The sequence below is a fragment of the Brucella sp. HL-2 genome (assembly GCF_025846885.2).
Lineage (GTDB): Bacteria > Pseudomonadota > Alphaproteobacteria > Rhizobiales > Rhizobiaceae > Brucella > Brucella quorumnocens.
On record NZ_JAOYTK010000022.1, the window covers coordinates 1 to 57671 of the forward strand.

Sequence of the window (57671 nt, forward strand, 5' to 3'; positions counted from 1 at the left end):
TGCTACCGTGCTGTGTTGTATAAATGTCACACTCCCCTACTGTATCATGTAATTTTTTTATAGTCAACCGTTTTATTTGCTATTTTTGTAATTTTTTTATTTATTTTTGTTTGCTTTTGCAAATTTTGTTAGTTTTTCGGCTTTTTTGCCGATTTTGCCTCTTTTTTCAGTCAATACTCCCCCGGATCGGCCTTCACTCCGTTTTGTGGCCTGCGGGTTGCTGTCATCTGCTATTCTCTTGCTCCTTTCATGTTTAATTTATAGCTGTAATTTTTTTATAGGTCAAACGGTTTTTGTAACTTTTATTATTTTTTTTATTTACAGATTTTCATTTGTAATTTTTTTTATAAAAGTGCGACTGTAACTATAGGTCATGTATTCATGGCTGATTTTATGGAGACAATCTCGTGAATGAAAAAGAAACAAAACTAAAATACGTTGTCGTTTAAAACGCTGGCTATGCAAAAGAGTGTAGTTAGGAGTGTGGGGGGCTTAAAATGCGTTCAAATTCCCTACCCGTGATCGAAAACAAAGCAATTAATTACCAATACTATGCAGCAGAAAATGTCCGCTCAGCTATTAAAGGGAAATCTTCGGATGTGAGGGAGTTCTATCAAGAGAGAGCCTCCCTCTATGCGAGGGAGGCCAGAAAGTACCTCTTTATGTTGATTGATGAAATGAAGTGATTCATCCGGTTTCCGCCTTCTGGAGGTTTCCAGAATTACAACAGCGAAAAAACTTGATGCGATAATACCTAAGCTAAAGGCTGATCAAAGCCAGTAAACAAAAAAAGCCGTCTCAGCGAGACGGCTTTTTCTTCATGTCTGCGGGTCGAGAAACCTACTCAAAATCCTCATGCCGCCGACCGCGAAGAACGCGGCATAATCAGCATTTCTGCTGGAATGCGCCATGCTTTGCTGATGCGGTAGACAGCATCAATATTGAGGCCGCGCTTACCTGCAAGAATTTCTGAGGTACGGGAACGCGATCCCAAAATGCTCGAAAGCTCCACCTGCGAGTGCCCCATTTCTGTCATAGCCAGTCGAAGCACTTCAACAGGCGATAAATCGTCATCTAACTTGAAATTCCGGCTCTCGTAGTCTTCGACAAGAATTGCCAGCACTTCCAGTTGGTCGGCCTCTGCCGTCCCTTCCGGTGCATCCCAAAGTGCCTCTATCTCTTTTAGGGCGCGCTTGTGGTCTTCATCGTTCCTAATCGGATGAATGTTCATGATCTGCCTCTCGTCTCTAAAATAACGATACGGTTAGAGCGTCGATCCGGTCATACTCGGCATGGGTTCCGAGAAATTTCACGAATGCAATTCCGCTGCCGAACTTGAAGGCGACAATCAGACGATAGCTGCCTCCAGCAACCTCAAAGCGGATACGCTCACGATTCAATACCTTCGCCTTCGGAAAAGCGGCCTGAACATCAGCCGTACTTGTCCAATGCGAGCCTCTCGTTACCTTCACCCAAAAATCCAGCGAGGATCGCGTTTCTGGATGCTTGGTCACGAAGGCACCGATGGTACTTTGGGCAATGATCCTCATTTGCAAATACTAACATGTTCCCACAAACGGAACAACTATTATGTTTCGTATTTGGGAACGTTTCCTTATTTTTTATGTCGCTCTCACGACAATGCTATCAATACACCTTATGTAGATTATGTGGCTCGTCTACGTTTCACCAAATGATGACCCATTCTTGTGTCTTCTGGTAAACTCTCACGAAGAGCCGAAAGCGATACGTATTTACAGCACGCATAGCAAAAGCAAATGCGTCCACCAGTATCTGATGAAAACCCCCTATATACCAATTCGCTCTGCGAACCGCATTCTGGATTAGGGCACGCAAGGTCAGGTGCAGCGATCATCCCAAGTCGTATTCGGCTTTCCATTGATCCTGATGGATCAAGAACAAGAAGCCATTCCCGTACTCTCTTAATCCAGTTTGTCAGCGTGAAAGCTTTTACCCCAAGAATGGAGGCTGCGGACGTGACCGTTTTATATTGAGCAAGCAACTTAAAAAATAACGGCAGATCAATCTTGTTAATACGTGCTCTTGCAAATGGAGTGCCTGTTGCCCGTGTGAATATCGAACGGCAGTCGTAACACTCGAAAAGCATCCTGTTCGGCCTATCCGTCTGTGGGCGCTGCCGCAATGCTGTTGCCCCACTGCGACAATGCGGACAAAACCTCGGCGGTTCTTCTGAACTTGTATAAATTTCGTCAAAAACCGCCTGTAAATAATTCGACAAAACAGTGTCTTCGGCTTCTGGTATTTGCCGTTTCTTAGTGTCTATATAAGGCGTCAAAGGATCATGATCTAAAATCCGAACACGCTCCGGTGCATCACCGCTGATTGCCTCTCCTAACCACGCCTTATTTGGGATTCCGACCATTCTTTACTCTTTGCGTAAAACAAAATGCATTTTATATTCCTCTAAAACTTCGCATATCAGTCAGGTTTTTTAGGGATAAGTAGCCAGCGTGTTCCAGCACGCTGGCTACATTTAGGATAATTAACATATTTTATTTTATATTTAAATCTTTTATGGATTTCTTTATAAAAAAACTAACAAAAAATTTGCGCGTATTTAAGTGCCTTCGCGCATAATTATATCTGATATGATACTCCCAACCGCACGGGATGCCGTTCCTGTAATGATTTTCTTCTCTCGTATGAGATCGCGAGAGACGCGCTCATTGGACAATGCGGAAAGGTATTTTTCAGACATACTGATATGCGTATTTGGAAAACTATTACTGCGCAGCCAGTTCATAATATCTTGCCTATCAAGCTCGGACTGGTGCCGTAATCGTGCGCGAGCCGCAGTGAAGCGGTTGTTCATTATCGTGGTATCGATATGCGACCAATCACTTAAACGAGCAACGTCAGTAGCCTGCCTTGCACTGGCTGCACTATTAATAGCAGACTGATAATAGCTGGTATGGCTCTTAAGAGATGCAAAATCACCATCCAGCTTGGAATAAACCAAGTCATCATTGAATGTTGTTTGGCTATATTCGTCCACCGTTTCGCTAAGGTTTTCCAAGCGCTCACGGATCGCGTTGTAAAGTGCATCAGGATCAATAGAAAGCCAACGCTGTAATGCTTCACGGCGCATCCTTTCAGCCCCGATCTTGTTCAATGCTGCTTCGCGTTCGCTTGTCGGAAGCGGCTTAACCATCGCATAGTGCATCAGTCGCATGTTTTCGACGGTTGGCATATTTCCGGTATAATAAGCCGTGTAGCGCACAACGGCCACATCGCCAGATTTGGTTCCGCCTGACTTGGTGCCTACAATCAACGTAAACTCCCCGTCTCGCTGACCGGCCAAATCGTTATAGCTCAAGCGATTTGTCACTTCTAAGCTGATATTGCTATCTCGTTTGAAGTTGCCGCCAATACGACCACGTTCAAAGGATAGAGAACCTTCCTTGAAGAAGAACGCATTCCCGGCTGCACCTGACAGTTTCTTGTATGTGTCGGATTCTTCGCCGCCAGTCGTGCGCCCGATATGGCGCAAGTTGGTGTTTTCAAAGGTTGCCTCACCTTCTTCGCGGTTGGCCTTCAATAGTGAATTGTAGTCCTGAACACCGAAAGTCATGGAGAACCCATAAGCTCGCGCCTGCGCAGGCGCGACAGCAAAGCCCATTGTGACATAATATCCGTACTCATCGAGGACCACGGGAAGCGGGATATGAGCATTTGACGGTCGCGCATCAATCGTTTTCCGCACAACGCCCTCAAACGGTACGTTGAGCATTTCGCCCATCAAACTCTTAATTGCAGTGACCGCCATCTTGCCAAGCTGCTCCATAGACGAGCTGGAGCGCGTGAGCGCTGGCAATGTCACATAGAGAATACGCCTGTTAAACGCCACGTCACGGAAATCAATCTCGCCCAAGTCTACATTGTAGATATGGCCATAACTGAATGTGAGATCGTTCGTAGCGCGCACGAGCTGCATGGTGATGTAACCAAACTGCTCATTCACCTTATCGCGAGACTGACCAAGCTTTTCAGGCTCACTGTTTCCAAATTTCAATGCATCTTCTGATGCACGAGTGCCCACATCTGCTAATTTTTTCTGGAAATCACTATCATTAGCGGAAATCTCATTCTCGACAATTCGCTGACCAAGAACAGCATAAAACGCTTGATCAATATCGCGCCGGGCTTCAATCAATCTGGCTTCTGCGTCTTTCCTATCCGCCTCTGATTGACCCGCCTGCGCCGCGTCAAAGTCATTTTCAGCTTTTTGCAGCTTATCTTTGAGAGCTGAGCCACTAACAAGCTTCAAATATTTGATATTAGCGTCCGCAACGTCCTTTGCCGAAAGTGCCCTGACCGGCCAAGGCTTAGTCGGACGTGCGCCAGAATAGCCCGGCAGAGTAACCAGAAACTGCCCGATCTGCCCCATAAAGCGCGATTTAAGCGTCTGCCAGTCTCTGAATGTCTTGGGATTGTTTGGATCGTTCAAAGTCAGGGGCTTGCCATTATCTTGAATAATGATGCCAAAATGGAAAAGGTTTTCAATGTTCTCAAGCAGGTAGAAATTGCCAAGCAATTGCGGACTGAAAAGCACATAGCCCCGGCTTTCCAGAAAGCTCAAAGGCTCCATAATCGCATGAAGAAATGCTTCGGCGCGGTTAGACCAAATGTCTGACTTGCCGGTCGATCCGCCACTTAATAGCGAAATCATCAACTCTGCCTTCTGGCTCGGCACACCGCCAGCCAGAGGATTATATGTGTTGGACGATTTAGCCTCATTCGGCCCAAATGGATCTCGCCCGGCCATAAGGTAATTCAGGATGAGAAAGTCTTCCTCACGCCCCATAAGCCGGGCAATGCCAAGCATCTGCTTATAGGTCTTAGGATCGGCTTTTCCGTCCACAAGGATCATGCCGCTATCAAGCATGAGCGAATTGTGGAATAGGCCCATAATTTCTTCGGTTTTACCGGAGCCGGTAGTACCTATCACCAATCGGTGAGTCTTCAGGTCATTCGCTTCCGCCCAAACTTCCTGCACCCTACCTGCACTGTCTGGAAACTCGGCTCCGAGATAGTACTCACCCACCCCACCCTTTTTTCCTTCCTGCGTAGCATCGAGAAAAGGGCGACCGAATTTTCTTTTCAGATATTCATTTGCATAAGCGGGAACCCGATAAGGAGCGCGCCATTTGCGCTTCTTATAATTATTGAAAATCAGCAATGTCATACCGAGAAACGCTATGATCAACTCCGCAACAAGCGGCAAAAAGCTTGTTAACAGGATCAGCGCCGCAATAATGTAGGTCCAGAGCTGAATCTTACGTGGATCATCAAGCACGTCTTCAACGCGCTTATGCCAAGGCAAAACATTAGCGCGATATTTTGGCGCTAGTACCTCGTCGCGCCTGTCGAGACCGGCTGTATTGAAGTCTTTCGCCATTGCTGCCTCCAAAAAAAGCCTGCCACATGACATGACAGGCTTTAGAATACTGTGGAAATTAGTTCGTGGCTGTGTTGGTGATGAAGCCAACAATAACAGCGATGATCGTGAGCAATCCGCCGATAATCAGACCAGCAACAGAGCGGCCTGTGCTTTCACGCGACTGTTCATCCTGCGATGCCTGATATAGCTTGTAACCGGAGATACCGGCCAAGAGCAGGCCGATCAAACCAAATACGATAATGACGACATTCGCTCCCTTGCCTAAGCCGCTCTCGATGCTGTCAGTATTCAGGTTCGATGCAGACGCTTTTTCACGCGCCTTTTTCAAAATATCCAAAGGTGCTGATACATCAACGTCCTGTGCATTAACGTCGACCGGCATAAACAATGCCACCATTAAACCACACATAAACTTGTCGTAATGTGAGCGAATAATACCGGCTGATCTGATAAAATTTTTCATTTTCTCTCTCCTTAAAAGAATAGGAACTATTGGACTTTGTTATTTCGTCTGGTTTCTTGCTCTGCAATGTAACGGGCATACTCACCCATCAGATGCTGCGCTATTTCCGTGACCACGCCACTCTCATGTGACGATGAAAACTTGCGCTCAAATTGCCTGTAAAGAGACACGGCGGTTCCGTGAGGGTATAGAGCGCCCAAGAAGCGCAGCGCCTGCTTTACGGGCAAATTCTCATACAAAGCATCGCGGATTAAGCGATCCTCTTTCTTAGTCGTCAGCGCCCACAGTGTTGTTGGGCCTAGACGGTTGTTTAATGTGATCCAGTGTTCGCGATCCGACAGCTTGTAGCGCGCCAAGAAATTAGCGCCGCGCTCGCCCGGCCCATGCAGATAGCGCGTCATTTCATCCATGACGGCACTGGAGAAGCCGAACGTTTCCTGCATTTCCTTACGGGCTTGAGCATTTTCGGCATTCAGGATGAAAATGGTCGAAGCCATATCATTGATCTGTTCAAAATCGCTGACCAACTGAGAAACAAGAATGATTTCTAAGCCCCATTTACGGCCTTCACGCGCATCAGCCATGATCATAGAACGAATATTGGTGCTACCATTCGTCAGGTGATATTCGTCCATGCAGAGCCGCTTAAAGACTTCCTGCATCGAGCTATATTGTTTACGCCAATATTCAAGGTAAACAGATTGAACATGACGCGGCATACATTCCGAAACGGCATTTAGCTCTCGCGTATTGCCTGCGATTTTCGAGACAAATAGCTGCCGGGCAAGCATATACATGAGTGTATTGTTGCGGCGCGCATTAGCTGATCGGTCGCGCTGTATGACTTCCTGCAAGTCAATGGAAATAACCCGTGCCACGTCAAGGTCGAGCGCGGTATGGCTCGCAAAAAGCGGATAGCTTTCAATTGCCGCCATAACCGAGTTTTGGGCTTCACGTACCGCGTCCGTACCAAAATCATTGACAGTTTGCGGTTCCGATAAAACCTTAACAATGTCACTCAAAACCGGCACAGCGTAACGCTGTGCGCGAATAGCGTGAGTGAACATGCTATGTTCTGCTAAAATATCTGCAACAGAATACCAGGGCGTTTTAGGCGATATCTTCAGCGCCACACCGCGATCATGCAAAGCTTGCAGTCCCGCATCAACAACACTGTCTACCTTCGCCTGAAACAGCTTAGGCGCACCAGCCGCTCCCATGTCTGACGTGATGGCAAACACGCGCTGCACCAAGTAGGTGATCAGCGTCGAAGTTTCCTCCGCCATCAACAATTCGCACAAGAACAGCTTGATAAAATCGCGCTCACGTGCAAGCGGAATGCGCCGACCTAGACCAAGATCAAACGGATTGATCGCATACTCTCTATGATTACGCAGAAGCGTATAAGACGCCTCATGCTCACGCTCCTGCGGCAAACCAGCCTTGATTAGACCAATCAAGCCAGAAGACGACACACCAACGTCAATAACGCAAAGATAAGGCAGTGCCGCACCACCGGCATATGCGATCATGTCGAGATTGAGCCGGTTCATCAGAACCGATTTACCCGAACCCGGCGTGGCAACAACGCCAGATAGCCAATAGTTCTGCTTTGACGAAAAGACCTCATGCGGGACAAGAGTGTTTTCCATGCTGAGAAATAAGGATTCCCCACGGTCAAAAATAGGAGCTGTCCTGTGAAATGGCATCATGGCCGCGTATGTCGGCGCTGGAATTTTGGACGCATTTTTAAGGACTGACCGCGTAGTCATACCGGAAACAGTCTCGGCTAATGCTCGCATCGGATTTGATGGAATATCAGCAACAATAGGATCGCCCCAACGCGCCAAGGCGCGGGTTAATAGGGACCGCCTTTGACTAAGAACGGTTTCCCTGTCCTCGTGTGGTTCAACCCATGTGCAGGCGCATACACGCGCATCAACGAAAGTTACCTCGTCGCGGTTCTGCATTTCCTCCATGACGCGAATATTATCAAAATAATTCGCGTTGACTGGAGCGGCCCAACGAAACAACCCTGCCAATATCCGCTTCATTGCGATTTTAAAGTCTGTCGCTTCCCAATGGAACGTGACGCGGAAAGGCATTGTCGCGGTATCACGCGATTTTAGGCTCGCTAGCAGTTCGTTAAATGGCCGCACGTCACGCGGAAACATATTGAAATACATCGACGTAAACGTGCGTGAACCAATGCTGATTTCGCGAAAGTTTTTGCTTGATGATGCAGAAGTCGGAAGGATTTGACGGCTTAATGGTGGCGCGAAAGCTTCCGAATAATCGGTAGGCGTCAGCTTGCCCGGATACTTTCTCTCGCCGGTCGATACAGGACGCCAGTTTTTAGGCGTCTCATGGAAGAAAATGCCGCGCTTGATCTCTGCCAGATCGGGCCGGTCGCCATGCTCATTCGGCCCAAGGACATGGGCCTTGATTGCGGCTGCGGAGAGAGCATCCAGAACATGCGAGACAAAAGCATCATGCGGAGATCGCAACGCATCCAGCCGCAAATATGGTGACATAGCAGATCGAGCATGGCTAAAAAACTTGGCTTCACTCTTGTTTTTCGCGTCTCGCTCTTGCTTCACTTCATCTGGAAAAGCAGCATTAGGCATGGTCCAGCAAGCCAGAAGAATGACTTCATTGACCAAATTCTTGCTTAAAATATCGCTGTATTCTTCGGTGATAGCACCTACTTCAAGGTCTTTGCGCTGCGCGTTTTCATTCAGCTCGCCAATGATAGATGAAATGTCCTCCGATGTATTAAAATGGCGCTCAAAACTAATAGACATGCTGTGACCGGGCGCCCGGAACAAAGAAGCTACGCCAGCCTCGCCAAACAACAGGGAAAGGTTCTTCTCAACTTCTGCCGTTGACAGGATTGATGTAACGCCTTCGACCTTGATCAAGGTCAACTGCGCGCCGATATGCGAGTAGGATACTGCGCGCTTCTGATCGTCAGCGTCCATACCTGCAACGTCACAATATTGATCAGCAAAGCTATTAATTAGCGTCATTATTAAGTACCTCTGCCGCTTTGCGGGACATGCTTTCGGTCAGGCAAACCAAGAAGGGAAAGCGCTGTTCAATCAGTGCAATATCTTCCTCGGTAAAAGCTCGGTTGCCCGGCAAAAGAAGGTCTTCAAAACCAATATCAAGGAAGGCCATAGCGACCGCTGCCATGTACGGATGCATCCCTTTGAGGGATGAAGCGCGGATATTAGGGAGTGGATGCGCAAGAGTGACTGAAATATGAGCTGACACAATTGACCGGGCGTCTTCATCCGACACTGTAAACTGGTCAGTTTCCAATGGGATAACAGGAAGCAGCCGGAACTTTTGCAGCTCATTCATTGCATCAACCTTTACTGCGTGAAAACGAAGGTAACAGCGCCAGACACAATCGCCGCGATAGTCATCAATGCGCCTGCTACGACCATTGCTACCGCGCCTAGAACATTAGTTTCATAGCCACCTTGCGCTCCGGCCATCTGTGCCGAGTCATAGAGCCGCTTCCCCCCCGTTCCAGCCAGACAAAGGCCAGCCAGACCGAAGAACACGACAAAGAGATTGCCCCACGAAATTGCGGCTTCAATCAGGTTCTTAAAAACGTCAATGAGAGTACCGTCAGCGCTTGTCATGGCGTTCACATTTCAACCAGACTTGTGAAAACGATGCCGACACGATGACCGCGATTGGCTGAGATCGTCGGAGGCCGGTTGAAGCCCTGACGAGCTGCACCACTCAAAGCCGAACCAAGCGGACGCAAGGCCGCTAAACCGGCTTTTGTCCATTCATTATCGTTGTTCGACTGTGAGACAATCGTATCCGAATCCGGCAAGTACGTTACCGTCCGGTTATTCGTCAGCATGGTATTGGCGGCTTCGCCTACACCCTCAATAAGCGATGATACCAGCAGTGAGCTGTAGCGCTGGAAAGTATGGAAATCGACATTCTGAGCGATACCAAGTCGGGCATTCTTTTCATCGACGGCGAGAGCCGATCCATTCACGATATTTCCATCCTTGGTGATGATCCGCGAGAACTGGATGGAAGCATTGCGATCCGAGTAATTCACTGTGCCCTCAAGACGGGCACCGTGTAGCGGCCCAAACGAACCATCTGAGCGATTATCATAGATAGTCGCAAAAACTGGAGCGCCGCGTGGATCATCCGAATTGAAGCCAAGCCATAGCTGACCATAGAAAATGTCACCGGGCTTCGCTGCCAATTGCGGAGCGCGCTTTAGCGAGGAAGGATCAAAGTTTCCTGCAATGTTAGCAACCGCGCCAGAGCCTGCCGCCTGTGCTGGCTGCGGCGGCTGTGCTGGCTCTGGCTTTTTAAACGCCATTGCGACAAAGCGGCTTTGTTGCGGCTTCTGAGCAAAGGTAATCTGACTTTCGAGCTTCTGGTAAACCGAAGGATCAATAATGGGATCAGTTAAAGGACGATCCACATAAACGATTTTTTCAACCACTTTGGGCTCTGGTTCAGCCGGAGCGTCAGCTTTCGGCGCTTCTATACGCGGTTCCACGTTGCGCAATTCCTTCTCGTAAGGATCGCGTTCGTCGCCAACCTGATACTTATCAGCGATAACCGTCTGAGAAACATGACTATCGCCACGACCTGCGGCTTCGTGGGCCAATTCATCATTCACCGTAGCCCGACGATCCGCTTCCTGAGTGCCGACAGGTGCAAAATTGTCGTTTTGGACGGTCGGAACAGGCGCAATTCTATTAGGATTACCTGCACCCATATCCCCGCCTGATCGCGAAGCCGTAAATATGTAGGCTGTTGCTCCAATGAGTGACACTATGACTGCGGTAGAAGCGAGTAGGATGAAAACGCGCTTCTTGTTGACGCCGCCAGAACTCGGCTCGGCCTGACTGGAACCGGCGAGCTTTGTGTTTTTCTCTTTCTTTGGCGCTTTCGGGCCTGCAACATCATCAAGATTTTTATCAAATTCGTTCATGTGACTAGCCCTCAATAATCAACGGAAAGGAAGCGCTCGGCACCATTCGACGTTTTGATCAAAACGCGAGGGACCGGGCGGTCAAAGCGCCAGACATAAGCGCCATTGATCGGCCCTGCCTGTGCATCTTGCGCGGGATTGGTCACAACGCCGGGCGAGCGGACATAGAGCATTCCTTGGTAAATCCATGCGTCCGTTTCAGGATCGCCAGAAATAGCAACTTGGCGCGCACCCTGCGGGGGCACTGCCGCCAAGAAATCGTCCAGAGCCTTATCAGGAGTGAAGCTTTCACTAATGGTCAGTGATCTTGGCTTCGCGCCAGCCGCCGAAGCCAGCGGCACAACATTGCGGCCTGCCGGAGATTTGCCGCCAACCATAATATCGACGGCCATATCCACTACGGATTGCTGTTGATCGCTACCGCTCTCAATCTGGTAAATAAATGGAGCTGGAGCTTTCTCCAGCTTCACAACCACGTTGGTCCATGACCAGAACTTGCAAGGCATTGCATAAAGAACGTGTGGCCTGTCAGCACCTTTTTCGGCTTCTGCTGCTGCCTGCGTTTCGCCACAACCATTGCCATTGATCATCATCATCTGAGGATCGTAATTGACTTCCTCAATGGGCCAAGGACGACCACGAGAGTCAAAAAAGGAAATCGCAGAAACAATCCCCTGCCCTAAATAAAGGCGCGCTGGCGCGCCTTCGTTCTGAACTAATGGAACTGTGAGCTTGCGCTTGCGCGGCATAGGCTGGCCACGATTGGAATAGCCCGGTCGGGTGTTCGCATATTGTGAATCAAGCGAACGATCTCGCAATGATCCAATATCGCCGCGCTCAAGAACCGCCGCACCACTTTGCTCGACCAGCAAACCGCGCAACTTATCAATGTCTCCAGCCGTTACCGGGCGCGGATTAGCCTGTGGGGGCTGGCCTTGATTGGTGTTTTGGGCGTTGGCTACCCCACTTGCAGAAATAGCAAGGAATGAAGCCGTTATAACGCTCATTTTCTTGAAAGAGAGACTAATCATCCAGTTATTCCATTCCGCTATTTTTTAACCAGCCGGTCAACTCATTGAAGATTGCTGCGATCAATCACGCGCTGGCGAGAAATAACGCCATCCACTGCAATCCCGTTAGGATTGGCAGGTGAAGGATCAACGCGAACAATCGTGAAGGTGAGAATGCGATTTTCAGGAAGCACATCAATGTTAGTGCGGTAGTAGATCGTAAGAGGAACCTCTACGACCCACGTATAACGACCACTAACCAAGCCTTCCTGAGTAATGACAGGTTCGTCGGCTGAAACAGCCGTCACGACATAATAATTTTTTCGAACGCGCTCCAGAATGCCGCTGTCCTCAAAAGCGCGGGTGTAGCTCGACCGTCCTGTCTTGGTGAAATAGCTATCCAATGTCGTGCTAAGCGCTCTGCGCCAATTGATATAGTCGTAACTATTCAATCCAAGCGCTACCCGGTTCGCGAAGTCCTTCACGAGCGCTGCGGAGATATTAGGCTCCTGCAAAGTTGTGGCTGTGCAAACACTGCGAGCATCAGAAGTCCACAAAAATTTATTAACGGGATACTTGTAAAATAAAGCGTAGAACAGCACCCCATTCGTGAGAACTGACAGGACCAGCAAGGCCGATGCGAAATAGATCATTCGCCACAAATTCTTTTTGACGACTGTAGCCATCTGATTTTCAGCATCAATTTGGTACTGTGTTTTAAAGGACATTAGACACCCTGATCTTTCACCGCGTCTGCCGGAATAAAACTCGGCTGACAGCCGTAAGCGCTACCATCAGCAACGTATGGAACGACGGAAAAACGGTCGTAATAAATGCCTGCGGAAGCGCAAATAGCCGCCGACAGGCACAACAAGGCGCAAGCAATATAAATGATCGACAACGCTAAAGATAAATCGCCCAACTCCTTTGCCTGACTGTATGGCGTGGCCTGTAGGTCAGGGAGATAATTGCGATAATCGGCTGAACGGTCAGTCATAGCACCTCACTAAAAAAGTGCAGAGGCCACAACGCAAAAGGAGAAGTGATTGTGACCTCTGCTAAACGGAAACCATGCTAGATGAACCCTGCGCGGGCAGTTTGGGCTTGGGGTCGGGAGCAGAACGCACCGCTGCATGGTTCCCGCTTAATTATGCGCCGTATTCAGCGCGTATCTTTGAACCATCACCAGCGTCATAACCCACTTGGCTAAAGACCGTACCGTCAGGACGCGGGATCAAAATAATTGGCACACCTTCACCATTGAGGGACTGCATGAAGGTCTTGAAAGCGGTAATATTATTGAAAATCCCCTCCGAATGAGTGCGATCTGCACTTGTAGGAGAAGGAAGGCGACCAGCAAAAGCCTTGTCCAAAGTTTCCGAAGTCGGATTAGTGAGAAGCGCCGAAACGAGCGGCAGCGGATTATCACCCAACAGAGGAATAGGAATCCAGCGGATCGGCATTTTGTCATCAAGCTCGGTATGAGCTGCATGACAATATGGGCAACGTGGATCAAAGAAAATATAGGCGAATTGCTGTCCTGCTGCTGGCTTCGTCTTGCCCTCAACATAGTCCAGCTTAGCCAAAATCTGAAAGATTTGAGCTACTTTGGCTTTGTCGTTCAAAACGCTTGCTGGCAGCGCCTGCGCCGGAGCCATGTACGCCTGTTCCAGCGTGTCCAACGTAGGAGCTGGCTGCGCGACTTGCGCCGGTGCCTGCGTCTGCGTCTGCGCTGGATATGGCGGCATAGGATTGGGATTTGGGTACGGGTGTATAAGCTCGGAAACAACCGCTGATGTATGCGTAGCTACGTAGACATGTGAGACACCAGCTATCGCACTAACCAGCACAACGGCAGTTGCGTAAAATAAATGCACACGCGAATTAGACATAATTTTATTCTCCTTCTGCAAGATGGAGAATGTATAAAATAGATTTAAAAGTCAATAAAAATTGACAATCGAATTTTCTGAAAAATACCCTAACTTAAACGCGGTCCAAGGTCGTTATTATGGGACATTTCACGGGAATGCTCCGCGTCTCGCTGCTTGCGCATTTCATTTTCACGCACAACAAAATGCTTGCTGTATTCTTTCATTGGTTGAAGGATTTCCTTGTCAATCACAAAGCGCGATGTAGTGATTGCGCGCAACTGGTCGATCTCTGGAGAGTTTTCATTGTTGGTCAAACGGCGAAACTCGGCAATGCCTGCGCGCCGGGCCATTTCGACCGACTGATGCCAAAGATCGGAAAGAAGCATATTTGCCGATTGCATATTCTCAAATGTGTCAGTGCGCTCCAAAAGTGGACGCTCATCAGCTACGTATTTAGCAATTGCATCAGAAAAATCGTCAGAAACACCGCGCAAATCTTCCAAGCCAAGCGAGAACGCTTCAAGCGAGCGCTCAACTATGGCCGCACGATCAACCATAGATATACGGCCTGTTTCGGAAGCCTTCGCAAGATCAATATCAGCCACACGAGCATTATCCGCAAGCTCGGACGAGAGCTTACGCAATTGTCCAGCAAGCGCAGCAGGTAAGACGCTCAAAGCCTGCTCATAATTGGCAAGCAGCGTGTCATCATCCAGCGCTGGATTCAGATCAACATCAAACAAAGACAGCTCTTCCTGAACGTCCTCGTCCTGTAAGAAGCTGCGAATTTCCTCAATTTGATGCGGCGATTTCATTACTTATTTCCTGATTCGATATGTGGCGCATAAGCTCGGCTGTTACAGCTTCAAACGATACGCGCCTTCGCACTATTTCTATGGTTGTACACATGATAATATTTCCAAGGAAATAGTAATGCGGTTGTGGTTCTTTACTCTTATTCGTGGTCTTGATGCCAGCTAAATAACAAGGGAACGGACTATCAACTACATGCGTGTAAACAGGTTCCATAGAGAATTTTTTTGCAGCCGGAACGACTAAGTTCAGCCAGCGCGCAGATAAAAAAGCGACCGCTGGCGCAAGAAAACCACGCGAAAGCCACATAGGGCGAATAACAGCATTGTCATTGTTAACACCAAAGTATTCGCGCAACCTGCTCACTTCATCCAGCCGTAAACCTGATTGTCCTTGCAAGGATAAATACTCGTCCAGAAATGACGGCATAGCATCTTTGCACTCAAATAACCCGCCCATAAAACAATCATAAAAATATGCCGTCATTTTGTTGGTGTCTAAATTATCGCCTAACATTAACGTGCCCCCCAACGCCGACGATAGACAAAACGAACAAATAACATTTGAGCATATTCAAATGGCGTCATTTTGCGGCTCTTGCAGCGCAACAGAAACACTAGATAAGCGACAAAAAACACGGACAGCATTATAATCGAAAAAAAGTGAACACTTAATAAAAACAAAGGGAAAAAAGCGGTAATCGATATATGAACGCCGTAAAAAGATAGCGGCTGTGAAGTCCAGCGCCAATCTACAACAGTTTCATAATTTACTCTTTGATGATTCATATACGATCCGCTCATATATACCTCCAAAATACAGTCTAATTAATCGCCTGCAAAATGCTAATACATTTCCACAAGACGTTAATTTATACGAGAGACTACCCAAGTACGATCTGCGCCACTGTCAATGTGTGTAAATCCCTTATACACGCCAATACCACCAGCACCGACCATGGCAGAAAGCTTAGCAACAGCTAAATTCTCGAAACCTTGTATAGTGAAATCTAAGGCTCGCGCTTTCAAATGTAATGAAGCTTTCGCAGCGCCTTCAAGCCGTGCATTGTGTAAACGTGTTCTGAAAGCTGAATTAACACTGATCTGGCACGGACGTCCGGCAACTTGTGCTGCCGCATTACTCAATCGAACAATAATATCCAATAAGCCGGGATCAACAAAAGCCGCCTGCCCTCCATCGGTAACGTCACGAAATAAAAAAGAACATTTCAACAAATCTTCTCTTAGCCAACGAGACGGCACAAATAGACTTTCATTAGAAGCAGGCCGGAATAGCCTCGCACCCCCAACGCCTTGCGCGACAGCATTTTGTAAACCTGCCACGGAAACCGCAAGACCAGCTCCAGCGCCAAGCAAAAATGAACGACGAGTAGGATTACCTGACGGATTAAGCACGGACGACCTCGCTGTGTGAAATGGAGAACCTGCGCATTACGGACTTAGCCCCGGCTTCATCAATAAGCCCCTGATCCAGAAACTCCCGCGTTGAATGAAGGGCTGACTGGTGCAAGCCACCCTCATTCAAAAGAGAACGGACAACGCCCACATGATTATCTAAGCCAGCGTTGAGCAGCTTCTCTCTAACTTCGTCGTCAATAACCAGCCACTCGCGCACACACACACGGCCTTGACCATCTTTGCGCGGAACAAGCATTTGCGACATTAGAAGCCGCGTTGTCTCGACAATGTTGTAATATGTCTGATGCTGTTGATCTGGCGGAAACTTATTCACCATGCGCTTAAAGATATGTGCCACGGAATTAGCATGGACGGTCGTAAAAATCGGATTGCCCGTATTCGCCGCTTCAACCGCCGCTTCCATTGTTTCAGGATCGCGCAACTCGCCAATAACCATCAAACGGGGAATACGGCGCATAGCGCCCCGGATACCTGCCGCAAACGATGGCAAATGCTTATGGATTTCATGCTGAATGATAGTGCTATGCCGCGAAGCAATCCGCCCATAATCATATTCGATCGGTTCTTCAAAAGTGACATAATTACCCTTGATCGGAGTGTCATTTTCAAGAACGTAACGGATTAGGCCAGCAAAAGTCGTCGTCTTACCTGATCCAGTTGGACCGGAGATAATAACTTTACCAACAGGAAGCGTAGCATAAGGCAGCAGACGCATCGGAAAGCCGACTTCCTCTAGGGTAGGCGGGTTAATAGGAATTGCGCGCATAACGGCCTGATAACCAGTAGCCGCGCCTAAGAACTGCCCTGCCGTGAGATTAAGCCGGAAGCGATGCCGAACAATATCCCCAAATTCATCAACCCTTGCCCGGTCAGGAATTTCAAAGGAAGCATCAAGGTCACGACCGCCCTCAAGTCGGGCTATGACGTTGTTCTGCCCCGTCATCCAGACAAAAAGACGCGCCAGAACTTCATTGGAAAGTGTTTGCTCGGTAATAGCGTTTAGCGATCCGAAGATTTCACATAGAACGGGCCTGCCAGTCTGGAAGATCAAATCGGAAGCATCATTGTGAATTGCATGGCACAACAGCTCATACAAATCTTCAATTGCATGAAACCCCGCAAAACCGGGATATAAGCGTGTAGGGCCGGTAAAAAGATTACCAGCCCCGCCGCCTGTCATGAACGAGTGAACCGTCATCCCAAGCCCTATCGCTTAAACTTTGCTGAAACCTTGATTTCCAAGCGCTCCTCGCCAACGAAAAGACGATCACCGTCAACGCGCCTGTTGCTCTTGATGCTCTGCACACGCGGGATAGTGATAGCGCCTTTAGCAGCCAGCGAATGATAAAGCTGCATCCCCTTATAATCGCGGATTAAGCGATTAAGGTTTGCAATGAACGTGCGTCGAGCTTCGATCTTGCCAACATTCCAACCGGATTCGACCGATTTTTTCCATGTTTCCAGCTCTTTGCTGCCCTCGGCCTGAATGCCCTCTGGTGGCCGTGGATCTGATACCGGCAACATAAGATAGTCCATCCAAGACGGCTCGCGGATAGCCAGCGATGCCGGCTTGACGATCTCATAAGATCCAATGGACAAATAAAGGAAGTTAGAACCGCCACGCTCTTGAATATTATTGGCTTCACCAATGACAGGCGGGATCACTCGACCGCTGCCAAGCATCAAGTAAAAGAATGGAAAGCGTTTATCCAAGACGTTTTGATAGCGCGATTTAAGCAGCGCATTGATACGAGCCGCTTCATATGAAAAGCCAGCGCGCACACCAACGCCACGAGCTGCGTCATTTAATGCGCTGTTGCGCAGATTTCCGTCATCCATAAACATACCACGAGAACGGTAAAAGCTGGATTTCGGATTGCTGACCTCGGCCAGCGAAACTACTTCGTCGCGCTTTTCCTGCTGTGTCGGCTGCAATGTGTCAGGCAAGACCTGTAGCGAATTATCTACCGCCGCATAACTCGCCGCCTGTTCATACGGAACAGTTCTTTTTCCGGCTGGTGTAGCCGAATTTTTAGCAGGCATATCACCACGCGGCGGATTTACTGGCTTATCTGGATAGCTATCATGCGAGATAATTTCTGAATTATTTTCTGAAATAACCGGAGCTGGAGCCGGAATATTAAGCGGCTTAATCTGAATTTTTGCGACTTTACGACCACTATTAATTGAGACTGGATTATCCAGATTACCAGCCAGAACCGCAAAATTGCTGACGCTATAAGACAGAATCAAAGCTGCATAAAATGCAGGCTTTTTGAGAATACCAGCACAATTCCATAAGGAATAAGCTTGGGATTTATGCGAATTAAATAAGAGCGACATGATTAATCCTCTGCATTATTCCAAATATTTTCCAGCCAAATAGGAACGGAAATATGTGGATTTATGGCGATTGAATTATCGGAAAAAGTGAATTTAGCCGGAGAAGAAGCAACAAGCTTAGCGATTTCCTGATGCTGGTTGTCAGTTAGTTCACCGCTCGAAACGAGAGTGAAAGGCTCTCCAATGATCTCACTGGAAAGCAAAGAAATGATCTGCTCGAATGAAAGGGAATGATCGCGCAACGATACAAAACTCCCCTCATCCCAAGCCACCGATAAGCAGCCCGAAGACGCAACCGAGAACGGCGAATGTTTAAGCGCTTCGATCTCCGTAATGATGCGGATCGGTGAGCCATTATCGGAAAGTGGCTCGCGGGGATAATCAGAGGCCACCCCATCACCAGAGGAAATCCTATTAAGAATTTCAGGAAGGCTCACCGAACCAGTTGAGTAACCGGGCACCAATACCCGAACCAGACCATCACTATCTCCCCCGCTCTGGAGAGAATAAACGAGACTGCCAAGCATCAGATAATCGGGCCAGCTTTTGAAGAACGAGAAATTCGGTTCGCCTGCCTTGAAGTATGCAAATGAGGCCAGCCCCTTATTGTTATAATCAGGCCAGCAAAAACTCACGGCTCCCTCTGCTTCGGAATAACCAAACACCACGCTATGAGGAACGGAGCTGACATGAACGGCTCCCCCCTCCCCCGCTTCCACGAACCAAGCAGCATCCGGCAAAACCATCACGAGCGGCGAAGCCGAAGAATGGATTTTCTGTTCTGTATGGATGGTCTGATCTACATGTTCTACATCATCTAATGTAGATGCATCGTTTTCAGGATCAGTCGCATTATCGACGGCATCAACTTCACCAGACGGCTTCGCCTCCAAAGCGTCCAGCTCGTCCATAGCGCTCATTACATCATCGCTATCGGTCGCGGCTTTGGAAGTGCGTTTGCGAGCCATATCAAACTCCGCGCAAAGTAGCCGTCGCGGTTGACCCGGAAAGAACACCCCGGCGTGACATTTCGTTTTGCAGCCACTGGTTCAAATCATCAGGACCGGACTTAGGCTGACCCGTCGTCGCGCAACCAAACAGCACGGCGCATAAGCCAAGCACAATCAAAACACGCGCAGATTTCAGAAAATGATGCATTGCGAAGGCTCCCTAAACTACCGGGGAACAATAGCCCAACAAGGCACCAATAGTCAAAAAAAATCGACAAACGAAAAAGTAGTAAAATACGCCGCGATTACCGCGATAAAAACCGCAAACAATAGCCCAACAAAACGCAACGAAAAAATATATAAAATGCAATCTGGATTATAACTATCCCCCCTGTTATCATGCCTCCCATGAAATTGACGAATAACGCGCTGGATTACATCTTTGAAGCTAATGAAAAGAGCCGAAATGCATATCGGCGCGAAGGCTTGCGCTTTATCCGTTCCACTGCCAGAAAAACGAAAAGTCGCTCAATAACGGACATTGCAAATACGTTGAATAATCACGTATCGGCACACAAGCTGTCACGAGCGAGCTACCGACATTATAGAAACTCGATTGCTTACACACTGGCGGAAGCTGAGGGAGCTGATGCTGCTGTGCTTTTCAACAGGCACTGCCGGACAAACATCGAGCCTCCAAAGAACACAAAAAAGCAATATCGAAAGCGCGTCCCTGAGAAGGTGGTTTCGTCTCTGATTAAACTTGCAGCTCAACACGATCTCGCATCTTATCGCTTCATCGCTCGCCTTGTTTTTTGCATGTATTATACAGGGGTGCGTCCGGGCGAATGGCGATCAGCTAAGTACGATCCAGCCACAGGCATCCTGACGGTTCAGAACAGCAAATATAAATCCACCGGCAACCTTAAAAGAGGCAACGGACAAGAGCGCTGGCTTGACGTTAAAGGCCAGAGCAACAAGTCGCTTGAAGCCAATATCATTAAGCTCATAAGCGAAATGAATGGTGTATCTTGGGAAAGCAGGCAAGGCTACGCATCAAGAACATTGAAGAAGATGCTGGCTGCTCTGATCGCTGAAAAGACAATTACGACATGGTGGCGAAAGCTTCGGATTTACGACTTCCGGCATCAGTGCTGTGCGAATCTCAAAGCAAAGTATCCGCAGCAACCTTCTATGGTTGCGGCCATGATGGGACATTACTCGACAACCACCGCTTATGTTCACTACGGTCAGAGACGCCACGGCAAAGCGAGTAATTCAATCGTCGCACCAACAAAAGAATCTGAGTTTCTGGTGAGCCGTGCAAGCCTTGACAGGCTGCGCCGCAGAATGGCCCCGTCGAGAGAAAGAAAGCCGCTTAGCGTTGAGTTGCGAGGGACCAATTTGAATATGGTTCAGAAGCAGCTCGAAAACGAAATTAGCCTTCCCCTGCCTAAAACCGATAGCGGATTTAGCCCCGGCTAAGGGGCAATCTCGCTATCGCACGAAAAAGGGAAATGACCGCTCTTATCCAATTGGGCTGTAGGGCATTTCTTCGATATATCTAAAACACTGACGCTCGCATCGACGCTGGCGTTTATCATTGAATTGCGCCTACATTTTTGCAAAACAAATCGCAAACAATTCGTTTTAAGTTTGTTTGTGTTTTGTAAACATATTGTTTTGCCTCAATACCACCTTATTCAAATACGCAAACATTTTGTTTATTTTTTGCAAACAATTAAATTACTAATTGCTTACTATCTGTTTACAAATTAAATCATTGCTAGTTGCTTTGTGCATTTATTTTTGTAAGCAAATCAATTACATTTTGTTTTCACTTTAATTACAAATTTGTAAACTTTTTAAAAACACTTCGTTTTCTTATTGTTTGCCATTTGTTTGTTTTTTGTAAATAAATCAATTGCATTATACTTATGTTTAAATTCATCGCAAAAAACGTGTTTACATATTGTAACTTTTTTGCTTGTTATTTGTTTACAAATAAAAAATAAGTGTTTTCGCAAGTTCATTCCTATTATTCAGCGTTATCGATCCATACTCTTAAACAGATTGTTTGCACCCTGTTTTCTCTATGCAAACAGATTGCTTTCAATCTGCTTGCAATTTGTTTGCATAAAAAAAGCAGCATAGAAACTCTCGTTTCTACACTGCTATCGGTTCCAGCCTCGTGGTTTACCGTGTTGCGAATAGCGATCCGGCAGTCTGTGAACCATTATAAGGCGTATCCGCATAGAACCCTCCAGATTTACGCATAGAGCCTACTGGCCGCTTAATACCGATATACTCGGCATTAGCGATCCAAGCGTCTTTGCGCCCGTTTACGGCCCGTATAAAGGCGTTCTGCTGGAGATTGCGAATACCACGCCTGCGCTGTTGATATGTCGATATGACGTTGCCGTCATAATCGCAAAGATCGCTCGAATCCGATGCTAGAAAAACAAGCACTTCCTCTGGCTGATCCTGCTTATAACGGATTGCATTGAAATAAGTGAGAAGTTGCAGCATCCGCAATCCCGATTTATCAAGAACGGATAGCCGTTTCATTCCGGCAGGCGTGAAAACAATATCGGCTCGCGGGGCAGGGGAGCCTTGCAAGCTGTCGATATAGTCAAACATAGCTTCATCATTGGTATTGTAATGATTATCCATTACCACCGCCTGTATCATCCAATTCGCTCAACAGAATAGCTTTTAGACGCTCTTTCAACGCTTCATCGTCGTTAACGCCCAAAACCTTCCGTAATTTCAGGAAGCTTGTATAGTTTTCGGCTACGGCCTGCAAATCACACTCAAGTTGATCTAACATCGTCACTATCGTAACCATGAGATTACCAACCGCGCCACGTTTAAGTTTGTAGCGATCTGCTAATTCATCAATCTTCGCTATATGCTCGTCTGGCATACGGAAATTGATGATCTGATTATATGCTTTCGCCTGCTTCTTTATATCAGCATCTACACCGGCTACATCATCCGATGTATCTTTTCGCGGTCTGCCTCGACTGCGCTTAGTGACAGGTGCAACTTTTTGCGCCTTTGCATCTTGCTCTGCCTGAACCGGGGCAGGGGCCGCTTGTTGGGTCACAAGCGGCTGAGTTTCAACGCGCTTTGGCGCGTCCTCAACGATAGGTGCCGGAATAGTAACTTCCTCAATTGGAGCGATAAATACCGTAGGATCGTCGTTTTTAACCGTATCTTCTGCCAATTTCGCTACTTTTGCAAAATCGTCCGGCGTGGTCTTCTCAAGGACTGACCGCTTGCTTCTTTGTGAAAACCCGCTGAAATCCGGCTTGGCAAATTCGCCGTGTTTGTTGTTCATTAGCTTGCCCCTCTCGCCAAGCTAGATGCGTTTTTTGCATCCAAAAATTCATTAATTCGTTCTATTTCCTCGACAATTTCTTTCATCAGGCAATTTGCGACTGAAACGGTCTTACTCACGTCCGAAGCGTCTTCGGGGGTGAGCTGGTGAAAGAGTTTTCCCTTATCCAAGGCAGCTCTTAGAGCCGTGCGGCGGTAGAGTTCTGTCGTAAACACAGGGGCATTGGAATCCTTCGCCCGTTGGCGCAGTTCCTTTGTCAAATTTGATTGGATCGCAATTTCAGTTTCAGACCAGAGGAACTTAATTCGCTCGTAGTCCATATAAAGGTCTTTATACTCGGCTTCTTCGCTGACGTTGCTTAAGCGCGTATATGTTGCAATTGCCTCGCGCCAGTCTTTGCCGGAAAACTTCAACGGAATGATGACCATATCGCTAATCGTGCCTGCTGTGATCGCCAAGCGCTCAATTGCGCCTTTTGTATCTATAAGCACGAGATCAGAGGTTTCATTCGCAGTCTTCGCGGCCTCATAGAGTTCAGCGACATTAAAAGCCGTAACAAGGCGAAGGCTCTCAGGCAGTCCAGCCCCGGTAATTTGGGAATCTTCTTGAAAGCCTCTCCAGAAATCCGTTGGATCGGTATCGATGATGGTGACCTTCATACCCATCGCCAAAGCACGATCAGCCAGACAAAAAACGGCAGTTGTTTTTCCGGCTCCGCCTTTTGACGACATAAATGTGATCACTGGCATTCGTTTCTCCTCACGCCTTTCGGCAGCATTGTAAAATTGGACTTGTTTTTTATTTGTTTACAAAAGCCATACAAATAAATGAACGACAATGCAATTAATTATAATTCTCAATTCTAAATAGTTCATAAACGCGCTGATTTATAGCCTCTTTTCATGGCATTTAAGGCCTGCTATTTCAGATTTTTGTAAATTCGTAAACCATTGTAACAGCATGATAAAACACGCAAGCAATTTGTAAACTATTTGCAAACAAATAACTTACAAAAACAAATACTTTTTGTTTGATAATTGTTTTCATATTTGCGAACACATTAATAACATTGAATTTTTCTGTTTGTCGCCATTAAACTTTTTACATTTATTTCTTTTTTCGATTCATGATGATTTTACGCCTATATCGTCATGCATATTTGATAAGGTACGGTTTTTATTTGATAATATTTATTCTTGTGAAAAATCCCTCGTCGTGTTTATTATAAAATAAACCACGTTCGCGTTTGATTGCCGCGTTCGCTTTGTGCTGTTTCATAATCTTAGTTGTCATTCAGAAGGAAAAGTTGAATGAGCCTCGCAAATCTTACTTCGCGCATTAGTGAAAAACAGAAGTCCGCCTCTGAAAGCCGGGCAAATGTCTTTGACGCAAGAAACGTCCTCGCCAAAGTCGAAAGCTATGACGGCAATTTCATCAATGTAACAACGGTGAGTAGTGGTGAAAGCTTTCGTGTCCGTCTGGCTGATGCAGAGGAGTTTGCAAAAGGCTATGTGCAGGACTCACGGCTTTCCGATGAAGAAAAGCTTGGAGTTGCACAGAAGCGCATCACTAGCCGCCCAACAGTCAACGATATGACGAACCCGCGCAAACTGGTTTATATGCCAGTTGACGGGACGATTGAAATTGAACGGCCACGCAAGATCAATAACGGCAATGATAACGACTTCTATTGTTCGTGGATCAAGGGCATCAGCAATGATCCTAAGATTGAGGCCGTGATTGAGGGCAAAGTCAGCTACATTATGCGGACTGAGCGTTCACGTCCTGAGCAAATCAATCAGAACATTGCACCTGATCAAGACGTTGATCGTGATCGTCAGTATTCTATTGCCGTTCTTCAGGATGGCCTGACGCAAATTTTGCAAACCACAAATATATCATCGCAACCCGATCTGATCGAACAAAACCGCAAAACCATTAATCAGATGATGAGCGGTGTATTGTTGGAACAGGATGGCTTCTCGAATGGATTGACGGCCCTCAAAGATGGCAGCGGAAATCCCGTTGAAACTAACGGGGCGCAAGCAATGTTGGCTCTGGAGCTGGAAGACGGCAAAGTCTATTGCACTCCATTGCGTTACGTAATTCCTGACCCACAAGTGGACGGCAATTTCATCGCCTCTCCTGATGGCATTATTGGTTATTTGGACAGTTTGGAGGCCAGCAATACCAAACTTTCTATGGGCTCTCTTAAAGATATGGGGCGCACCATATGTATAGCCGCTGCATCCGTAATGACTGGCTACGATAAAAAGCTCCCCTTTGCTGACGCGGAAGCAGAAGCGGTGTTTAATGCCGCTGTCCAAGACATTAACGATGGCAAGGTGAAGGCTGTTGTTACGCCGCAAGTCTGGTTGCGTCCATTGAAGTCAGTAAAGCTTGCAATGACTGACTTGAACATTACCAGTGAGAAAAACGCCGGGCGCCAAAAAGCCTATACCAATCAAGGCTATTTCGACGGCAAGATTTGCCTGCGCACAGAAACGACTAACGGCCTACGCATGACCAATGCGAATGCTAAAATTACCTTTTTTGATGCTCAAGCGCCTCGTGGTGACTACAAACCACAAGGCATCATTACGTTGATGGAGCACTGCATACAGGAAGCTTATAAAAATCAGCCGGTGCAAATGGAAAACAGCATTGGAGCGGTAAAATACGCCGTAATCGAAAAAGACACCTTTATCGATGATCTAGGGCACGAGGAGTTTGTTGGGTGGATTATAAACGGCTATACCGATGATCCGGGTGAGTATGACCGTCTGAATTATGGCCCTGAAAAGGAGTATCGGGACGTTGTAAATCTTGCACGCGCACAAGGATATGAAGTTCTAACGCAAGACCAATTGTTACAACGGCATAACCAATTCGAAGGTTCTATCTCTGGTTTCGATGATGACACCTATGAAGATTATTCCGGGCCCTCTGGTCCTTAATCCTCACACATCATCATTGGTTTGACACACCCAAGGGGCACCTCCCTTTTGGGGCGTCGGAGATTAGATCATGTCCGCATCTTCATCAAAAATACTCACCCCTGCGCCTAATATTCTCGATGATCGTATGGCCGGGGTTATTTTGCCCGATAGCGTCACGGGTCAACCGCAGCAAATTATTATGGTCCACTCAGGACAGCGCAGAGCCAGCTTTATGCTGGCAGCGCGCAAGTTTAAGCTGCTTGATAAGGCTACGCCTCTTGATGTGGGTGATCCACAAATAGAGGCTTTTTTATTGCCTGCGCGCAAACTAGCCCCTCGTGAGTTCTGGAAAGACGCCGGATTGCCGGATCATCGGATGAATGATCTCGCTTTATATGTGAACGTGTATGATCCTGTCGCGGTCGCAAGGAAGCTCAAAAGTTTTTTCATTCACTATCCTGATGCTGAAAAAAGCCTGCGCACGTCCGCATTGATTGTGAATCGGTTTGGCGAAGCCGTTATTGACACACCTTCTGGCCGCGCCGTCAGAACACGAGACAATCAGATCTTATTAGCTTCGGATCACGCTGATGAATTAGGCCGGTTTTTCCTGATTGATGATCAGGTAAGCCTACGCGAATGCGCAGCTCATGTTGCCGCTGCGATTCTGCGCGGCCAGAGCTTCACAGCCACGGAATTGAATACCCTTCTGGAGAGTTCAGCCGCAAATGAAACCGTTGAAATCGACACTATTCTAAAGGCTCTTTTCAGGGAATATCTTGAAGCGCAAATTGCTTCACGTCTCGCTATGCCAAAAGCGCAAGCAGCGCTGATTGCGACGAGTATGCGCGCCGAAGAAAACTTGCCGCGAATAGAAGGCGTCCGCACTGCCGAGCGGATGATGTTTCAGCAGTATTCGACGCCATTTCCTGTTGCAGCAGCACTCCAAACAGCTCTCCATCTTACAGAGAACGACCGCGTTCTTGAGCCTTGTTACGGCAATGGCACACTTGCGTCCTATGCTGTTGGCTCCGGCGCGTCTGTAACAGGTGTTGAATTGCAAAACGGTCGGTTCAGACGCGGGAAAAACGCGCATCCAAACACGACAATGCATGAAGGCAACTTCCTTGACGTGGTAAGCACTTTGGACAGTGACTTTTCTTGCGTTATTGCGAATCCTCCATTCGACAAGCTGGAGAAGCCAGTCGATATTCCTATTGGCGCGGGGTTGAAGTTCAATACCACGCGACTTGAATGTGAAATAGCAGTCCGGGCACTGGAGAAGATCGAAGCCGGGCCGGATGGCCGAGCGTTCATCATTTTGCCAGCCAATTTGATGCAGCCGAACGAGCTGACAGCATCAAATGATCGGTTCGATACTTATGTTCGTATGGCCTTTGAAAAGGTATCCGCCGTTAATTTGGACGGTGATCTCTATAAGAAAATGGGGACTACCTATCCCGTGTTGCTTTACGCATTGGAAGGCAAGCGCGAAGGAAGTGATTATCTTTCATTGGCAGAAGCCTTTGAAGGCAAGCCAGCATCAATTCCAACGATCAAGACATGGGACCAGCTTTTCTCGTGGTCGAATGAATTTGGCGCTGATCGTGCTTTGAATGCACGAGCTGCCAGTAAGGCCGCAGCGCCGAGCGCTCCAGCTCCCACTCGTGCCAAAACACCAACACCAGCTCCGCAAGGGCCAAGCGGTATCGCTCCTGATAGAGACGCTACACGGCCAGCACCAGAACAGGCGCGACCAAGGCCAATGCCACCGGAAGACCAATCAATTATACCGGAAGCCCCAACAACGATTGATCAGGAATCCGAGCCTACCAGCCCGGAAAACAATAATGGCTTTGAACTGCCGGAAGTCGAGCTTTTCAACGATTTGGAGGATGACGGCTTTACAATGCGCTATGTCGCCGGTTCGCAGACTGGCGAAGCGACAACAGTTGTTCAAAAATCCTTGCAAGGCTTGATTGCGCAGTCTTTGCGTCAGATTGAAATGACAAATGACCAGTCGATTGACGAGTTTGTCATGGAGCGATTTGGCTTCGCATCGCCGGATGAGCTTGCCAGTAGATTTTCGCCAGAACAGATCGATGCGCTCGCCATGTATCTTGAGCAAAAGAAAAACAACGGCGGCTTCCTTAATGGCGATCTAATGGGGGTAGGGAAGGGGCGCTTTATTGCAGGCTGCGCCTATGAAGCACAGAACAACAATGAAGCCTTTATCTTCATGACCGAAAAGCCAGCGCTTTTTCAGGACTTCTTTGCGCGTGACCTTGCACATGTCATGGGAGAGCCGATTGAAAAGCTATTGGAAGACCGTTTAAAACTGGCGGTTTTCAATAAAGACAAAGCGGCAATCAAGAATGCAAATGACGAGATTGTCCACGCAACCAGAGATACGGAGCTGAATAGCTGGAGAGATATTGGCTTGCCGTCTGATCTGAATGCTGTCGCGCTTTCCTACAGCCAGTTTCAGACCAGCTCCGGGGGCTGGAAGTTGGAAGTGCTAAAGGACTTTGTTGCAGACAACCATGCACGTGGCCGCAAAGTCACCCTGATACTTGATGAATCCCACAAGGCGGCAGGCGAAGAATCTACCACAGGATTACGAACGACCGCCCTTGTTGATGCGGTTGACGCAGCCGATGGTACGGTCGTTTATTCATCGGCCACCCCGCTAAAAAGCGGCAAAAATATACGCCTTTACAAGAAGGTTCTGCCTGAAACTGGCCTTTCAACCGATCAGCTCATGGCAATCATCGAGACCAACCCTCTCGCGTTGCAAGAAATCCTTTCTATGGAAATTGCGCGTGAAGGGCGTATGATCTCGCGTGAAATAGACTCGACGAATGCAATCCGTGAGTTTCTACCTCTTAGCGATGTAGACATTGAGCGAATGGCTTCTATACGCGATAATGTAGATCGTGCTGCTGAGCATCTTTCAAAACTGGTTGAGCTTGCTGAAACAATCCATAGTTTTGCAAGTCAGAAGGCCACCCGCATGTATGCGGGGAACATTTCATCTGACGAGAAAATCCGTGTTGAAACCATTTCACCGATCTCGCAGTTTCATCATTATTCGCAATATCTGATGCTGGCTGTTAAGGGTGCTTTCTTGAAAGACATGACGGCTCATTCCCTGTTAGCAGGGGGAAAGGTCGTTATAGCACTGGAAAACACCGGCGACGCTTTGTTGGAAAGCGTTATTACTGAACAGATAGAGCACGGCCAAACGGTGAATGGTTCGGTTATTCTTGATGAGCTGCCGACTATGGGAACCGTCTTAAAGCGGATGGCTGATAGTCTGACGAAAGCGAAGATCGTTGATGGGCTTGGTCAAAAGCAGGAAATGGACCTGCCAGAAGTTGCAGAGCTTATAAGCGACTTCAAACGGGCAGTGGATGCGACAGATTTTGGACATTTGTGCGTTACGCCTGTTGATCGCCTGCGCACGGAATTGGAAGCCGTAGGCATCCCGACCGATGAAATTAGCGGTCGCAAGCGTCGATTTGAAATAACCGACGATGGCAAGTGGAAGATTGTGCCTTGGTCGCAGAAGGATAGAAACAACGCTGTCCACGGTTTCAACAATGGCCGCACCGACGTTATGTTTCTCAATGGGTCAGGAGCAACGGGCATTTCTATGCATCCAGCTCCTGCGAATGGCCGAGATTTGCGTCCACGCACCATGATCAAGGCGCAGTTGCAGCGTGAAGTCACTGCTGAAAGACAAATTGAAGGCCGTATTAGCCGATATGGTCAGGTGCATGTGCCGCGGTACCTGATCCCTATGTCGGGCTTTGCGGCGGATGATCGCTTGTGCCAGCTTTTCAACCGCAACAATCGGAACCTAACAGCCACATCAACAGCCTCGCGTGAGAACAAATCCAACATCAGCGAAAGCTTGGATTTGCTCAATCCTGTTGGAGAAATTGTTGTTGCAAAGTATCTGATGGAGAACATGCGCGTTGCTAGCTTCCTTGGGCTTGATCCAACATCAACGGATGGCACTCTTGCGCGTAAGCTTATGGGGCGTCTTGTCTGCTTGCCTATTGATACCCAAGAACAAGTTATGTCGGCTCTCGATTCCGGTTTCCAGATGGAGATTGACGCGCTTTCAGCGCGTGGCATTAATCCTCTGAAATTGTCGTCTTATGACTGGCGAGCTATTATTGATGCAAAGGCTACCCTGACCGCTGGTGATGATAATTCATCCCGTATGGGCGACCAGCCAATCAAGCTTGTTACTCTGCGCTTTAAGGAGCGCGTGTTGCCTCGCTCATTCGATGAAACACAAGGTTTGGTCGATCAAGGGCGTACCCGCTGGTTTGATGAAACGGTCGGCCGTATTTTTGGGCCTGACGAGCATGTTGCAGCCGACGATTGGCTTGCGCCGGAGAATAGCAATTTGCTGCTTGATCTTGATCATCCAATTTTTGATCAGAAGCTAGGCCGCAGTACCTACGATCTTCTGACTGGCGGCAAAATTGAATCTACGGATGCGCTCGAAATCCTTAACAAGATCGCGTCTGATAATGGCTTGATTAATGGTTTGTACGTGGATCATAAGCCGACCCGCTATGAGGACTATCCAGTCCGAGCGGCGCGCAACGAGGCACTGATTGCCTTGTCTAAGGTCGCTATCAAAGATAGCGGCATGACGCCTAACGAAATTCAGGTTCTCCGCACTGCGCGGCAAAGCCTGTTCTTGGCGGAATGTGTTGAGCATTTCAAAATTGGTGGTGTCGTCGCTCTACCTCAAGAAATATGCGGCTCGCTTTCCTCAACGGCCATAGGCCGGGCAAGCGCCATGCAGAAACATGATATTGATCTGCTTACCTTGGGTGTGCCTGCAATTGTTACGGGCATATCAGGCCCGTCGAATGGTGATGGCCGGGATATGCTCAACCTTGGCGAATGGCACATGCATATGTCTGTTCCGGGCGAAGAAAGCACAATATCGGTGTCGTTCGCTTCGCTGTATGGTGGCTATATAAACTATCTGGAAAATGCTGCCGCCGAACCTGACAAATACCGGGCGTTGAGCTTTGATACGATTGTCACGGTTCTTGCGGACCAGTGGACAGGCGAAACGCCGTTCGCTGGTTATCTGGATATGCCGCAAATTCTGTCAGATGGATGGGCTGACCGGGTATTATCGCATCCAGTGACCCATGAAGAACGTTTCAAGCTTCTGTTTGATCAGGCACCGGCTGGCGAAGTGAACCGGGAACGCTCTGCTATAATGGGCAACCTGTTTCTAGGCATTAAGGTGGCCGGTAAAGCTTTTGCTGAAAAGATCGTTTTCACGAACGAGCTTGGGGAAAGCCAACATGCCATATTACTCAAGGGCAACCAGAGGGAATTGCTCACTGGTTTGAAGCTGCAAGCCGGGGCACTGCCACGGCCTTTAACTGGTGTTGATCAGGCTGGCCGGGCGGTAGCGCTGATGCAAACATATGCGGCGCTACATAACACTTCATCACTTACGGAAGTCTATAACAGGCATGGCCTGAATAGCGAACGCATCAATATTGTGATCCACAACCTCTGTCAGAGCTTGCGTGAAGACTATAGCCCGGAGTTTAGAGCAAAGGTATCAGAGCGTTTGCCAACAATCCTTGAGCGCTTGGCAAAGTCGATTGTCTCAACTGCACCATCTTTCATTCTTGGCGGTTCAGAGCCGTTAGGTCTGGATAGTATCGCCATTGAGCGCGGCAACGTAACCAACGCCGAGTGCTGGTTTGATTTGTCGCGTGACGAAAACAGGGAAACAGAGGGGCTAGTTAAATTGGCGGCTGGCTTGGGCGATAAGTCGTTCATGCTTACTCCTTGTGCCACCAATAAGCATAACGATCCGATCCTCGTCTTTGGTCGCCGTAATAAGCTGATCAAAGACAATTTTGAGAGGATTGTAGAAAAGTCTTCAAACATGCTCGCGATAACGACGAATGGGCGAAGGGGTTACAAGATGCGTGGGGCACTGGCGACAGCTCCAACGCTAACCGATCACTATCCTGACCTGATCCATCAAGCGGTTCAGGAGCATATAAACAAGCACGAATATTCACTGGTTGCATATGGCGGCATCCGTGATTTGGACATAGCTTGTTCAGCCTTAGCTTACGAGATCACGCAGGAAGTTCTCAAAGAAAAGAACATTTCTCGGAGTGCAGAGCGTGAAAATGAAACTACGGAAAACACTCAAGACATTGAATTTACAGGATAATTTACGCCGTGAAAGAACGGAATAAAAAATATGTCAAATTTTGACGTATCGAGCGAATAAGCGTAATGTGCAGAATCATATTCTCCAGCAAAACCATTAATTGATTTTGCTGTAATTTAGATGGAGCAGGATGAACAAACGAAAAAGCCCAGCGGAATAACCACTGGACCCATTCGGAAAACTGACATTGTTGAACAGTCTAATACCAAACCATTTCCCCTACCTTAGATCGCCAAATCTTTGGGGAAGTTGTTAAGACCAACATAGTCTTTTTTCCTCAACATATCAAGGGTTTTGCGGCTTCCCGCCACGCTTTTTTGCATCCAAAATTTAGGTGCGGAAAGATGGAAAACATAAAACATATCATATTGTTAGCCGAAATCACGAATTTCGGCTCAACATTTGTAAACAAAAAAATAACAAATTGTATTTTGTTCAACGCGCACAAGACGAAAGCGGCGCTTGAATTTCAGAGGCTGAGTAGGCTTCTCTATTCGTATCTGGCGGCATCCTACATTTCAGAGGATGAATTTAGCGCCGCTTACACGGAGTTGAACGCTCTCAATGAACGCCTGAAAGCCAGCTCGAAAATCGCCAGCATATTCCCGGCGATCAAACTCCCAAAAAAGAATAAGGCTCTCCAGCGTAAGCTTGCCTTCGGCCAATATAGCCAGCTCTTAAAAAACATCACTCCTTCTGTCCGAGCCGTAATGCGAGTTATTGAGATCGAGACAATCAAACACGGCGTCTGCACTTTGTCCGTGAAGCATATTGGTGATCTCTCTGGCTATTGCCGCTCTACCGTGCAGCTCGCACTTCGCATTTTAAGAAAAGCGGCCCCCGGCAACAGTGCGTTAATTGAAGTCGGTTTTAGACCCGTCAAAAAGGGCCCACACCAGACGAATGTTATCAGGATCATTTGTCCTGTCTGGATCGATCTAATCAAAGCACTCGCAGAGCCAGAAACAGCCTTAAATGATCTTTACGGCTTTCTAGCCAACATGAGAGGGCTTAAAAAATTGAGCAGCATGTTAAGTCTAAAATATATAACCGCTGCATTTTATCGAGAAATGGCGAAATCACTTCCAGTCTTGGCATTAGCTGATCGCTCTAGGAGCAGTTAGCGTTTAATCGCCAGAATCCCTAAAAACATAGCCTTAAATAAGGGCTATGAATGATTATGCACGTCTATACCGTTTCTTATTGTAAAGTTTTTTCGATAAACGTATTGTATGAAAAATAAAATTGATGCGAGTTCGTAATGTCTAACGCCAATAATTTAGCAGCTGATCAACCGCCGCCAATAGCACCCTTAATGCGGATGCTGGAAATGAGGCGCGAAATTTTATCGACTTCACACAAGGAGGTCAGCGCCATGACGGGCGAAACAGCCACCGATGAAATCTATGGCGCAATCACTTTAGAAAAAGAAAACCTTGTGAGAGCTGAGATCGTAACCAGAATTATGCTCGATCTCAAAGTAGCAAACAGCATGAGTACCTTGTTTGAACGGTATAGGGACAGCTTCTGATGAATAAACTTCGCAAATCGTTGACGGTAGCATTCATAGCGGCATCTGCCTTATATGCTTCAACCAATCTAAGTTTTTCAGCAACAAGCGGTGGTGCTAGTTGTGGCGTTGAAGCCGCTGCCGATGCAGCTCTACAGCAGCAAATTGCACTAATTGATGCTGCAAAAGTCAATGTGCCTGACTTTTTTAGCGGCCCAAATTCCTGCATCAACACCAATCTTCTGCAATCGTTCAATCTCTCGAACATGATCCCCGATCTGGCCGGGTTTTTCCAAGGAAACGTGCAGGGAATTACCCAAAATTTATTGAACCAAGCAAAGCAACAGGTTTGCAAATTGCTTGACGATCAGCTCCAGAAAACACTTGGAAATATGCAGCAGGCTGTCGGCAAGGTTAATTCGTCTGTTGGAACTGATTTAGCGAGTTTGTTGGGTGGCGCTACATCTGGTTTGAACATGCCGAAAATTGACGGCATCGGTAAATATGACTTTTCCGGTTCAAATGGGATTAACTACGATAACTCCGTAAAAATCCCAGTGCCGCAATTCACGCTTGGCGGTGGTTCTTCAAGCCAGTCGCAGGGCACAAATTCTTATACGCCGCCAACAAGCTCCGGTGGTTCAACTGTCATTGATGATTTTGGCAAGCTGATCAACGGAGAATGATATGGCGCGCGCTTTGCACATAGCCGCTGCCAGCTTGAGCGTGACTGTTTTGCTTTTGAACGGTCCTGTTACGGCTCAAACTGTCAGGCCACAGCCTAAAACGTTTGCGGAAAGCATGACTATGTGGACCGCTTCATTCAATGCGCTGCTATCTGGCTTTAAAATTGATGCTTCAGTGATCGACATTACAGGCAATCAAGGTACGCAAGCGATCAAGGCAGCAAAACAAGGTGGCATAGCGGCCCGGATACAGGCCGATAATAACCTAGCGCTCGTTTATGCAGTCAACAAGCGATCTTATGCCAGTGGACAGGGCTATAATGTTTGCCGGGCTGTTGCATCTGATATGGTTGCGGTCGATACGCGAAGCGCTGGTGACAGGGTACGAGCTGCTACAAGGAAGGTTGATGCGGACTGGATCAGCAATGGCTCCGATGCATCAACCTTCATCGCAACGACATTAGCCAATCGAAAACAGTATTATTGTTCGCAGGCCGAGCGAGAAGCCGGCTTATGCACTTCGTCAGCTTCCGGTGGATTTTCGGCGGGTGACAGTGATGCGAGTGTCTGGCTGAAAAATCGCTCTTATGGCTCTGAGGAAGTTGCAACCGCGTCAGATTTTATTGACGTGGCGGCTCCGCTTCCAACGATCGAGGCCAATAGCACGTCAACGCCTGACGTTTTGAACCGTGTTCAAGCTACTCGAAAAGCGGCGCTGATTTCAGGAGCGCGCCAATCTCTATTTGGCATCGCGATCAGCGGTATGGAAGGTGAGGGTAATGAAGGTCAACCGGAATAAACTGGCGTTTGCTATGGCTGGCTTGTTCGCAACGACGCTCGTGTCGGTGACGGGCGCTTATGCAGCTTCTTGCTCTGGTGTAGCTACCCGCGTCAATAATAAGACAGCCAGCGTTCGTGATGATGTTATTCGTCATCTGGAAAGCGTCGAGCAGGCGATTAATGCTGAATCGATCCGCCAGACACAGCAAATCTTGTCTGCCATGCGGGTTGTTAATTCTGCGGCCAATGCTTCGACTGACCAGAACGTTACGATGAAAAACAAGGCTTCCGAAGCTTCTGCATCGGCTTGGGTAGCGCATCGCACGAACATGCTGACCTTAGAAGCTACGCAACGCTATCGGTCTATGGGTTATAATACCTGCGGGTCGATCAGCGCGGCGAAGACATTTTCGCAGGCCAATGCGCAGGTAACGCAAAAGGCTTTCAGCACGGCAAGCGCTGGCGTGGCAGATACCAGTCATGACAATTGGTTTTCTCAAATAGCTAAATCAAATGTGTCTGCTTCTGACGTTATTGAAGGCAATCAGAGCGGTACGCAAAAGTATATTGCGATGGTTCTTGGGCCACAGCCGGAGAATGTTCGTGCATTGGCTGGTAGCACTGCCGAACAGCTCAATAAGTTGCAGGAGAACCGCAAGACGGCTTTGAAATCCTTATCAAGCTTCGTGATGGCAAATGCTGCTTCCTATAAGGAAAGCGACGAAAAGCTGGATGCTTTCATGTCGTCATGGATGGGCCGGGACGGTGGCGAACAATGGGCGTCTACGATGGCTGCTTCGCAGGAGCGCGGTATTCTTCTTGATCAGGTTCGTATTGAAGCCGCGCATGTGGCTGCGAAGGCTTACGGGATCAAGAAGCGCCTTAATACGGAGCTGGCTATCTCTGGTTACGCTCTGGCGAGAACAGACAACATTATTTCCAACATGGTTGATGGTGGCAAGTCTGGCGACATTATTCCGGTATCGGGGGAGTGATTATGCGAAAGATCGCAATTTCAGGGATTGGCCTACTGATGGCTAGCATAAGCACTCCTACCTTTGCGGCGTCATGTTGGGTAAATGATGCGTCATGGATCAGGGGCCACGAGACAGCGCGCACGAGGATTAAGGAGCGCATTGACTTGGCCGGGCGCAATATTACTGCGCAGGATACGCAGAATACAGAGGCAATCCTATCAGCCTTGAAGGTAATCACTCAGCAAACCGAAGTGGATGGCCAGAGACAGGCGACGATGACGCAGAAGTCGCAAGAGGCGGAAACCTCTGTTTATGTTGAGCAGAACAAGAATGAAGCGATTTTAGCTGTGCAGGAGCGTTTCAGCAAACGCGGTTTATCTGTTGATCCCTGCGGATCGGCTGCAATGATCTCAACGGCGCTAGGGAAAATCGAAGCTGATGGCGATACCTCGGTCGCTTCCAGCACTGATGTAGCGCCGGGCAATGCTGATGATATTAATGCCGTCTTTAAAAAGCGGGTGCAAAACACCAATCCGAACAACCTTTTAATTCAGACCTTTTTGACCGGCAGTGATGCAGATGCAGCCATATTCCTATCGAATGCTGCCGGGCTTCCTTTACCTAAGCAGATTAAGACCAGCAATAAGGTCGATAACGAGCTGAATTTCATCAAATCTCGTCGTGCCGAAGCTCTGCGCTCTGCGGCTCTAACATCGATGGAAGAAGTTAGAAACGCCTACAAAGAAGGCGGGGCTATTGAGGGGTACGATTCCTTTATTAATCAGTACGGTGGCGGCTCTGGATATGATGCTTGGCAAAAAGAGCTGGCCACTAAAAATGAGCGTGGCTTGATGCAGGAATATGCCAAATTGCGAGCCATATCCTTGAGGCTGGAACAGGCATCAACCAAGGGTGAAGCCCGGATAGCGGCTGTTCTTGGTGTGCTTTTGGCCGGTGAAACAGGAATCCAATAATGACCAGTCAGGATACTAATAAGAGCGATCTTGAGAGCTTGCGCGCTAATCGACCTCTGTTTGATGCGTCAGATAGCGAAGAATTTGAGCCGGTGGATATGGGGACAGCCGACAGCGACATTAATGACGAGATCGTTGATGTTGAAGCGAGCTTAGAGCAACGAGATTATCAGGATGAGCTTGTAGGCCATATATTCCGGGGAGTGCCGTTAAAAGATACGCCTATCCAGAATATCGAAACTTATTATGGCGCTATAGACCAAGCGAAGGGCGAGATAGCAAAGACCGGGGAAGGGGTTTATGCACCTTCTGATCGTGAAGGCCGCTCCATTCTCAAAGGCATCTGTAATAATCTCCGGTCGCCTGATTTTGATGCTTTTAACGAGGTGGAAAGCAAGCGTGTCGTTGACATGCTGAATAGTGCGCCTTCTGCGGGGTATGTCTTTGAGAAGCAGGCAAATGGCGCATTCGAGCTTGTGCCGAGGGCACCAGAGCAAGCATCAGGTAGCGGTGGTGTAGGACTGGTGCAGGACTTGCCGACAGACAATCCAGAACACGCCAGCGCGCCGGATAACGGCATTTAATTTAAAGATCGGCAGAATTTAATGGCGATTGCTGTTTCAACTAATTTGAACCGGAAATTTATTACAGCGGCAGAGGTTCTTCGGGCCGCTAATAATCAGAATGTTGGCTTGTTTCATTCAGAAAAGAAAACCGTTTCAAGTCTGTTTAAGGTTCTAAATTTCGAGGATAATCGGGCATCCGACTATCGGGTCTATTTCAATGCTGCGAGCTTTGATAACGCCGACGATGCTCAAGAGATTCAGTTTATCTATGTGGGCTATATCAATGAGAAAAAGTCTCTCCAATTGTCGATAGGCTCCATAAATGGTGACAAGCTTTCCCTGAAATATGGTTCGCTGGTTGAGATCAAGGACGGCAATTATTGCTGGCTTAAAGGCGGTGAATTTACTCCGCCAATCACTGCCAAAACGTCGATGGTTACAGGGCGTAGCCAAGCCACGTTGCGCGTTATTTCAGAGGATGACTTTCTCGCTACATCGCTGGAATACATTCACAAATTTGAAGAAATCGCGCTGGTCGAACTGAACGATTCAAAAGCGGGTTGAGGATTAGCGCCAATGGCTGACGAAACCAGACTAGATCCCGGAATTTTTACACCTGTCCGCGAAGACTATGCCGTCACTACGCTTGAAAGGGTGTTTGGACCGTTGGTCCGCGCTATTGCGGACGGTAGCGGTATAGAAAATATAGGCAGCTCTGACACGATGTTAGGGCAACTTATCACGTTGCTTAATTTGGCAATCCTATTTTTTGCCGGGGCTGTCCTGATCTACATGATCTACACGTCGATCATGGATACAGCATCCGATGGCAAGATGATGGGGCAATCGACGGATTCGCGCTATACAGTTTTGCGCGCAGCAGTGGGCGTTGTTCTGTTGCTGCCCGTTAAGGGCGGCTTCACAATTGCGCAGGTCGTGGTTCTTTACCTTTTGGTTTGGGGATCAGGGCTGGCCGATAATGCTTGGATCAGGGTGGCCGAGAATAATATCGCTTCTGTCAGCTATACCGCGCCGTCAATCCGGATTGGTAGCGGCGCTCATTCACTGCCTCCAGCCGCTACGACCGGCTTTGCAGAAGCCTTTAGAGCGAGAACGGCTGGATATTTGTGCGCAAACTATCTTAATCAGGCGTCCCAAACATTAGGTTTGGGTACTTCTGTTCATCCAATCAGTGCGAACAGGCTTACTGTTATACAAGATAGCACGGGTAAAAGTAATCAGTATCGTTGGTATTTTAAGGACAACAGCGATCACTATGGTAACTCGTCAAGTCTTTGCGGTGTCGTGAGAATTATTGCGTATGAGTATTTAGACCCATCGCAAATGAGCAATATTTGGTCTAATTTGACTGGAGCAAATCTTGTCAATTTCACCAACACTTTCAACATGCTTACAAAAGATGCATCGGTTACGGCTCAAGTTACGGCTATGGGTGTAATTGATTCTTATGCTAGAAGGCTATCGCAACAGATTGTTCAAAATCAGCGTGACGATGAAAAGAACAAAGAGCTAATCACTGAGGGAATGTCAGAAGCGCTTGATACGTATATAACAACGTATCAAAATATGATGCGCTCATACTCGCAGACGAATGATTACTCTCAAGCTTTGTTGCAGATGGCAACGCGGAATGGCTGGATTTTTGCTGCAAACTGGCAGCGAATGATGAGCAATATTTATGTGAAGGCTAAAGCTGCGCTGTATAACGTCACAATTGGGGCGAGTGATCCTAGTGATCCACAGACAGTTTTTGGCGTGGGATACAACGGAGCAGGTTCTGAAACTGTTGTTTTCTTCCAAGAGTTTAGAAATCAAAGACAGTATTTTGATGGGATCAGTAGCGCCTTTTCAGCAGCAGCGCTCAATCGTGATGTTATGACGGTTGGTCAACGCGAGTTTGAAAACGGTACGGCTATCTTGAATTGGCTTGCTGACACGGTTACGGGACTTATGGGCCGCAATGATGGTGCCAATGATGCAAGTAATTTTTGGAGTGATCCACTTTTAGAAATACAGGATATTGGCACGGTATTGCTTACATCAGCGGCTGGAGCGAAAGCCGTGACAACAGCGAGTGCATTATCACCTGATCCGCGTATTAGAGCAGTTGATCAGTTCCTTGGGCCATTGGCTACTGTAATGGTCGTTTTGGGTGTTGTTCTTGCCATTATCGTCCCGTTTATGCCGATTATCTATTACGTAGGCGCAGTTATCGGTTGGGTGATTTTGGCAATAGAAGCGGTTTTTGCTACGCCGATTACGATCATCATGTTCTTTGCGCCGCAGAGACAGGCCAATTTTTTTGGCTCAAACCATAATGCCTTACTGACGCTCTTTGGCGTATTGTTACGGCCATTCTTTATTGTGGTGGGCTTGATTGCAGCGTACCTGATCATGCGAGTGGGTATTGATATTATCAATGTCTTGTTCACGGGTATCGTCTCGCTACTCGCACCGGAAGGCTCAATATCGTCTATCTATATGTTCCTTGGCACGATCATGGTTTATGTCTTGGTTGTGATCTTTACCGTGATGCATTGTTGTTCGCTAATCACTGGCTTGAGTGATTATGTTCTTGGTTGGATTGGCGTTGGTATGTCTTCGCTTGTTAAGGCAAATCCAATGGAAGGCGTACAGGGAACGCTCGGTGTAGGTGGGCGCTTGCCAGCCCTTCGGGGTACGCCGGAGCTAGGTGGCCGCATTCGCGAGCTAAGACAATCTACGAAGGATTTTAACAAAGAGAAGTCCATCGGCAATCAAGGGGATGATCGAACAAGGCGCTTGACTTAGCTTAACAATTAGGGGGGTAGGGCGGAAATTCCGTCCTTCCTGTTGATTTTTGCGAATTGGTTAGGTAAGGTCGGGTCAGGATAGTTTTACATGTATTTTGAAGGAGTGAATCAATGAATGTTTTTCTTATCATTTTTGCACTTCTCTGCATAAACGCTGCTTATCGTCTTTGGCGCAAAGGAGCGCCAGCAAGGGAAGCGCAAATACTGGCAGAAGCTAATGCGGAGCTAAGAGCCTATTTCCCCAACGTCAGGTTGGAGGATATTACGCCTGAAATGCGCCGTGAGTGTGCTGTGGCTTTTCGTAGTAGGGTTAATCGCACATCGGCTTATTATACGTATAAGCCAGCTTCGGCAGGTGATCCGCTTGTGAACCACACTATTTCGGGAGGCCGGATTGTTGGTCATTCTGGCAGGGTGGTTTGTGAAAATATCAATGACCTGTCGGGACCAGAACGCGCTAATCTAATGGAAAGTTTGAGGACCGGAACAATCTAAGAGTTGAGCCATATTTCTGGTTGCGAATTATGGAAAATAAGACAACCTGTTGGTGCAACTGAAGAACTCCCGGCATCAGCCCGTAGTTCTTGTGCCCCGAGCATGACGTGAGGTGCTTATGCACCGGTTGACGACTTGGCGGAGGCCTTGAACCTTCCGGCTTCCAGCCGGATGTAATTCAGAAATTTACCTAGCACTTAGGGGTTTTATGAATAACAAATTAACATCAGAGATTGGACACAGATTAAGTTGGGCTCGCACCAATATTTGCAGATGTTCTATCTTTCAAATGGCGGATTTACTAAATACAACTCCAAGGCTAATAGCGGACTGGGAAAGTGGTAATTCCTCATTGCCGGTAGGGCCAGTTGTGCACCTATATCAATTATAACGAATTAATCCGGCCTGGCTATTAACAGGCGACGGAACCAAACGAATGGGCTGAACTGTTTTGAAGTTTTTGATTTGCTCTCAGGCCGTGGCTTCGCTCCGTAACGAGAAAATGCTCTGGTTGGAAATATTATGGATATCCGTGTGCCTTCTCCGGGAGCCGACCGCAAACCGAATTTACCTTTCATGGATTCCACCAACTTCAAGCAACCGGTAAGTCCCAATCCGGTATGTCCGAGCGCCTCTCCTTTAGAAGAAAAGAAGGGAAGGCGAGCCTTCTTAATATGTTCTTCGGACATGCCTACCCCATTGTCTGCGATAACTATCTCGAGTTTCTCGGATCGAATTTTGCCTCTTTTCAATTTGGCTTGGATTGTTACGATGGATTTTGGGGTATTTCTGACAGCGTCGAGCGCATTACTGATAAGTTCATCTATTATAAGGTGAATGTGAGCTTCTGGAACCAAAACTTTCCCCGCATATGGATCCAGACTTAGATTGATAATATGCGCGTCCTCGCTTTTCGACTTGCGCACGCTTTTAAAAACGCTGTCTAATGGCACAACGAAAGTCCCGTTCCTGTCGTTTTCAGGAAAAGCGATGCAAGCGAGCCAGTGATTTACAGCACTCAGCTGTGTCGTCGATTTGCGCGCCAGATCCAATGTGTCGGCTGACGGTGGCACATCTTTCTCCAGCATCCAGTGCAGATAGATATGCAGACTAGATATACGGGTAAAAGTCATGTGACTGAAAAGAATTGCGAAATAACGCACCTGCTCTTCATAGCGGGAACGGTTTCTCGCTATCCAGACTGGAATGATCAACAAAAACAGAAGCACTGCACACAAAAAGGCTGCAAGGAACTTATTGCGGAAGGCCTGTTGATCCAGATCAGCTGTCCGTTTGAAGGTGCGCCCCAGATTTGCGGCTGCACTTGTGATGGGGATGATATCCTGCCAGACCGAAGTGACCTGATCCAAGACGTGATCATATTTATCTGCGCCGGACGCATCTTCAATTTCTGGCTTTATCTTGTCGTTAACGAGAACAAGTATTTTGCGAAGCTTGTTCAAATCAGCCGGTAAAAGAATTTGGGAAGCGTAACTTAGCCCTAGGAGATCTTCCAGATTAGTGGCGAGAAAACTGATTTCACGGGTGATATGCTTAATATCGTCCGGGTTATGCGTAGCCTGCGCGAGCCTTATCCATCCCATTGCCCCGACGGCCTTTTCACGTATCTGTGAGGCCCGCCACTGAACTTCAGAAACTTCAGAAATGATATTATAGGCCTTTTGCCGATAATGATCGGTCTGCATAAACGACCACCCTACCATCGCAAGACAGAAGGCGAATGCCAAAAACAGGCATATCAAAATTAGCTTTTTTAAACTCTCCACCATGACGAACCTCATACGTGGCTGTACAAAAAACACCTACCGGTATCAGCCGGTAGGTCACAATGGTAAGGTGAAGCGGCTGGATATCCGATTAGGAATCTGCTCGTAAGCCCACCACAAACCAAACCCAGCGTGAGTTGTCACCAGGGTCCGCAGCCTTTGGCAAAGCATCAAACGGCCAGATGATATACATTGGCCCCCGATCGCTATCCGTTAGCGGGCGGAATTCCTGTCCAGCGCTGCAATCAGCTTTTGTACGCTCGGCTTCACTGCATGCGATTTCCGTCGCAATGATAGGGCCGTATTTTCTGATCTCAGCTATCTCCAGCTTGGACTGATAATCATCTAGGCCCAGCATAGTAACCAGAGCCGATGAATCTAGGCCATCTTTCTTTAGCACATCTAATAGAGCAGGACCGCGGTAACGAACCTTTTTGCCGTTAGTCCAGGGTGTTTGGGTCTCGATTACCTTTGAGGGGAAGGAATTTTGAAGTGCTCCAATCGGATAGTCCGCGAGGGTTGCCCCGGCCTTCCCTTCAACGTGGAGGGTTTTGGGGTCATCAAAGGCAGCTGAAGCGTAATTTGCAGCTATAATGCCGCCCGTCAGAGCGAGAGCAAATGTAATCGTTTTAAAAATCATTGGTCATCCTTTAATAACTGTTTTGATTGGTTAAATTTGTTGCGCGCGCGTTTATATTTTTTTTCTGCTGAATCCTCGGTTTTCAAGTTGAAATGTTTTGCCATCAACTGCAATGATTTGACTCTTTTCATTCCTTGCGGCCGTGCTGCAACCCATTTGAGGACTTCTTCATCCGTTGGAGACACGCCGGGGTAGTGATAGTGGGGAGATTTATTCATCCCGCTCACCGAACCTCGGTAATTAATAAATTCAGTGCGATCAATTTGTTCGAGAATTTCGGCCAGCGTAGGTGGGGACAGTCCGAATTTACCCACATAGGCTTTTACGCCGCGGTGCCTGCATTTTTCAGCTTCCTCAATCGAATATCGGCCTGTGATAATAATATGTCTGGCAGTTGGACTTAGCGTCTGGACTTTTTCAATAACTGAAAGACGTGTCTCATATGCCTCCGAGGCTACACCAAAATCAGGCAACCCCGGATCGAGTACCACAAGAGAGAAGGCATTTTCTTCTAGCGCTTTTTCGGCAGCAAAAAAAGTTGATGCTGTAAGCACCATGCAATGATCGAAAGCCCGCTTAAAAAAAGTAAGTAATGCGTGAAGCATGAGGCCATCATCTTCAACAATGAGTATTTTCTCGGCACATAGATCGTTTTCGGTCATTTTAAAATCCTTCAGCAAAAGGGGGACATTCTGACCCCTAGTTCTGTAAGCCATTCCGTGATTGATGTTGGTTGCGACGAATGGTTATGACTGTGCACTTTGTGAGTAATATTGGATAAAATAATGTCAATGTTGATATATCAGACCAATAAGCTGTTACATAATATATTTGGCATTCCAGTGGAAATAATTATAATCAAATATATAAAAATTAGTATTACCCGCATTTTTTGTTTATGGGATGCTTCACTAATTAAAATTTTATAATATTTATTAATATTATAAAATAATAGGTTTCAGAATGTTGTATAAAGAGCAAATTAAATTATCTCCTATTCTTGAAAAACTTCGTGAAGCTCTTGTGCTGTCAAGTCGCAGTGTGGGGGATATTATTAGTTCATATGCACTTGCACACAATATGATTGCCTACAATGAACATTTATTAAGCGGCTATTCCACGGTGGATGCATTGGCCGCAGAGGTTGATGAGCAATTTCAACTACTGAAAACTGCGGGCTCTGTATCGGTAATCAGAAAAATTCATGACAATCCAGCCGAAGAGCCTATTGCTTACTACAGGATTGAGGATAGCGGTTTTTTTTGGCCTGACGCGCAACACTTCATCAATTGTTGCGCTGAATAACGCTTACGCCGATTTTTCTTATAGATCGGGGGAAGCGGCATATTGCCATTAGATAAATCGCGCTCGGCAGATCGATGCGCGATCTGCCTTGCTCCCAATCCTTGATACGGGCTTTTGTGAAGCCGTATGTCTTGGCGAAGTCAGATTGAGTTAATCCGAGTCCGGTTCGGATCGCAATTAACTCACTGGCTGACATAAAAACGTCTTGCGTCATTTATTGTTCTTATCAATCCACTCGCTGAGTTTCTTATTATCTTTCATGGCGTTAGCTGGTATTTTTTTCTTTTTCCGGGCTGCAATTTTCTCGGCAAATTCGATTTGCTTTGCCGATGGAGCTGCCCCGCTGGTTTTCCCCTTTGATGATTTAGTCTTGTCCTGTGGTTTATGCTCATTCAGGAAGGCATTGCAGGCCGCACGGTCGCTTTTATAGTTTTCTGGTGGCTCTATCGCCTTTGCTTTCGCAACACTCTCTATGAGCCTAATTTGGGCTTCTGACGGTGTTGTTGATATTTCGCGTAGCTTAGGTGGCGCGATCTCAACGATTTTGTCCCTGATTTTATGAGCAACGTCAACGATTGCACCTATTACACGGTCGCTGGTCAAGCGACCATCCAGTATAGCATCCAGTCTTAGTTCCATCTGCGCCGTAAAGCCGGGATCAATGAGCCAGTGTGCGTTCTGTTTCAGGATTTGATAAATTTGAAGCCCCTCTGCCGTAGGCCGCACATAATTGGCTTTTCCTGATTTTATTTCCTCAATCCAGTTTTGTGCGATCAAGCTTTCGATGATCGTATCTCTGGTTGCTGGAGTGCCTATGCCTTTTGCTTCTTTGAGCCGTTCTCTCATTGCAGGATCATCGACATAACGCCAAGCATTCTGCATTTCATCAACGAGATCGCCAAGAGTGAAGCGTGACGGAGGCTTTGTTTTTTTAGATTCAATGTTGGTATTAGTTACAGTCGCCAGCGCTCCGTTAGCTACAGGAGGCAATTTTCCGTTGTCTTCGTCGTTATCGTCCTCACTTTCCGTCTTTTCATCTTGAAAGAGAGCTTTCCATCCTAATTTTGTGGGGGTGCTACCTGTTGTTCCCAGGATTTCCTTCTTATTTTCGTGTGTAATTTCAATGGTGATCGACTTTTGATCATACTCGTAGTCGGGCGCGATAGCGGCCAGATATGTTTTAGCGATCAGATCAAATAGCCTTTTTTCGTCAGCGCTTAGAATTGGATAGATTGTTGGTAGCTGATCCAGCACTTTTACATTTGGAATGATCGCGTGGTGAGATGCGCTCCCTACGCCAGCGTCAGAGAATATTCCACTTTTCCCTGTGCGGATTCTGGGTTGGGACCATTGCTGCGAGATTGGATAGATTTTATGCAGTGCATCTAAGATCGGTTGTGCGTCCTTAATCATTATCTCATTGAGATACCGAGTTTCGGCGCGTGGGTATGATGCGATTTTGTGCTTTTCGTATAGGGATTGGGCTATTTCGAGCGTCTTTGTCGGCTTCCAGCCCCATTTTGATGCTCGCTTTTGAAGTGTAGGTAAATCCATACCTCGTTCGGGCGCTTGGCTTTTCTGTTCAGTTTTAACCTGAACAGGCCCACTCCAAGCTTTGACCGTCTTTGCAAGCGCGTCAGCCGCTTCTCTGGAGAGTATTTTTGTGTCGCCGGTTGTTTTGTGGGTGAGTTTGAAAGTGTGAGCGTTCGATTTCAATACAGCGCTGACCACAAAATAATCGACTGGCACAAAATTCTGTATTTCTAGCTCACGGATGCAAGCGATTCCGAAAGTTGGCGTTTTCACTCGGCCAACACCGACAGCTTTGCTCCAACCGTCAGGTTTGAGACATAGTGATGCAATCCGCGTCATGGATAGATTGAAAATTTGATCCGCCTGCCTGCGCGCTATCGCAGCGCCATAGAGACTAGCATATTCACTGTTGGGCTTCGCGCTTTTTATAGCGTCTCGCAGAGTTTCAGGGTCTTCATTCTGGAACATCGCACGTAATACCGGCCCTTTGTACCTCATTTCGCGTATTATATCCTCTCCGATCGCTTGACCTTCTCGGTCACAGTCGGTTGCGATAATGACCTTTTCGGCAGAGCGTAAGGCTTGCTTTATGGCCGTTATGCGTGGTCCGCGGCCTTGATCAGGAGCCTCTACAAGTGGGTAAAGGTTTGCCATTGGAGCGAGAATATCGGTGCTCCATTCCTTCCATTCAGGGTTATATTCTTCCGGCAATTGTAGCCGGTATAAGTGGCCCTGTGCTGGCAGTATTTTATAAGTCGAGTTGCTGCCGACAGCATCTTGCATATTTCTAGCTTGTTGCGGCTTTTCACATATAATTAGAACGGTCATGAAACCACCTATTTTATTGAAATAACACCAATCGAATTATCGCAAAAATAAATCAATTGTCAAAAATTATAGATTTTAAGGAAAAAAATTGACTAATGGTGTTCTGGTTGGTGATGTAGGCACAAATTTTGCCGCGATAGTTATATTGAGAAAGGGATAGCGTGAGTAAGCGTCCAAATAACGTTGGGGAAGCTCGCGTAATCGCGAAGCTGGTCGCGGAAACTGAGAAACTACATTCGCAGTCCACTAAGCATCGTCGTGGACGGAGAACCAAAAGCACGGCTCTATTTTGGGCGCTTTTTGAAAATCATTTCCTTCGTAATGGGAACGAGGGAGGATTTGTTGATGATCTGGCTGAAAGCCTCAAGGTCAGCAAGTCCGTTATTTATTCATGGAACACGCAGCAGCTTATTCCGAATAAATGGCGACGCCCTGTTTTGCAGTTCATGGAAAAGCACGGCATTGAGTTGCCGCCGGGGATCAATGAGGATCAGCTTTTCTTTGGCGGCAAAGCCGTTGATGTCAAAGAAGATAAGATGCAGTTCAACAGCGCTCTTTACGCTCATTTTAATGACGTAATAAAGGCGCTCGACCATGATTATTACATGCTGCATGAGCAGCTAATGCGTAGCAATAGCCTGTTAAATGCATCATTGCTGGTCCGTTGGGTTTTTGAGTATGGCGGGATCGCCAGTACGCGGACAAGGCTTTACATCACTGCGCTTTTGGAAAATCCATATTTGGAAGAGTTGATCAGAGAATACGGGTTTAAGACGGTGGATGAAGGCGTTGAATATGCGCAACGCCACGGTTGGGTTTCCCCTCATGAGCGTGGCAAGGACTGACTATTTTCTCAGATAGCTTTTGAGAAAGTCCTTAATCGGTGGGGTAGCCTCAAACATTCTTCGGTTCACTATTTGCCAATGTCTATAGCTGGCCTGAAACGAGTAGGCTATTAGAACGAGCGTAAGTAGTGCGCCGCCAATAAACGTCACAAAGTTTGACAGGATAAAAGCTAAAAAGCCGGTTCCGAAGAACATGGCAGCGGCTGTATATAGGTAGGTCGTTTCGACCGATGCGTAAGAAGCGGTATGTTGCTGTGCGTTGTTAATCTCGTCGGTAACATCAACGCTATAATCGCACGTTTCGCAGGTTAGAAAGACTTGATCATAGTGCCCTTGGTCATGTTCTTCATTGATCAGGTTTACCGGCGTCAATGGGCTATGGCCGCATTCAGGGCACTGTGCAACTTTTTCTCGTTTGAGCTGATTCTTTGCCCATTCAAAGGTTGCCTTGCCTTCTTTGGTACGAATGTTGCGCAGTGGCGACCTTGGCAGCAATGCCTTCCAGACCATGATTATATTCCTTCGCCAATGCTGGAGCGAAACTCGCGCAGCTCGTCGTCAAAGCTACTCAAATCCAGAAAGAGGCTATTTGTATCAGCGGTGTCGTTTTTTGCGAAAGCTTCATAGATTACGCCTTGCGGCATTATCCTTATTTCAAACTCTGCAAGGCTATCTTGCCAGCGAATAGATGCGAGGGTGAAATCAGGATCAATCTCTTGATCTGGTTGACCATCTGGAAGAATGGCGATCTCTTTTTCGTCGGCCTGAATAGTCTGTGACGTGAAGTCTGTTTTGAGCGCGGTCGCAGCTCGCGCAAGTAAGGATTCATTTGGAACGACCGTTCCGTCGATTATGGCGTCGATTACGATAAACTGTTGCATGTCACTCCTGCTTTCTTGAGCGGGTTCGACTGGGTTATATGTTGCTTAAAATCGGTATTAATTATAAAATACGATAATCGAAATTTATGAATAATAAAACATGGGAAGGTGCGGGAATGAGAAAAATATTATTTTCAGCTACGTTGAGCCTGTTGCTGCCGTTAGCTACTGTTCCTGCATATGCTCAGACAGGCGCTGATAGTTTTAAACCTGTCGAGCTGAAATGCCAGCCTTTGAAAAGCATACACAGCGATCCTTTCGGAGTCTGGAGCGATCCAGAAATTGCCGATGCTAAGGATGAAGGCTGGCAGGATGCGGCAAAGGTTTGCGTGGGTCAGAGCAAAATCAAAGGATCTACTTACTTTGTAACTTTGCTGATCGGTAGCGGCTGTTCAACCTCAGTGTGCCCGGTACGGGTCACAATGACCGGGCAGAACAAAAAACGACAAGTCCTGACAACGGACATGATGTGTTCCAGCCCGGATTATTATGCCTTTGATGCCAGCGGAACGAAACTGAAAGCATGTGATCAGGTATATAGCTTAGGGGGCAACTAATGGCCTTCCGGCTACGCAAATACCTGTCAACGATGATCGTTGCAGTGGTTTCCTTCTCTATGCCAGCGTCAGATAGTTATGCTGGCGTATCGGCCAATGACCTAATTCGCGCCGGTATGCCGCCGTCTTATGCGGAATATGCCGCCATTGTTTCGGCCAATGAAGGGAATTGGGGATCGGTCAACCAGTTTGGATGCCTTGGTGCATTTCAGTTCTGTCCGGGCACTTTTGAACGCTATTACAATGGCACGAAGGAAAGCTTTCTGAATAATCCAAGTCATCAGGTAAATGTATGGATGAATTATCAGAAAACAGAATGGCGCAATGCAACTAAGAACGGTTTTGATAAGCTTGTCGGGCAGCGTGTTTGCTATAATGATCGATGCGGTACGATTACTGAATCTTCTATTTTGATGGCCTGTCAGTTTGGCTGTGGTTCTAATGGTAAATTAGGCAATCTCTCGAAAAACGGCCTTAACTGTAATGCCCCAAATGTGAAGGACGGCAACAATAAATCGGTGTGCGATTATCTGATTGATGGAGCTGGCCGAGACGTTTCCGAGGTTACAGGCAACGGAAACGGTAGTGGCGCTGGCGGCGGAGGAGGCGTCTGTTTGGCTAGAGCGCCGTGGTCAACGGGTGGTCAGCAAGTTATTTCTCCTTACGGTGAGGACCGTTCTCATCGACCGGGGGCAAGCCGTGGCGTTCATCAGGGGCTTGATATTGTCAATTCCGCAGGTCGTGGCGATCCTTTGTATGCGGCTATCGACGGTAAGGTCTGGCAGACGAAGAACGGTAGCGGTGGCTTACGTGTTGTGACGGAAACAGGCGATCAGCGCTTTATCTGGATGCACTTGGATACAATCTCAAAGCAGGCCGAGGCTGGACAGAGCGTATCGGTTAATACGCAAATCGGGACAATGGGTGGCAGTGGCACCAAGAATAATGCTTCTGTTCATCACCATTTGGGTGTTTTGATGCGTGGTGACGCCGTTAAGAACCTAGCCGGTAATGGATCGGATCGTGTTTTCAAAACAAGTGACGGTCAGTTGGGCGGGACTAAAATGTCTCAACCGCTCTCATCGCAGGAAATAGCCAATGCTTCTCCTAAAGCTTGGTATTTCGTGCAGCCAGAGCGATTTCTATATGAGCGGATACCCTATAATCAAGGTACGCTGGCAGGCTATAATCTGGATCGACCGGGTGGCCTGACGTTGGAAAATACATGCTCCCCGCAATTTGACTCTGGAGAGCAGCCTTACTCGTCAAATGGTGGCATCAGTGCGGATGAAGGCGCAGGCAACACCTTTGTTGGCGGCGGCGGAACGACCGACTACGAGTTAGACGTGATCGAAAATTCGGAGCGCAGCTTTATGCTCGATCTGGCACGTCAGGCTAATGCAGGCAGTCAGTTGACGGCAAGAGCTGGTCAAATTGGCCGCGCCGAAGCGGATTTGTCTTTGGGCTTACTTATCATCAATGAATTGGACGCTAAACTATGATTAAGCACTCATTGCGCTATGGCGCATCATTTGTATTCCTCATCACATTTTCAGTGGCTGCACTGGCCGATCAAAATCCGTTTAGTCAATTGCGTGAGGGCGTGTATCGCGAAGACTGCGCGCAAAAGAGCGATTCAATATTCATCATTGAAAAGGGTGGCGACAAGATTAGCGGTATTGATAAGAGCTGCAAATTTTCTTCTGCCAAAGGCACTTCTGTCACTTTGCAATGCACCGACGAGGACGGTGATAAATACGTGGAAACTTATAATGTGAAAGTCAACTCGCAAACGTCTTTTGGCGTCTGGATGACAGGTTATGATCCATATGAATATCTTCTGTGCAAAGGATGACAGTTATGAGACTGATCCTGACCATTATGTTTGTATTCAACCTGATAGGTGCGTCTGTTGCTCAAGATGTAATTCTTGATCAAACGGCTCCAGTTTCACATATTGATCCACCACGAATGCAGGAATATCAGCGTGAGAGGAAGATTGATGAAACTAAGAAATATGTTGATCCAATCCTTCGTGAAGGTGTCGATGTATCAGCTCTTGAGGTTGAGGTTCTAAAGCGGCGTATGGCAAAGCAGGAGGAAAAAACTGCTAAGCTGACTGATGCATTGAATGCCGTGATCGTTATTTTGAATGAAATGAATGGTGTTGAGGGCAAAAAATGAGTGATTTAGGCACCATCATCATTAATCTCGGAACGCTGTTTCCTTTTATTTTCCAGTTCGTTTTTATCCTGATGGCGCTCTTTGGGTTATGGCTATGCGGCCATGCCTTTTATGAGGTTTATCAGGTTGCAAGCGAGGGGCCGCGCTCTGGCCATTCTTACGTTGGAGCTGGCACACAGTTATTGCTTGGTTCGGCCTGCACGATAGGTCCGTATATCGTGGCCCGGTTCGCGAACACGGTAGCATTGGGCGGTGAGGAAACCGCGTCATGGCTTTCATATCAGCCAAGTGGCACCAGTAGCGCAGGCCAATACTGCCAAGACACGCAATTTGCGATTACCGGCCTGCTTATGGTGTTTGGCGCTATTGCTATTTTCATGGGTGTTAGCATCCTGCACGGCATGAGGAACCAGACACGATCTGGTGGTGTAGGGCAGGCGCTGTTCTATATTTTTGCCGGGGTTGTTGCAATTTTTGCCAATGACGTTGCAACAATCATTGGCAATACCATTAAAATGGACGTTGGTTTGCAACAGATATGCACGGCGCTTGGTGCTGGTACAGGTTAGCAGCGAGATACTTTGCAATAAAAAAGCGGCTTAAAGCCGCTATTTTATTCAGTATTGCTGGAGGGCAGGAGGGATAGTGCATCCTGCGTCATTTGATGCACTACTCTTGCGGCCTTCTCGTGTTTTGTCTCTGGGGAGCCGTGCATTAACACATGCTCGCGCTCTAATCGTTCTTTCGCTTCTGGCGTAATATAATTGTTAGCCTCATTGATGATAGCTTCGACCGCACGGTCGAGCTGCGGGTTAATTATGGGCTGTTGCGTGGTCTTTTCGTCTAAGTAGTGCTGGAACACGCCTGCGGCTTCTGGAACGGCTGTTTTGCCGCCTATAGCACGTATAAATAGCCATAGCTTATGATCGTAGAACCGCACCCATCTGAATTGAGCTGGTGCAAGGACACCGAGGCTGCGAGTGCCGCCTGTTTCAGTATCAAGTGACGCTGCAAGCATTGTCGCAGTGTATGCGCGCTTCAACAAGATCGGGCTGATATGCTTAATGAAGCTCAATTGCTGGTTTAGGATATTCGCAGACAGGATTCGCTCCGAATCCATCAGCTCGGTTTGCTTCTTGTATAAAAGCCCCTTTTTCGGGTCTTTGCCTGCCGGAACGCGATCTGGCGTATGGCGATGCGATGAAAGCAGTTCAATGAGCTTTTGTCGGGCGGTGATGACCGTAGGCAGGGTATCACCGATAGTTCCAGATTGGCCTTCTGCTTCGCTGTTTAGGTAATCTATAAGCGTATATAAGGTAGCGCTATCGCCGTGCTTTTCGCGGAAAATAGCGCGTTTGAATTTCTCGTCATTTTCATCCTGAAAGCCGATGACGAGGCTATCACGCTTGTTCCTTTTAAGGCGATTAATGTCTCTCCATACGTCTTTGAAATACCCTTCGGTATTCTCAATGAAGTAGGAAAACTCTTGCCCTGTATCTACGAGCGAGCCGTATATACGAAAGAGCGCAGGATACAGAATGATACACTGATGCCATTTAAGGCGATTATTGATTATGTCTTCGATTATTTCGTTAGACGGCATAGGGTCGGATGAAACGCTGTAATCGGTTCTGGCCACAAAGAATGGGTTTAATTCACCCATATAGCCAGACAGGTACGTTGTGAGCGCGCTCCGGTCACATTCTAGTGCTTCCTGTCCGTCAACCAGCTTAGTGCCACGGTATGCTCCTGAGAGTAGGATAACGTCGATGGCGGTGTAAGGCATTCTGGCAACGCCTTTTGTCAGGTCCGCAAAATCATTTATCGCGTAATCGAGAAAGAATTGGTTTGCCGGATACAAAATTGCCTGTCTTCGCATGATTGATTTCCAATCCGGTGGGGAGGATTTCTCGTGCGAAATTATGGAGCTTAGATGCTCATTTTGAGCCTTCTTTTTCAGCCTATAGCCTATGTAAACAACGATAAGAGCTGCGATAATCCCGAACGGTATGGACGATGTATAAATATCTATAAACCGCACATCATTATCTTTCCCAAGTGTCAGGTTGTGAAAGCTCATACCCCACGGGCTTAGATACCACGTACCTAAGCTCTCTATTGTCCTGATAAGGTGATACATGATGCCTACAGGCCGCGTAACGATGGCCCAGAGAATAGCAAGAACGCCCATGAACAAAATTCCGAGGACAACGAGCATCATGCGCTCGCTCATGCCTCTGCCGCTTTTTTCCATAGCGTAAATCCTTATTTTATTGTAAAATCGATAAACGGATAATACAAAAAATAAAATTAAATGCGACTGCTAATAGCTGTGGTTGCCAAATAAAGGTGTAGGTTATGGCGACTTCTAAATGGTTTGATCTGCGGAATGTTGGCGCAATTCTGGAGCGGATTAAAAATGATGAATCCGGTGTTTTCCTGAAGCTCACTGTTAAGGAGCCTGCCGACTATTTAGAAAAGGCTTCCGATATAGTGAGCGCCGGGTGGCAGGCATCAGCGGATGAACCTAACGTCTTCATCAATAACAATCGTATGGATGCAATGAGCGACATAAAGGCGTCCCTGTGCGCCTTTTTCGATAAAGACGCTATCGCTCTTAATGATCTTAGTAAGTTGCCCGGAAATATCTACGTGGGAGGCTATGAACGCGGAAAATCAGCTTCCCCTGAAACGATCCTATCAAATATTCTTGGCCTTGATGATGCATCCCAAGAGAAAATACTTAAACGTGTTGTTGCTGCTGCTGCGCTGGCAGGCTTAAACAATCAAGTAAAAGTGCCATTTGACGGCCAGTTGCTGAAAGTTTGGGATGCTGTTTATGACAGGTATCCTGAACATGCAACAGGAATGATAGTTCTTGCTGTTCAAGAATATACCGAAGGCAACATTGAAAAATTTGAACTACTTGAAAATGCTATTATGCAAGATAGCATAGTGGGAGCTTATTATAAGATTCCTTATGAACTGGAAGCAAAAATACATAAAATTAGTGCTGAAATTGATAACTCAATTTATGTGAAGGGTGCTCGACTTCCTCAAAAAGACGGTATGCTTTCCTATAAAGAGGCAGCAAAAAAATGTCATTTAGGTTTCCTTCATCAAAACTTGAGCGGAGCGCCAGTTACGTTTTTAGACGCTCATATTGTGAGGAAAAGAGCGTCTGGTGAGAAGCTGCCGGATAAGGTCGGCAACATCAATATTCGCTATGAAGCAAGCTTGCCTACTGAATTAAAGTGGCAGTCGTCACAGCGGATAATTGCGGCTGTCCAAGCATTTGAAAGCGTCTTTGGTAACGGAACGGATAGCGTTTTTGGGCCGCATAGCTTGACTATTATGGTCACAAAGAACGGGATGCCAGATAATGCGCTTGGATTATACAAAGCGCGAGCCAGCACTGATATAAGTGTTAGTCAGGTTATCTATTCTCCGTACTCGGCATACGCGCTTGTTCACGAGCTTGCTCATGCAATGGACTTTGGCAACCGGAATATTGGTCTTGATGCGAGCGATCCGGGTAGCACAGAGAGTAAATTTAAGCGCGTGATCATTGATACCCACGCAGCTCATCAGGTGCGTGGGTTCGTGGAAAGCGCGATCAAGGAAGGCGCAGATATGTCGCAACAACATGCGGATTATTTGCAAAATCCTAGTGAGATTTTTGCTCGTTCAGTCCATGCTGTAATGATTGATCATTACTTGGCAAAGGGTGACAGTGAGTTACAAGCATTAGGCGGCGCAAACCGGGAATTTTCGGATTTCGCTATTCAGGATCGGGTTCACCTCAAGAAATTCAAGGATGCCGTTATCGATTGGAATAATGAATTTGCGGCGAGTTATAAAATGGATCAGAGTCAGAAGCTGGAGCGAGATAGCTCCGCTGAACGTGATATGGTGTCCTTTGGCTAAGAGTAGCTAACTCATTGCCTTTAAAAGACGGCTCAGGTAATGTTTATGCGATTGTTCTGGTGCAAAGCATTTATAGCTTAGCTTATGAAGCTCTCCGCATTTGAGTAATTGGACAAATTTAACCGCCCTAGTTTTGTAGGGCGGTTTTTTTGTGAAAACATTTTGCAAACAAAATAAAAACAGAAATATTACAATTTGTTATTTAAATGTTTGTGTTTTGTAAACAAAAACAAAACAAAAGGCTTGCCGATTTAATCGGTGTCGGTTGAATCGGTAGGTGTAATGTTGAAGCGCTTTGCTGCTTCGGCAATGATCTTTTGAACCAGTCGGCTTTTTGATCTCTTGCCATAGGCTTGTGGTTTCATGTCGGGCAGATTGTAACGCATATAGCTATGTGATGTGTTCAAGTCAGTTTCGCCATGCCCTAGTATCTGGCAGATGAAAGCATTTTTAGACATATTCTTTCTACGGAAATGCGTATCGGCAATTTCTGTGTAGAGGGATCGGATATTGTGATTGACGAGGTTTGAAGCTTCCAATTCTGCGGGTGTTGCAGTGATTGGAGCGACAGGCCAGAACTTGTGATAGATGGCGGAACGAGCGAAGGGCAGGAGGCAGCTCGGATTGTTTAAGAGCATATCGTTGCGAAACTCTGGTGCTGTCATTTCTGACCATTCTTGGCCGCTCTCGCAGAGCTTGAGTGCGAAATGAGCGAAATATACGGTTTTTGCTGGAGCAAGGATAGGGATTACGTATCCTGTATCAAATTTGGTTCCAGCGCGACCGCGTGTTTTTGCCTGACCAAAGAAGATTAATTGCCAATTATGATACACTTTACCAAGAGCGGCGTGCTGGCCTAAATCGATAGTGCCGTAATCCAGCTCCATAGGCGCGGGTTCAAAGGCACCTTGGCAGAAAATCTCAAATGAGCGCCGTCCTGTTATTAGCAGGAGGGCTGTTCCAATTTGTGTTGCTTGCTCCTTTGTAAGCGTCTTAGCCAGTTCAACCGCTTCATCTTTGATCTTACTCCAAGAGGCTGTAGGTTCTGGTAGGACGCTTTCTACATGAGCGAGCAATTCATGCCATTTATGGAATTGGACGATGGTATGGTTACGCTCCACGACCTTATCCAGATAATCTTGTCTGCGCGCTTCCGTGGCGCTCTCAGGCGCTTTTACTACGTCCATAACCAATTCATCATCAAGACCAACTTGGCGTAGAGCTGCACGGTATTGTGAGGCGACATTAACTTGACTGGCGAGTGTGAGGCTTTGTTGAATTTCAACAAGCTCGTGATCCCATAGTCGTGCAAGTGCAGACTGGAAATCACGATTGGCATCAACGACCGGAGTTCCGTCTTCGATAACGTGTTTGCGGTCGTTCATCAAAGCCTGTGCTGCAAGCACGAGGTTTTCAATGCTTGCTTTACGCTTAGGCCGTCTGCCAGAGTTTGACCGAGCCGCAGCCTTTACGGTGCGCTCGGTATATTTGCTTTCCAGTGGACGAATAACGTCTAGCGCTGGATGGTCCCGGCCAAACTGATCTCGGATCGCATTGCGGAAAAATGACGTATAGGATGATCGGGTTGACGGTGACTTAGCTGCAATATGGTCGTTCCAGACTTCCAACCATAATGCTTCAACAACATCGCTCTCGTAGTCGTTGTCCTGTGCAATCAAGGTATTCATAAAGCTGATGATTAGGTTAGCAACCTTTTTGTTTGCTGGTAGTGAGTAAGGAGCTGTTGTTTCTGTTTCGGTAGTCATGTCGCACCTTTAAAGAGGCTGGCCTACCGCCGAAGCGGTAGGCACATATACTGGATTATTTGAAGCTCATGCAGGCTACCCCGGCGACGACCACAAAGGATACAATGGCCGTGCCTTCAAGGAGTGTAAGTGCTACTTCATGGAGTGCGCTTAATGCGCACTCAACTTTCGTTGTTTCAGTGTTGAACATTGTAATTGGACCTATGTTTTTTTTACACCACAAGGGTAACATCCAGTTTTACGGAGTCAATAAAAAAATTACAAAACTTAATAAAAATTACAAAACTTAATAAAAATGGCAAATTGCGTCCTATTGCTTTTCTTAATTTTAGATTATATTCTAATATCGAAATTTTTATAAAATAAGGTGATCTTTATGGCTGGAAGTGTGAATAAAGTTATCCTTGTCGGGCATCTTGGCGCCAATCCAGAAGTCAGGCGTTTAAATTCTGGAGATCAGGTAGCGAATTTGAGAGTAGCAACCTCTGAAAGCTGGCGTGATCGCCAGACAGGGGAGCGCAAGGATCGCACAGAATGGCATAGTATTGTCATTTTCAACGAAAATTTGGTGAAAGTTGCTGAGCAATATTTGAAAAAGGGCGCAAAGGTGTACTTGGAGGGTGCATTGCAGACCCGAAAGTGGCAGGATCAGAATGGCAATGACCGCTATACAACGGAAATTGTGTTGCAGAAATTCAGAGGCGAGCTGCAAATGCTTGATCGAAGAAGTGATGACAATAACAGTCGTCAGGATGATCGGTCCTCTAATATTTCT

56 protein-coding genes (1 of these 56 running past the window's edge) are annotated in these 57671 nt (G+C 47.2%); 23 read left to right on the forward strand and 33 right to left on the reverse strand.

Translation table 11 applies throughout. The features are described 5' to 3' along the window. The first annotated feature begins 497 nt into the window (after window positions 1-497). Window positions 498-686 (forward strand): hypothetical protein, encoded by a 189-nt coding sequence (locus OIV19_RS18205; RefSeq protein ID WP_264232666.1) that lies wholly within the window; start codon window positions 498-500, stop codon window positions 684-686. A 167-nt stretch (window positions 687-853) separates the two neighbouring features. Here OIV19_RS18205 and OIV19_RS18210 read toward each other — a convergent pair whose 3' ends face one another. From OIV19_RS18210 to OIV19_RS18310, 21 genes are all read right to left on the reverse strand, one after another. After that, a complete protein-coding gene (locus OIV19_RS18210; RefSeq protein WP_264232668.1) occupies window positions 854-1231 on the reverse strand; it encodes a transcriptional regulator in 378 nt (125 codons plus the stop codon). 16 nt (window positions 1232-1247) lie between these two features. Continuing rightward, a complete protein-coding gene (locus OIV19_RS18215; RefSeq protein WP_264232671.1) occupies window positions 1248-1514 on the reverse strand; it encodes a type II toxin-antitoxin system HigB family toxin in 267 nt (88 codons plus the stop codon). A 152-nt stretch (window positions 1515-1666) separates the two neighbouring features. Further along, window positions 1667-2404, reverse strand: a complete 738-nt coding sequence (locus OIV19_RS18220) for a DUF746 domain-containing protein (protein ID WP_264232673.1) — start codon at window positions 2402-2404, stop codon at window positions 1667-1669. A gap of 195 nt (window positions 2405-2599) precedes the next feature. Next, complete coding sequence (locus OIV19_RS18225; protein ID WP_264232675.1) at window positions 2600-5440, reverse strand: P-loop NTPase family protein; 2841 nt, start codon at window positions 5438-5440, stop codon at window positions 2600-2602. 58 nt (window positions 5441-5498) lie between these two features. Beyond that, window positions 5499-5906 carry a hypothetical protein gene (locus OIV19_RS18230; RefSeq protein WP_264232677.1) on the reverse strand — a complete coding sequence of 136 codons (408 nt, stop codon included), beginning with the start codon at window positions 5904-5906 and terminating at the stop codon, window positions 5499-5501. A 26-nt stretch (window positions 5907-5932) separates the two neighbouring features. Then, window positions 5933-8935, reverse strand: coding sequence for a hypothetical protein (locus OIV19_RS18235; protein ID WP_264232679.1), 3003 nt, complete (start codon window positions 8933-8935; stop codon window positions 5933-5935). After that, window positions 8922-9272: a hypothetical protein gene (locus OIV19_RS18240; protein WP_264232681.1), complete on the reverse strand. Its 351-nt coding sequence runs from the start codon at window positions 9270-9272 to the stop codon at window positions 8922-8924. The genes OIV19_RS18235 and OIV19_RS18240 overlap by 14 nt, the downstream gene beginning before the upstream one ends. An 11-nt stretch (window positions 9273-9283) precedes the next feature. Then, window positions 9284-9559: a hypothetical protein gene (locus tag OIV19_RS18245; protein ID WP_264232683.1), complete on the reverse strand. Its 276-nt coding sequence runs from the start codon at window positions 9557-9559 to the stop codon at window positions 9284-9286. 5 nt (window positions 9560-9564) lie between these two features. After that, window positions 9565-10890 carry a DotG/IcmE/VirB10 family type IV secretion system protein gene (locus OIV19_RS18250; RefSeq protein WP_264232685.1) on the reverse strand — a complete coding sequence of 442 codons (1326 nt, stop codon included), beginning with the start codon at window positions 10888-10890 and terminating at the stop codon, window positions 9565-9567. 11 nt (window positions 10891-10901) lie between these two features. Continuing rightward, a complete protein-coding gene (locus OIV19_RS18255) occupies window positions 10902-11921 on the reverse strand; it encodes a DotH/IcmK family type IV secretion protein (RefSeq protein ID WP_264232687.1) in 1020 nt (339 codons plus the stop codon). A 41-nt stretch (window positions 11922-11962) separates the two neighbouring features. Continuing rightward, window positions 11963-12586 (reverse strand): DotI/IcmL family type IV secretion protein, encoded by a 624-nt coding sequence (locus OIV19_RS18260; protein ID WP_264232689.1) that lies wholly within the window; start codon window positions 12584-12586, stop codon window positions 11963-11965. A 41-nt stretch (window positions 12587-12627) separates the two neighbouring features. Next, window positions 12628-12897, reverse strand: a complete 270-nt coding sequence (locus OIV19_RS18265; protein ID WP_264232691.1) for a hypothetical protein — start codon at window positions 12895-12897, stop codon at window positions 12628-12630. Between the two features lie 151 nt (window positions 12898-13048). Further along, window positions 13049-13792: a thioredoxin fold domain-containing protein gene (locus OIV19_RS18270; RefSeq protein ID WP_264232693.1), complete on the reverse strand. Its 744-nt coding sequence runs from the start codon at window positions 13790-13792 to the stop codon at window positions 13049-13051. Window positions 13793-13881: 89 nt separating this feature from the next. Continuing rightward, window positions 13882-14589 carry a hypothetical protein gene (locus OIV19_RS18275; RefSeq protein WP_264232695.1) on the reverse strand — a complete coding sequence of 236 codons (708 nt, stop codon included), beginning with the start codon at window positions 14587-14589 and terminating at the stop codon, window positions 13882-13884. Next, window positions 14567-15103 (reverse strand): hypothetical protein, encoded by a 537-nt coding sequence (locus OIV19_RS18280; RefSeq protein WP_264232697.1) that lies wholly within the window; start codon window positions 15101-15103, stop codon window positions 14567-14569. The genes OIV19_RS18275 and OIV19_RS18280 overlap by 23 nt, the downstream gene beginning before the upstream one ends. Continuing rightward, complete coding sequence (locus tag OIV19_RS18285; protein ID WP_264232699.1) at window positions 15103-15390, reverse strand: hypothetical protein; 288 nt, start codon at window positions 15388-15390, stop codon at window positions 15103-15105. The genes OIV19_RS18280 and OIV19_RS18285 overlap by 1 nt, the downstream gene beginning before the upstream one ends. Window positions 15391-15453: 63 nt before the next feature. Further along, complete coding sequence (locus OIV19_RS18290) at window positions 15454-16002, reverse strand: peptidoglycan L,D-endopeptidase MepK (protein WP_264232701.1); 549 nt, start codon at window positions 16000-16002, stop codon at window positions 15454-15456. Then, a complete protein-coding gene (locus OIV19_RS18295; RefSeq protein WP_264232702.1) occupies window positions 15995-17224 on the reverse strand; it encodes an ATPase, T2SS/T4P/T4SS family in 1230 nt (409 codons plus the stop codon). Before OIV19_RS18295 ends, OIV19_RS18290 begins: the two co-directional genes overlap by 8 nt. Window positions 17225-17232: 8 nt before the next feature. Next, window positions 17233-18369 carry a type IV secretory system conjugative DNA transfer family protein gene (locus tag OIV19_RS18300; protein ID WP_264232704.1) on the reverse strand — a complete coding sequence of 379 codons (1137 nt, stop codon included), beginning with the start codon at window positions 18367-18369 and terminating at the stop codon, window positions 17233-17235. A 2-nt stretch (window positions 18370-18371) separates the two neighbouring features. Next, a complete protein-coding gene (locus OIV19_RS18305) occupies window positions 18372-19337 on the reverse strand; it encodes a hypothetical protein (protein WP_264232707.1) in 966 nt (321 codons plus the stop codon). 1 nt (window position 19338) lies between these two features. Next, entirely contained in the window at window positions 19339-19527 is a 189-nt protein-coding gene (locus OIV19_RS18310) for a hypothetical protein (protein ID WP_264232708.1), read from the reverse strand. Window positions 19528-19871: 344 nt separating this feature from the next. Here OIV19_RS18310 and OIV19_RS18315 point away from each other — a divergent pair, with 344 nt between their 5' ends. Further along, window positions 19872-20804, forward strand: coding sequence for a site-specific integrase (locus OIV19_RS18315; protein WP_264232711.1), 933 nt, complete (start codon window positions 19872-19874; stop codon window positions 20802-20804). Between the two features lie 711 nt (window positions 20805-21515). On the opposite strand, the gene OIV19_RS18320 is transcribed toward OIV19_RS18315, so the two are convergent. The 3 genes from OIV19_RS18320 to OIV19_RS18330 are packed head-to-tail and all read right to left on the reverse strand — an operon-like array spanning window position 21516 to window position 23411. After that, entirely contained in the window at window positions 21516-21992 is a 477-nt protein-coding gene (locus OIV19_RS18320) for a hypothetical protein (protein ID WP_264232713.1), read from the reverse strand. After that, complete coding sequence (locus OIV19_RS18325) at window positions 21985-22662, reverse strand: hypothetical protein (RefSeq protein ID WP_264232715.1); 678 nt, start codon at window positions 22660-22662, stop codon at window positions 21985-21987. Before OIV19_RS18325 ends, OIV19_RS18320 begins: the two co-directional genes overlap by 8 nt. Next, window positions 22662-23411: a ParA family protein gene (locus tag OIV19_RS18330; RefSeq protein ID WP_264232717.1), complete on the reverse strand. Its 750-nt coding sequence runs from the start codon at window positions 23409-23411 to the stop codon at window positions 22662-22664. The genes OIV19_RS18325 and OIV19_RS18330 overlap by 1 nt, the downstream gene beginning before the upstream one ends. Window positions 23412-23972: 561 nt before the next feature. Here OIV19_RS18330 and OIV19_RS18335 point away from each other — a divergent pair. The 12 genes from OIV19_RS18335 to OIV19_RS18390 all read left to right on the forward strand — a co-directional run bounded on the left by OIV19_RS18335 (window position 23973) and on the right by OIV19_RS18390 (window position 40643). Further along, on the forward strand, window positions 23973-25619 hold the full coding sequence (locus tag OIV19_RS18335; protein WP_264232719.1) for a hypothetical protein: 1647 nt from the start codon (window positions 23973-23975) through the stop codon (window positions 25617-25619). A gap of 70 nt (window positions 25620-25689) precedes the next feature. Further along, window positions 25690-31842, forward strand: coding sequence for a strawberry notch-like NTP hydrolase domain-containing protein (locus tag OIV19_RS18340; RefSeq protein ID WP_264232721.1), 6153 nt, complete (start codon window positions 25690-25692; stop codon window positions 31840-31842). Between the two features lie 344 nt (window positions 31843-32186). Continuing rightward, window positions 32187-32966 carry a hypothetical protein gene (locus tag OIV19_RS18345; RefSeq protein ID WP_264232723.1) on the forward strand — a complete coding sequence of 260 codons (780 nt, stop codon included), beginning with the start codon at window positions 32187-32189 and terminating at the stop codon, window positions 32964-32966. Between the two features lie 137 nt (window positions 32967-33103). Further along, window positions 33104-33373: a hypothetical protein gene (locus OIV19_RS18350; protein ID WP_264232725.1), complete on the forward strand. Its 270-nt coding sequence runs from the start codon at window positions 33104-33106 to the stop codon at window positions 33371-33373. After that, the gene (locus OIV19_RS18355) at window positions 33373-34038 is read left to right on the forward strand and encodes a hypothetical protein (protein WP_264232727.1); all 666 of its coding nucleotides are present in this window, start codon (window positions 33373-33375) and stop codon (window positions 34036-34038) included. Before OIV19_RS18350 ends, OIV19_RS18355 begins: the two co-directional genes overlap by 1 nt. Window position 34039: 1 nt before the next feature. Beyond that, entirely contained in the window at window positions 34040-34837 is a 798-nt protein-coding gene (locus OIV19_RS18360) for a hypothetical protein (RefSeq protein WP_264232729.1), read from the forward strand. A gap of 13 nt (window positions 34838-34850) precedes the next feature. After that, on the forward strand, window positions 34851-35813 hold the full coding sequence (locus OIV19_RS18365; protein ID WP_264232731.1) for a hypothetical protein: 963 nt from the start codon (window positions 34851-34853) through the stop codon (window positions 35811-35813). Window positions 35814-35959: 146 nt separating this feature from the next. After that, complete coding sequence (locus tag OIV19_RS18370; protein WP_264232733.1) at window positions 35960-36769, forward strand: hypothetical protein; 810 nt, start codon at window positions 35960-35962, stop codon at window positions 36767-36769. Continuing rightward, complete coding sequence (locus tag OIV19_RS18375) at window positions 36769-37353, forward strand: hypothetical protein (RefSeq protein WP_264232735.1); 585 nt, start codon at window positions 36769-36771, stop codon at window positions 37351-37353. Before OIV19_RS18370 ends, OIV19_RS18375 begins: the two co-directional genes overlap by 1 nt. Before the next feature lie 21 nt (window positions 37354-37374). After that, complete coding sequence (locus tag OIV19_RS18380; protein WP_264232737.1) at window positions 37375-37899, forward strand: hypothetical protein; 525 nt, start codon at window positions 37375-37377, stop codon at window positions 37897-37899. 12 nt (window positions 37900-37911) lie between these two features. Beyond that, a complete protein-coding gene (locus OIV19_RS18385; RefSeq protein ID WP_264232739.1) occupies window positions 37912-40146 on the forward strand; it encodes a DotA/TraY family protein in 2235 nt (744 codons plus the stop codon). Between the two features lie 113 nt (window positions 40147-40259). Beyond that, window positions 40260-40643: a hypothetical protein gene (locus OIV19_RS18390; RefSeq protein ID WP_264232741.1), complete on the forward strand. Its 384-nt coding sequence runs from the start codon at window positions 40260-40262 to the stop codon at window positions 40641-40643. Window positions 40644-41038: 395 nt separating this feature from the next. Here the strand turns inward: OIV19_RS18390 and OIV19_RS18395 are convergent, their stop codons facing one another. The 3 genes from OIV19_RS18395 to OIV19_RS18405 form a co-directional block, all read right to left on the reverse strand. Further along, complete coding sequence (locus OIV19_RS18395; protein WP_264232744.1) at window positions 41039-42433, reverse strand: ATP-binding protein; 1395 nt, start codon at window positions 42431-42433, stop codon at window positions 41039-41041. Window positions 42434-42521: 88 nt separating this feature from the next. Continuing rightward, window positions 42522-43070, reverse strand: coding sequence for a hypothetical protein (locus OIV19_RS18400; RefSeq protein ID WP_264232746.1), 549 nt, complete (start codon window positions 43068-43070; stop codon window positions 42522-42524). After that, window positions 43067-43732, reverse strand: a complete 666-nt coding sequence (locus OIV19_RS18405) for a response regulator (protein WP_264232748.1) — start codon at window positions 43730-43732, stop codon at window positions 43067-43069. Before OIV19_RS18405 ends, OIV19_RS18400 begins: the two co-directional genes overlap by 4 nt. A gap of 301 nt (window positions 43733-44033) precedes the next feature. Here OIV19_RS18405 and OIV19_RS18410 point away from each other — a divergent pair, with 301 nt between their 5' ends. Beyond that, the gene (locus OIV19_RS18410; RefSeq protein ID WP_264232750.1) at window positions 44034-44375 is read left to right on the forward strand and encodes a hypothetical protein; all 342 of its coding nucleotides are present in this window, start codon (window positions 44034-44036) and stop codon (window positions 44373-44375) included. On the opposite strand, the gene OIV19_RS18415 is transcribed toward OIV19_RS18410, so the two are convergent. Next, a complete protein-coding gene (locus OIV19_RS18415) occupies window positions 44356-44589 on the reverse strand; it encodes a helix-turn-helix domain-containing protein (protein WP_319637619.1) in 234 nt (77 codons plus the stop codon). The two genes, OIV19_RS18410 and OIV19_RS18415, sit on opposite strands and share 20 nt — an antisense overlap. Then, the gene (locus OIV19_RS18420) at window positions 44586-46736 is read right to left on the reverse strand and encodes a DNA topoisomerase (protein WP_264232752.1); all 2151 of its coding nucleotides are present in this window, start codon (window positions 46734-46736) and stop codon (window positions 44586-44588) included. The genes OIV19_RS18415 and OIV19_RS18420 overlap by 4 nt, the downstream gene beginning before the upstream one ends. A 161-nt stretch (window positions 46737-46897) precedes the next feature. On the opposite strand from OIV19_RS18420, the gene OIV19_RS18425 reads away from it, so the two are divergent. Beyond that, window positions 46898-47581 (forward strand): hypothetical protein, encoded by a 684-nt coding sequence (locus OIV19_RS18425; protein ID WP_264232754.1) that lies wholly within the window; start codon window positions 46898-46900, stop codon window positions 47579-47581. Here OIV19_RS18425 and OIV19_RS18430 read toward each other — a convergent pair whose 3' ends face one another. Together OIV19_RS18430 and OIV19_RS18435 are read right to left on the reverse strand one after the other, a co-directional pair. Then, window positions 47582-48091, reverse strand: a complete 510-nt coding sequence (locus OIV19_RS18430) for a hypothetical protein (protein ID WP_264232756.1) — start codon at window positions 48089-48091, stop codon at window positions 47582-47584. A gap of 2 nt (window positions 48092-48093) precedes the next feature. Next, window positions 48094-48462 (reverse strand): hypothetical protein, encoded by a 369-nt coding sequence (locus tag OIV19_RS18435; protein WP_264232758.1) that lies wholly within the window; start codon window positions 48460-48462, stop codon window positions 48094-48096. 86 nt (window positions 48463-48548) lie between these two features. On the opposite strand from OIV19_RS18435, the gene OIV19_RS18440 reads away from it, so the two are divergent. Genes OIV19_RS18440 through OIV19_RS18460 form a run of 5 tightly spaced genes read left to right on the forward strand, consistent with a single transcriptional unit; the run spans window position 48549 to window position 51772 of the window. After that, the gene (locus OIV19_RS18440; RefSeq protein ID WP_264232760.1) at window positions 48549-49019 is read left to right on the forward strand and encodes a hypothetical protein; all 471 of its coding nucleotides are present in this window, start codon (window positions 48549-48551) and stop codon (window positions 49017-49019) included. Between the two features lie 32 nt (window positions 49020-49051). Continuing rightward, window positions 49052-50521, forward strand: a complete 1470-nt coding sequence (locus OIV19_RS18445) for a M23 family metallopeptidase (RefSeq protein ID WP_264232762.1) — start codon at window positions 49052-49054, stop codon at window positions 50519-50521. A gap of 53 nt (window positions 50522-50574) precedes the next feature. Further along, window positions 50575-50874, forward strand: a complete 300-nt coding sequence (locus OIV19_RS18450) for a hypothetical protein (protein ID WP_264232764.1) — start codon at window positions 50575-50577, stop codon at window positions 50872-50874. Between the two features lie 5 nt (window positions 50875-50879). After that, complete coding sequence (locus OIV19_RS18455) at window positions 50880-51203, forward strand: P-loop NTPase family protein (protein WP_264232766.1); 324 nt, start codon at window positions 50880-50882, stop codon at window positions 51201-51203. Further along, window positions 51200-51772, forward strand: coding sequence for a hypothetical protein (locus tag OIV19_RS18460; RefSeq protein ID WP_264232767.1), 573 nt, complete (start codon window positions 51200-51202; stop codon window positions 51770-51772). The genes OIV19_RS18455 and OIV19_RS18460 overlap by 4 nt, the downstream gene beginning before the upstream one ends. A gap of 44 nt (window positions 51773-51816) precedes the next feature. Here the strand turns inward: OIV19_RS18460 and OIV19_RS18465 are convergent, their stop codons facing one another. Further along, the gene (locus tag OIV19_RS18465) at window positions 51817-53457 is read right to left on the reverse strand and encodes a secretion/conjugation apparatus DotM-related subunit (protein WP_264232769.1); all 1641 of its coding nucleotides are present in this window, start codon (window positions 53455-53457) and stop codon (window positions 51817-51819) included. A gap of 104 nt (window positions 53458-53561) precedes the next feature. On the opposite strand from OIV19_RS18465, the gene OIV19_RS18470 reads away from it, so the two are divergent. Continuing rightward, on the forward strand, window positions 53562-55130 hold the full coding sequence (locus OIV19_RS18470; protein ID WP_264232771.1) for a hypothetical protein: 1569 nt from the start codon (window positions 53562-53564) through the stop codon (window positions 55128-55130). 251 nt (window positions 55131-55381) lie between these two features. On the opposite strand, the gene OIV19_RS18475 is transcribed toward OIV19_RS18470, so the two are convergent. Then, window positions 55382-56896: a protelomerase family protein gene (locus OIV19_RS18475; protein ID WP_264232772.1), complete on the reverse strand. Its 1515-nt coding sequence runs from the start codon at window positions 56894-56896 to the stop codon at window positions 55382-55384. Window positions 56897-57272: 376 nt separating this feature from the next. On the opposite strand from OIV19_RS18475, the gene ssb reads away from it, so the two are divergent. Further along, window positions 57273-57671 carry the 5' portion of a single-stranded DNA-binding protein gene (ssb, locus tag OIV19_RS18480; RefSeq protein ID WP_264232774.1) on the forward strand. It continues 87 nt past the right edge of the window, so only the first 399 of its 486 coding nucleotides appear in the window; its start codon is at window positions 57273-57275; its stop codon lies beyond the right edge, outside the window.

What these genes read in the sequence shown, in the direction of transcription:
- OIV19_RS18330 (WP_264232717.1), bottom strand. Translation starts at nt 23,411, where the DNA reads ATGCCAGTGATCACATTTATGTCGTCAAAAGGCGGAGCCGGAAAAACA.
- OIV19_RS18305 (WP_264232707.1), bottom strand. Translation starts at nt 19,337, where the DNA reads ATGGCTCGCAAACGCACTTCCAAAGCCGCGACCGATAGCGATGATGTA.
- OIV19_RS18275 (WP_264232695.1), bottom strand. Translation starts at nt 14,589, where the DNA reads ATGAAATCGCCGCATCAAATTGAGGAAATTCGCAGCTTCTTACAGGAC.
- OIV19_RS18260 (WP_264232689.1), bottom strand. Translation starts at nt 12,586, where the DNA reads ATGGCTACAGTCGTCAAAAAGAATTTGTGGCGAATGATCTATTTCGCA.
- OIV19_RS18415 (WP_319637619.1), bottom strand. Translation starts at nt 44,589, where the DNA reads ATGACGCAAGACGTTTTTATGTCAGCCAGTGAGTTAATTGCGATCCGA.
- OIV19_RS18245 (WP_264232683.1), bottom strand. Translation starts at nt 9,559, where the DNA reads ATGACAAGCGCTGACGGTACTCTCATTGACGTTTTTAAGAACCTGATT.
- OIV19_RS18420 (WP_264232752.1), bottom strand. Translation starts at nt 46,736, where the DNA reads ATGACCGTTCTAATTATATGTGAAAAGCCGCAACAAGCTAGAAATATG.
- OIV19_RS18375 (WP_264232735.1), top strand. Translation starts at nt 36,769, where the DNA reads ATGACCAGTCAGGATACTAATAAGAGCGATCTTGAGAGCTTGCGCGCT.
- OIV19_RS18295 (WP_264232702.1), bottom strand. Translation starts at nt 17,224, where the DNA reads ATGACGGTTCACTCGTTCATGACAGGCGGCGGGGCTGGTAATCTTTTT.
- OIV19_RS18395 (WP_264232744.1), bottom strand. Translation starts at nt 42,433, where the DNA reads ATGGTGGAGAGTTTAAAAAAGCTAATTTTGATATGCCTGTTTTTGGCA.
- OIV19_RS18390 (WP_264232741.1), top strand. Translation starts at nt 40,260, where the DNA reads ATGAATGTTTTTCTTATCATTTTTGCACTTCTCTGCATAAACGCTGCT.
- OIV19_RS18405 (WP_264232748.1), bottom strand. Translation starts at nt 43,732, where the DNA reads ATGACCGAAAACGATCTATGTGCCGAGAAAATACTCATTGTTGAAGAT.
- OIV19_RS18310 (WP_264232708.1), bottom strand. Translation starts at nt 19,527, where the DNA reads ATGCATCATTTTCTGAAATCTGCGCGTGTTTTGATTGTGCTTGGCTTA.
- OIV19_RS18470 (WP_264232771.1), top strand. Translation starts at nt 53,562, where the DNA reads ATGGCGACTTCTAAATGGTTTGATCTGCGGAATGTTGGCGCAATTCTG.
- OIV19_RS18445 (WP_264232762.1), top strand. Translation starts at nt 49,052, where the DNA reads ATGATCGTTGCAGTGGTTTCCTTCTCTATGCCAGCGTCAGATAGTTAT.
- OIV19_RS18400 (WP_264232746.1), bottom strand. Translation starts at nt 43,070, where the DNA reads ATGATTTTTAAAACGATTACATTTGCTCTCGCTCTGACGGGCGGCATT.
- OIV19_RS18355 (WP_264232727.1), top strand. Translation starts at nt 33,373, where the DNA reads ATGAATAAACTTCGCAAATCGTTGACGGTAGCATTCATAGCGGCATCT.
- OIV19_RS18300 (WP_264232704.1), bottom strand. Translation starts at nt 18,369, where the DNA reads ATGTCGCTCTTATTTAATTCGCATAAATCCCAAGCTTATTCCTTATGG.
- OIV19_RS18430 (WP_264232756.1), bottom strand. Translation starts at nt 48,091, where the DNA reads ATGGTCTGGAAGGCATTGCTGCCAAGGTCGCCACTGCGCAACATTCGT.
- OIV19_RS18385 (WP_264232739.1), top strand. Translation starts at nt 37,912, where the DNA reads ATGGCTGACGAAACCAGACTAGATCCCGGAATTTTTACACCTGTCCGC.
- OIV19_RS18265 (WP_264232691.1), bottom strand. Translation starts at nt 12,897, where the DNA reads ATGACTGACCGTTCAGCCGATTATCGCAATTATCTCCCTGACCTACAG.
- OIV19_RS18335 (WP_264232719.1), top strand. Translation starts at nt 23,973, where the DNA reads ATGAGCCTCGCAAATCTTACTTCGCGCATTAGTGAAAAACAGAAGTCC.
- OIV19_RS18365 (WP_264232731.1), top strand. Translation starts at nt 34,851, where the DNA reads ATGGCTGGCTTGTTCGCAACGACGCTCGTGTCGGTGACGGGCGCTTAT.
- OIV19_RS18205 (WP_264232666.1), top strand. Translation starts at nt 498, where the DNA reads ATGCGTTCAAATTCCCTACCCGTGATCGAAAACAAAGCAATTAATTAC.
- OIV19_RS18410 (WP_264232750.1), top strand. Translation starts at nt 44,034, where the DNA reads ATGTTGTATAAAGAGCAAATTAAATTATCTCCTATTCTTGAAAAACTT.
- OIV19_RS18250 (WP_264232685.1), bottom strand. Translation starts at nt 10,890, where the DNA reads ATGAACGAATTTGATAAAAATCTTGATGATGTTGCAGGCCCGAAAGCG.
- OIV19_RS18270 (WP_264232693.1), bottom strand. Translation starts at nt 13,792, where the DNA reads ATGTCTAATTCGCGTGTGCATTTATTTTACGCAACTGCCGTTGTGCTG.
- OIV19_RS18435 (WP_264232758.1), bottom strand. Translation starts at nt 48,462, where the DNA reads ATGCAACAGTTTATCGTAATCGACGCCATAATCGACGGAACGGTCGTT.
- OIV19_RS18340 (WP_264232721.1), top strand. Translation starts at nt 25,690, where the DNA reads ATGTCCGCATCTTCATCAAAAATACTCACCCCTGCGCCTAATATTCTC.
- OIV19_RS18285 (WP_264232699.1), bottom strand. Translation starts at nt 15,390, where the DNA reads ATGAGCGGATCGTATATGAATCATCAAAGAGTAAATTATGAAACTGTT.
- OIV19_RS18240 (WP_264232681.1), bottom strand. Translation starts at nt 9,272, where the DNA reads ATGAATGAGCTGCAAAAGTTCCGGCTGCTTCCTGTTATCCCATTGGAA.
- OIV19_RS18255 (WP_264232687.1), bottom strand. Translation starts at nt 11,921, where the DNA reads ATGATTAGTCTCTCTTTCAAGAAAATGAGCGTTATAACGGCTTCATTC.
- OIV19_RS18455 (WP_264232766.1), top strand. Translation starts at nt 50,880, where the DNA reads ATGAGACTGATCCTGACCATTATGTTTGTATTCAACCTGATAGGTGCG.
- OIV19_RS18380 (WP_264232737.1), top strand. Translation starts at nt 37,375, where the DNA reads ATGGCGATTGCTGTTTCAACTAATTTGAACCGGAAATTTATTACAGCG.
- OIV19_RS18230 (WP_264232677.1), bottom strand. Translation starts at nt 5,906, where the DNA reads ATGAAAAATTTTATCAGATCAGCCGGTATTATTCGCTCACATTACGAC.
- OIV19_RS18345 (WP_264232723.1), top strand. Translation starts at nt 32,187, where the DNA reads ATGGAAAACATAAAACATATCATATTGTTAGCCGAAATCACGAATTTC.
- OIV19_RS18210 (WP_264232668.1), bottom strand. Translation starts at nt 1,231, where the DNA reads ATGAACATTCATCCGATTAGGAACGATGAAGACCACAAGCGCGCCCTA.
- OIV19_RS18280 (WP_264232697.1), bottom strand. Translation starts at nt 15,103, where the DNA reads ATGTTAGGCGATAATTTAGACACCAACAAAATGACGGCATATTTTTAT.
- OIV19_RS18235 (WP_264232679.1), bottom strand. Translation starts at nt 8,935, where the DNA reads ATGACGCTAATTAATAGCTTTGCTGATCAATATTGTGACGTTGCAGGT.
- OIV19_RS18460 (WP_264232767.1), top strand. Translation starts at nt 51,200, where the DNA reads ATGAGTGATTTAGGCACCATCATCATTAATCTCGGAACGCTGTTTCCT.
- OIV19_RS18325 (WP_264232715.1), bottom strand. Translation starts at nt 22,662, where the DNA reads ATGAACAACAAACACGGCGAATTTGCCAAGCCGGATTTCAGCGGGTTT.
- OIV19_RS18360 (WP_264232729.1), top strand. Translation starts at nt 34,040, where the DNA reads ATGGCGCGCGCTTTGCACATAGCCGCTGCCAGCTTGAGCGTGACTGTT.
- OIV19_RS18225 (WP_264232675.1), bottom strand. Translation starts at nt 5,440, where the DNA reads ATGGCGAAAGACTTCAATACAGCCGGTCTCGACAGGCGCGACGAGGTA.
- OIV19_RS18350 (WP_264232725.1), top strand. Translation starts at nt 33,104, where the DNA reads ATGTCTAACGCCAATAATTTAGCAGCTGATCAACCGCCGCCAATAGCA.
- OIV19_RS18475 (WP_264232772.1), bottom strand. Translation starts at nt 56,896, where the DNA reads ATGACTACCGAAACAGAAACAACAGCTCCTTACTCACTACCAGCAAAC.
- OIV19_RS18220 (WP_264232673.1), bottom strand. Translation starts at nt 2,404, where the DNA reads ATGGTCGGAATCCCAAATAAGGCGTGGTTAGGAGAGGCAATCAGCGGT.
- OIV19_RS18465 (WP_264232769.1), bottom strand. Translation starts at nt 53,457, where the DNA reads ATGGAAAAAAGCGGCAGAGGCATGAGCGAGCGCATGATGCTCGTTGTC.
- OIV19_RS18320 (WP_264232713.1), bottom strand. Translation starts at nt 21,992, where the DNA reads ATGGATAATCATTACAATACCAATGATGAAGCTATGTTTGACTATATC.
- OIV19_RS18440 (WP_264232760.1), top strand. Translation starts at nt 48,549, where the DNA reads ATGAATAATAAAACATGGGAAGGTGCGGGAATGAGAAAAATATTATTT.